Consider the following 57,671-nt stretch of genomic DNA (forward strand, 5'->3'; position numbering starts at 1 on the left):
AGCAACGGACCCTGCGCCGACCTGTTCATCGTGTTCGCCCGCACGGGCAGCACGGCTGGTGGGCAGTCGGCACTGTCGGCGTTCGTGGTGCCGAGCACGACCCCCGGACTACGGGTCGTCCGCCGGATCGAGAAGGCCGGGCTGGAGGGTTGCCTGATGGGGGAGCTCTCCTTCCAGGAGTGCCGGGTTCCGGCCGACGCCCTGCTGGGCGCCGAAGGCGCGGGGTACCAGATCTTCACGGCCACGATGGACTGGGAGCGCGGCTTCATGTGCGCCAGTCAGGTGGGCGTACTGGCCCGTCTGCTGGAAGGCAGCGTGGCGCGTTCGGCCGCGCGCAGGCAGTTCGGCCGGCCCATCGGGCACCACCAGGCCGTGTCGCACCGCATCGCCGACATGGGCGTCCGCCTGGAGTTGGCCCGGCTGCTGCTCTACAAGGTCGGCGAACTCAAGCGCGAGGGACGCCTGGCCATGCTGGAGAGCTCCATGCTCAAGCTCTTCGTCAGCGAGTCACTGGTCCAGTCCGCGCTGGATACCGCACAACTGCACGGCGCGCTCGGCTACACGAAGGACCTCGGAATCGAGCACGAGGTGCGTGACGCCTTTGGTACCACGGTCTACGGCGGCACGTCAGAGATCCAACGCGACATCATCGCCAGGCTGTTGGGCGTGCCGGGCCGGCCCTGACCCAACTCGGAAGGACGTCATGCCCCGTCGAACCATCGAACTCAAGGCACCGGTGCCCGCAGAACTGGCGCCGGAGCTCTCCTCGAAGATCTTCTTCGTCTCCGAGGCCATCACCGATTTCCGTCTGCTGTTCGACGGGGAAGCGGTGGCCGCCGTCGAGCTGGAGTTCTCGGCGGGCTCCTCCGCCGAGTCGCTCGCCGAGCAGCTCCACCACGTGGTGGAAGCCGACATCCTCAGTCAGCGCAGCCCGGCGGCCAAGGTCCTCTGGGAGCACCCGGCAAGCGCTCCGGTGCAGGAGGACGTGTACCGCGAGTTGCTCGGGCGCCGGATCGTGGCCGAGGTGGGGGAGGGCCAGATCTCGCTCGGCAGCCCGCTGCTGGAACTGATGGACATGCTTGACGAGCGGTTCGCCGCGATCGTTCGGGAGCTCGGCGGGCGACAGCGTCGCTACCCCACGCTGATCGGCACCCAGACGCTTCACCGGTGCGGGTACTTCTCCTCGTTCCCGCAGTTCGTCATGTTCGTCACCAGGCTGCACACGGACAGCAACGAGTACCGGAAGTTCGCGGAGTACGCGGCCGGCCGGGAAAGCATCGGGGACGGGCTGGCCGAGCACTTCGGGAACGCTGACTACTGCCTCCCGCCGACCATGTGCTACCACACCTTCCACGAAATGGAGGGGACTCGCCTGGAGGGCGCCGGAACGGTGGTCTCCAGCCGCGGTAAGTCGTTTCGCCATGAGTCGCGTTACCACCGCACGCTTGAGCGGTTGTGGGACTTCAGCATCAGGGAGATCGTTTTTCTCGGCGACCGGGAGTTCGTCCGCTCGAAGCGGGGGGAGCTCATGAACGCGACGATGCGGTTGGTGGAGTCTCTCGATCTCCCCGCACGGCTCGTGGTGGCCAATGACCCCTTCTTCGGTGGGCCGCGGACCGGTGAGCAGATCTGGTCGCAGCGGATGCTGGAGATGAAGTACGAGCTGCGACTCGATATCGAGGGCGGTCGCGATCTGGCGGCCGGCTCGTTCAACCTGCACGAGACCTTCTTCGGTGACACGTTCGACATCACCGTCGAGAGCGGTGAGAACGCGTACACGGGTTGCGTCGGGTTCGGGTTGGAGCGGTTCGCCTACGCGTTCGTGTGCCGCCACGGCATCGACCCCGATAAATGGCCGGCGGAAATCTACAAGTCGGCCTCGTGAAGTCGGAAATGACATTTGACTGGAGGAACATGGACATCAGGAACATCGGTGTGGTCGGCGCGGGGACGATGGGGATCGGCGTGTCGCACGCGTTCGCCGAGGCCGGGTTCACGGTGGCGCTCGTCGACATCGACGAGCGGGCGCTGGAACGGGCCAAGACCGAGATCGAGCGAAACGTCCGGTTCTACCCCCTGCTGCGCAAGGAGGCGCCGGCCCGGCCGGCTTCTGACGTGCTGCAGAACATCTCCTTCAGCACCGGTCTGGCCGCGCTCGGGAACGCCCAGTTCGTGGTGGAGAACGCCACCGAGAACTGGGGCGTCAAGCAGGGGATCTTCCCCGGCCTGGACGAGGTCTGCCCCGAGGAGTGCGTGCTCGCCGTGAACACCTCGGCCATCCCGATCACCAAGGTCGCCGCGCTGACCGGCCGTCCGGACCGCGTCATCGGGACGCACTTCATGAACCCGGCGCCGCTGAAGCCGCTCGTCGAGGTCATCCGTGGCTACCACACGAGTGCGGACACCGTGCGACTCACCCAGGACATCCTGGCGGGCATCGGGAAGGAGAGCATCGTTGTCGAGGATTCGCCCGGCTTCGTGACGAACCGCGTCCTGATGCTCACCATCAACGAGGCGATCTTCCTGCTGCACGAGGGTGTCTCATCCGTCCGGGACATCGACCGACTGTTCAAGAAGTGCTTCGGCCACACCATGGGGCCGCTGGAGACGGCCGATCTCATCGGCCTCGACACGATCCTGTACTCGCTTGAGGTGCTGTTGGAGAACTTCGACGACCCCAAGTACCGTCCGTGCGTCCTGCTCAAGCAGCTGGTGGACGCCGGGCTGCACGGGCGCAAGAACGGCAAGGGCTTCTACACCTACGACGAGCGCGGACAGATCCGCGAGGAGGCCGACCGTGGCTGACGACATCATCGCGATCCGTTCCTTCGTGGCAGCCGGCGTCGGTGGCGCCGAGGTCGCAGACGACCAGGACATCTTCGCCGGCGGCTACGTGAACTCGCTGTTCGCGGTCCAGCTGGTGATGTGGTTGGAGCGGCAGTTCGGAATCTTCGCGCAGGGCACCGACCTGGATCTGGGCAACTTCCTTTCGGTCGAGCGGATCTGCGCCTTCGTCGCGGCCAAGCGGGCGGCGGCCGACACCGCGGCCGTGTCCTCCCTCCGGTGAGATCGCCGACCACGCCAACCCCGGCCACCTCGGCGGCCGGGGTTGGCGGCCGCGCGCTGCAGGGACTGCGGGAGGTGCTGCGAACCGTCGACATCCAGGCGGCCGAGGCAGCGGGACGGTTGCCCGAGGGCCTCCTGGGGGAACTCGGCGAGCGGGGGTTGCTGCTGCCCTGCCGCTCGCGCGATGTGGGCGGCCTGGCGCTGAACCAGTACGAGTTGGGCGCGCTCTGCGAGGAGTTGGGCGGTCAGTGGGTCTCGCTGCTGAGCGTGCTCACCGCGCACATGATGGCGGCCGAGGCGATCGGCCGTTGGGGCAACCGCGAGCTGGCGGCCACTGTCCTGGCCGAGGCCGCCGGCGGCCGGCGGCAGTTGGCGTTCGCCTTGAGCGAGCCGGAGGCCGGCAGCGACGCGGAGGGGGTGCGTAGCCACGCCGAGCCGGCAGCTGAGGGCTACCGGATCACCGGCGTCAAGACCTGGCTCAGCGGAGGCCAGGACGCGGACCTGTTCCTGGTTCTGGCCCAGTCGCCGGGCGGGCCGATCGCCCTCCTGGTGGACCGGGCCGATCCCGGGGTCGAAGTCACCCCGATCGAGCCGCTGTTGGGATTCCGGGCGGCCGGGCTCGCCCAGCTGGCCATGAACGAGGTCGTGGTGCCCGCACGGCGGGTCGTGGGCCGCCCCGCCAGCGGGCTGCGGCACGTGGCGGCCACGGCGCTGGACCACGGGCGGTTCTGCCTGGCCTGGGGCGGAGTCGGCCTGGCCCAGGCATCGTTGCGCAACTGCGCCGACCGCACAGCGCAACGCCATCAGTTCGGGTCGCCGCTCCTGGACCACCAGCTGGTGCGCGCCATGCTCAGCGACATGCTGGTGGAGACCGCGGCGGCCCGTCTGCTCTGCGCGGAGGCCGCCAGGCTGCGGGAGGAGGGTGCGCCGGAGGCGTTGGTCTACACCTCGATGGCGAAGTATCGATCGGCCCGTACGGCGGCCCGGGCGACGCGCGATGCGCTCCAACTGCACGGAGCCTTCGGCACGTCCGCGGGCCATCCGGTGGAGCGGGCGTTCCGTGACGCGAAGCTGCTGGAGCTGGTGGAGGGGACGGAGCAGATCCACCAGGCCACCATCGCGGGGCACATCCAGCGACTGGCCTACCCGCGCGTTGACGGCGCGTCGGTCCTGTAGCGGCGCGAGTCCGTGCCTCTTCGAAAGAGAATGGGAGTGGGAGACAGCATGTCGGCCCTTGGTCTGGAAACGACAGCACGAAGCCAGGATGCGCCTGCGGTCAAGGTCATCGTCTGGGACCTCGACCAGACGCTGTGGCACGGGGTACTGCTGGAGGACTCGGATGTCCAGGTGGATCCGGTGGTAGCCCAGTCGATCAAAGAGCTCGACCGGCGCGGCATCCTGCACTCGGTGGCCAGCCGCAACGACGAGCAGCTTGCGTGGGGCCGGCTGCGGGAGTTCGGTCTGGCCGAGTACTTCCTGCACCCCCGGATCGGCTGGGGGGCCAAGTCGGAGTCGGTCGCGGCCATCGCCGCTGACCTCCAACTCGCGCCGGAAACCATCGTCTTCGTCGATGACGACCCGGTGGAGCGGGCTGAGGTGGCATTCCGGTTTCCCGAGGTCCGGTGCTTCCACCCCGACGCCGCCGCCTCGTTTCTCGACCACCCGGCCTTCGCCGGAGCCCGGACCGGCGAGGCGGCCCAGCGACGCCGGCTCTACCAGGACGAGATCGCCAGGACTCAGGCGGAGGAGTGCCACGACGGCCCGCCGACCGAGTTCCTGGCCACGCTGGGTCTCACGTTGCACGTGCAGCAGGCGGGGGTCGGCGATCTGGAGCGCCTGCAGGAGCTCACGTTGCGGACCAACCAGCTGAACTCCACGGGTCACACCTACGACCTGGACGAGTTGGCGGCGTGCATCCGGTCCGATCGCCATGAGCTTCTGGTCGCCGAGGTGGCCGACCGGTTCGGCAGCTACGGCAAGGTCGGGTTGGCCCTGATCGAGCGCGACGGTGACAGTTGGGTCGTCAAGCTCCTGCTCACGTCCTGTCGGGTGCTCAACCGCGGGGTCGGGTCGATGCTGCTGGCCTTCCTGGTGAACCGCTCCGTGGCCGCCGGGGCCACGCTCCGCGCGGAGTTCGTCGACACCGGCCGGAACCGGCCGATGTACGTGGCGTTCCGGCTGGCCGGCTTCCGGGCCAAGGCCGGCGCTACCGGGGAGCGTGCCGTGCTCCTGGAGCGGGAGGATCACACCGCCGGGATCCCGATGCCCGGCCACGTGCAGTTGGAGGACCTGACCTGATCCGGCGGGAACGCAGGAGGGGGTGTACCGCCGCAAGCGGTACACCCCCTCCTGCGTTCCGGGTGCTCCACCCGTGACCAGCAGCGGCAGCGGCCCTGAGCAGGTGTCAGCTCGTGAGAACGCCGCGACGGGCGGTTCGCATGGCGCGGGCCAACCCGTGGAGCGTCTTTTCCAGGATCGGGCGAGAGGTGCCGAAGTTGATCCGGATGAAACCTGGGCTTCCGTATTCCCTTCCGTCACTCACGGCAACGTTGCCGTGCTGGAGGAAGAACTCGCCGAGGTCATCCGTGCCGAGACGGCCGGCGAGATTCCGGCAGTCGATCCAGCCCAGGTACGTGCCCTCTGGAGGCACCCATGAGACGTCGGCCCCCAGGAGTTCGGGGATCCTGGTCAGCAGGAGCCTCCGATTGGCGTCCAGGTGGCGGAGGACATCATGCAGCCAGGGTCCGCCGGCAGTGAATGCGGCGAAGTTCGCGGAGACGCCGAGAATTCCGACTCCGTCGCGGTCCCGCGGCCGCATCCGGGACAGCCGTTCCATGTCCTCCGGTGAGTTGGGTACGGCGAAGGCACATTTCAGTCCGGCGATGTTCCAGCCTTTGCTGGCGGAGATCGCCGTGACGAGCGGGACGTCGGATGCCTCCGGAAGCACCGCGAGAGGAAGGTGCGTATGCCCGGGGAAGACCAGCGGGGCGTGGACCTCGTCCGAGAGGACCGCGACCCGGTGGGCGCGGGCGAGTCGGAGGATCCGGCCGAGTTCGTCGGCGGTGAATACCCGTCCGGTCGGGTTGTGCGGATTGCAGAGGATGTAGCCGGTGGCGCCGGCCCGGAATTTCTTCTCCAGGCCGTCGAAATCAATCGTCCAACGGCCGTCGCGGATGACCATCGGATTTCCCACCAGCGTGCGCCGGGCGGCGGGAACGGCCTCCAGGAACGGCGGATACGCGGGGATGTCGACGACGATCGCGTCGCCGGGGTCGGTGAACTGCTCGATGCCCGTCTCGACGATCCTCATCACATCCGGGAACAGCAGCACCTGGTCGGAGCGGATGGCCCACTGGAACTGCTCTGCTGCCCAGCTGGTGAAGGCTCGGTGGACCGGGGCGTCCTCGGTGTAGGAGAACGCGTAGCCGAGATCGCCCCCGCCCTCCAGGTGCGACCGTATCGCCTGGATCAGTGGAGCTGCTATGGGCAGGTCCATTTCGGCGATGAAGGAGGGGATGATCTCGGCTGAGTGGCGCATCCATTTCTCGCTGAGTCGATTGCGGAGAACGGAGAGATCAAGGGCCTCGAACTGTTCGGCCGAGGCCGGTTGTACCGGTGTTACGCTCACGCGGAAAGCTCCTCTGGGCGGGTCCGCCCGTCAGGTGGCGGCGTGAAACTCTCGGACACTGCGCGGCCGCATGTCCGTCCACGCGTTCTCGATGAAGTCCAGGCACTCCGCCCGGGTGCCCTGGTGGCCGGCTTCCGACCAGCCGGCCGGAGCGGCGCGCCCGGCAAACCAGATGGAATACTGCCCCTCATCGTTCAGAACTACCGTGTAGGTCCGGATATCGTCGTCTTCCATTGTTCGCCAACTCCTCGCCGGTTGATGGTGGTCACTTGAACCGTAGCATTGGGTGTACCGGTCCGAAAGGGCCCGGAGGCGAGGGGGAAACGGGTCGTGATGGGACGATGGCGGCGTGATATCCGGGCGATGACCGGGGGTGCGCACAATGAGCCGGTGACATAATCGAGAGAAGGGACTTCAAGGTGGTGCCCTTGCCCGCTGCAGAGCAGTTCGTGCCGATATCCGGCCGGCCGTTCTTTCTCCTGCCGCTATGGGGCGACAGCGCCGGCGAACTGGAGCAGCGGACGGCCGAGGCCACAGCCTGGGGCGGCGACACCGACCTTGCGGTCGCTGCCACGAGGCTGTGGGACCAGGTGCCCGCGGACGCCCCGCACCGCCGGGTGGTGCTCGCATCCTCGGTCCGGCACGCGCAGGAGTCGTTGGCGACCATGGACACCAGATGGGTCCGGACCATGGATCCCGACCGGGTCTCGCCTCAGGTCGCCTTCTGCTTCTCGGGGTTGGGGGAGTCGCCAGTGGTCCTGGGCGACTCGCTCTACCGGACCAATGCGGAGTTCAGGCAGACCCTGGACCGACTGGACCGGCTGTCCGTCGCACACCATGGCCGTTCGCTGGTGCTCGGTCCGCTGCGGAGTTCGGCGCCGGCGGGTCGAGCCGACGACCGGTCGGTGGGCCTGACCGCTTCTCGCGCACTGCTCGGGGCGGCCCGGCGCACCGGCCCGCCGGTGGTCGAACCGCCGACTCCGGCCCTGCCGACCGAAGAGGACCAGCCCATGCGCTGGGCGGTCGGCTACGCCCTGGCGCGCACGTGGTTGGCGGCGGGGGTGGCCCCGGACTTACTGGTGGGTCACAGTCTGGGCGAATACGTCGCCGCCTGTGTCGCCGGTGTGTTCACCGAGGAGGACGCGCTGAGGCTGGTCATCCGGAGGGCAGAGCTCCTCGGCGGGTTGCCCGCCGGGGGCATGCTGGCGGTCGGCCTGCCTGCGCGCGAGGTCTCGCTCAGGCTGCCGGACGGAGCGGTCGTCTCCGCGATGAACGCGCCCTCGGTGACGGCTGTCTCCGGCAGCCACGCTTCACTGCGCACGCTGGCCGAGGACCTGGCCCGGGACGGCGTCTCGCACCGTTTCCTGCCTGTCGACCGCCCGTTCCACTCGCCGCTGCTCGATCCGGTGAGCGCCCCGCTCGCTGCGGAAGTGGCCCGAGTACAGCGGAAGCGGCCGCAGTTGCGATGGATCTCGACGGTGACCGGCCGCCTGATGCGGCCACAGGACGCCGTCGACCCGCAGTACTGGGCCCGCCACACGACCGCGCCCGTCAACTACCTTGCAGCGCTCCGACTTGCGCTACGCGGCCGACCTCCGGCCTTCCTGGAGGTGGGCCTGGGAGAGGCGCTGACGACCTTCGCCGCGCACACGCAGCTGGAGTCCGCTGCGACCAGGACGCCGGTGCTCGCCTCGGTGCAGCGGTCGCCGTACTGGCAGAACGACACGACGAGCTGGCTGCACACCCTCGGCTGGCTCTGGACGTCCGGCCTGCAGGTGAACTGGCGAGCGCTGTCTCCCATGACAACCAGTCCCCATCCCGTGGAAAGCGACGGCTAATGCCTGGAACAGCAGACGAGACGACCGTGGTCGAGACCGAGGTGCTGGACTTCCTGCACGCGTACTTCCGGAGTACGGACATCGCGGCGGCGGATGACATCTTCGCGCTCGGCCTCGTCAACTCACTCTTCGCGATGGAGCTGGTCCTCTTCGTCGAGAAGAAGTTCGGCATCCGGGTCGAGGACGAGGACCTTGAGCTGGACAACTTCCGGTCGGCCGCCGCCATGGCGGACCTGGTGACCCGGAAACGGAACGCAGCGGCCGGCAGCTGAGCCGACGCCCCCCAACCAGCAGCAGCATCGACGAGATGAGGGTTATGGACGCCACCAGCAACGGCATCGCAGTGGTGGGTATGCAGTGCCGTGTTCCGGGTGCGGAGGATGTCGAGCAGTTCTGGGAGAACCTGCTCGGTGGTCGTGAGTCGATTTCGACGCTGAGTGCGCAGGAGCTTGAGGCTGCGGGTGTGCCGGCCGAGAAGGTGGCGCGGCCGGAGTACGTGGCTCGTGGGGGGTTCCTGCGGGGGGTGGGGGAGTTCGATGCGGAGTACTTCGGGTTCTCGCCTCGTGAGGCGGAGTTGCTCGATCCGCAGCAGCGGTTGCTGTTGGAGGTGGCGACCGAGGCTCTGCAGCGGTCGGGCCATGATCCGCAGCGGTTCCCCGGGCTGATCGGCATCTACGCCGGAGTCGGCTTCCCGGGATACCTGATGAACAACGTAATGAGCCACCCCGAGGTGCTCGCCGAGTTTCCGATGCTCCAGGTCGTGATGTCGGGCGACAAGGACTACGCGTCCAGCCGGGTGGCGTACAAGCTCGACCTCCGGGGTCCGGCCGTCACGGTGCAGAGCGCCTGTTCGACGTCGCTGGTCGCCGTGCACCTGGCCGTTCAGGCGCTGCTCAACGGTGACACCGACCTGGCTCTGGCCGGCGGGGCCTCGATCTACCCGTCAGGTCATGGATACGAAGTGGCCGAGGGCGGACTTCTCTCTCCGGACGGGCACTGCCGGCCGTTCGACGCGAAGTCCTCCGGCACGGTGCCGGGCAGTGGCGCCGGGGTGGTCGTGCTGCGCAGGCTGGAGGACGCCCTCGCCGACGGTGACACCATCCACGCCGTGATCACCGGTACCGCGGTCAACAACGACGGCGCTGTCAAGGTCGGTTACACCGCCCCCAGCAAGACCGCCCAGGCTCGGGTGATCGCCGAGGCGCTCGCCATAGCGGACGCCGCTCCGGCAACCATCGGCTACGTCGAGGCGCACGGCGCCGCGACCTCGCTCGGGGATCCCATCGAGGTGGCGGCGCTCAGCGAGGCGTTCGGCGCGAGCCCCGCTCTGGCACCGGCCAGCTGTGCGCTGGGCTCGGTCAAGAGCAACATCGGTCACCTCGACGCCGCTGCCGGTGTCACCGGCCTCATCAAGGCCATCCTCACCGTCGAGCACGGCGTCATCCCGCCCACGCTCCACTACACCGAGCCCAATCCCCATCTGGACCTGGACCGCACCCCGTTCCATGTGCCGACCAGCGTGACGCCCTGGCCGGCCACCCGCCTCCCGCGCCGGGCCGGCGCCAGCTCCTTCGGGATGGGCGGCACCAACGCCCACGTCATCCTCGAACAGGCCCCCGAGCGGGGCGCGACGCCGCCCGCCACCCGGCGGCCGCATGTCCTGCCGCTGTCCGCCAAGACCCCGCAGGCCCTCGACCAGGCCACCGCCCGGCTGGCCGAACACCTCGGCAGGAACGCCGGCCTGGCCCTCCCCGACATCGCCCACACCCTCCAGTACGGACGCACCCAGCACCCGTACCGCCGCGTCGTCATCGCCGACAGCACCGAGCAGGCCACCGCCCTCCTCCACCAGGCGGATCCGGCGGCGGTCTTCAGCGACCGGGTGGCGGAGCGCCGCAGCCCGGTGGTCCTCCTGTTCTCCGGTGTCGGTGACCACTACCCCGAGATGGCCGCCCAGCTCTATGAGCACGAGCCGGTCTTCCGGGCCGAGTTCCGCACGTGCGCGAGCATCCTGCGTCCGATGCTCGGCACGGACCTCACCGAGGTCTTCCAGGAGCCGGGGGACGGCTCGCACGACGCCCCCGACCTCAGTCTCACCCGGCTCGCGCAGCCGTTCGCCTTCGTGCTTGGTTACGCGTTGGCCCAGCTCTACCGCAGCTACGGCGTGGAGCCGGCCGCGGTCGGCGGCTACAGCATCGGCGAGTACACGGCCGCCTGTGTCGCCGGGGTCCTGGCACTGGACGAGGCGCTCTCCCTGGTGGCCAGCCGTGCCGCTCTGATCGACGAGCTCCCCGGCGGCTCGATGGTGGCCGTCCTGGCCGACACGGCGACGTTGGAGCCCTACCTCGCCGCACTGCCGGACCTGTGCTTCGCCGCGATCGACGGGCCCATGCTGACCGTCGTGTCGGGCTCGTCCGAGTCGGTGCGCTCGCTCGCGGAGCAGCTCACCGCGGACGGCGTTGCCAGCCGGACGCTGCCCACGTCGCATGCCTTCCACTCGCCGATGATGCGGCCCGCGGCGGATGCACTGCGCACCCTGGCTTCGAGGTTCGAGCTGCGCCCCCCGGCCATTCCGGTGCTGTCCAACGTCACCGGTGGTTGGCTCAGCGAGGAGGAGGCCACCGACCCCGACTACTTCGCTCGTCACCTCACCCAGCCGGTCCGGTTCGCCGACAACCTGGCCGAGGTGTGGGACCTGGATGAGGCGCCGATCATCGTCGAGATCGGGCCGGGCCAGATTTTGGGAAGCCTCGCCATGCAGCACCCGGCCCGGGCCGGTGCACCGAGGGGTCTGGTCCTGCCCGGGCTGCCGGGCCGCAGCAGCGCTGACGACGACCTGACCACGGTGCGTGCGACGCTCGGACGGCTGTGGCTGCGGGGCGCCGACATCCGCTGGGGCGGGGACGCGAGAGCTTCGGAGCCGGCGCCGGTGCAGCGTCGCGTGGCACTGCCCACCTACCCCTTCCAGCGTCGCAGTTACTGGCTGAAGGCCAACGCGGGGGTCGCTCCGGTGGCCACCGGGCGACGCAAGGACCCTTCCGACTGGTTCTACCTGCCGTCCTGGCGCCGGGTGATGCCGTTGGAGCCGGGCACCGGCGGTGAGACGCCGTTCCTGGTCCTCGCGGCCGATGCGGCCATGGGCACCGCCCTGGCCGATGCCCTGCGCCGACGGGGCGCGGACGTCCAGCTGGCGATCAGCCGAGCAGGGCAGCAGGTGGAGCGGACAGCGGATGGCGTGTACCGGTACGACGCGATGCGGCCCGACTCGGTGGTCGGCCTGCTCGACGCGCTGGCTGCGACGCCGGGTGGGATTGCGCCACGGCTGGTCAACGCACTCGCCGCGACCCTGCCGCCGGCGGGCCACGACGGCCAGCAGGACGACGTAGTCTCCCTGCTCTACCTGGCACAGGCGCTCACGGCGGTCGGCCAGGTCGCATCGGTCGAGCTGAGTGTGGTGACCGCGGGTGCCCAGTCGGTGAGCGGCGAGCTCGATCCGCATCCGGCGCGGGCCATGCTGAGCGGCGCCTGCCGGGTCCTCGGACAGGAACTGCCGCACGTGCGTCCTCGCACCATCGACATCGTCGGGGTCACCGGCCCCGACGCCCTGCCGGCTGTCCTGGGACCGCTCGTCTCCGAGCTGCTGGCCGCCCCCGCGGACGCCGCGGTGGCCCTGCGTGGGCCGCACCGCTGGGTCCAGGCGTTCGAACCGGTGCGGTTCCGCGAGGACACCGGCCGGTCCGTCGTCCGAAAGGGCGGCACCTACCTGCTGATCGGTGGCCTGGGGCCGTTGGGACGGATGGTGGCCCGGCAGCTCGTTGCCACCACCGACGTCAACCTCGCCTTCCTGCAACGTACTCCGATGCCGGCACAGGCGGACTGGCAGGACTGGGCGTCCGGCGGCGACGAGCGGCTCGACTACGCGGTGGCCGCACTGAAGGAGCTGGAGGGGGCGGGTGCGCAGGTGATGACGGTCACCGCCGACATCAGCTCGCCCGAGGCCCTGGCAGCCGCGGTCGCCCAGGTCGAGGACCGGTTCGGCCCGCTCACCGGTGTCGTCCACTCGGCCGGAATGGTGAACGAAGGCGCCAGCGTGCCGATGCATCTGGTGGATCGTGAGGCATGTGAGCGGCACTTCGCCGCCAAGGTGCGTGGTCTGCGGGTCCTGGCGGACTGCCTGGACGGCAAGCCGCTGGACTTCGTCCTGGTCAACTCGTCCATCGCCTCGGTACTGGGCGGTATCGGCTACTACCCCTACGCCGCGGCGAACTGCCACATGGACGCGTTCGCGCACCGCGAGAGCGAGCGCACGGGCGTGAGCTGGATGTCCGTCAACTGGGAGGGATGGACCTTCGGGGACGCCGCCAAGGACGCCAGCACGGCGGCGACGCTCGCCGAGTACCTGATCGACGACGAAGCCGGCAGGCAGGTGATGGCCCGCCTGTTCGGGAACCCCTTCGTTCCCCAGGTGGTGGTGTCGACTGGTCCGCTGGACAGCCGCATCGCGCAGTGGGTGACCGGCGCCTGGCGCGCCGAAGCAGGCGGTAGCAGCGACCCGGCCGCGGACCAGACGCTGCACGATCGGCCGGTGCTCCAGACGGACTACCGGGAGTGCTCGGACGAGCTGGAACTGGCGCTCCGGGAGATCTGGCAGCAGCTCCTGGGAGTGCGTCAGATCGGGGCCGACGACAGCTTCTTCGCACTGGGGGGCCATTCGCTGATCGCCACCCGGGTGGTGGCACGGATCAGTGAGGAGCTCGGTGTGCACGTACCACTGCACGAGCTGCTCACCCACCCGACGCTGGCCGGGCTCGCCATGGTCGTACGGGAGGCCCGGGACCGCGTGAGCGACCGTCGCCGGTCCCGGCCCATCATCGCGGTGTCCCGCGACAAGTACCGGACCAGCCTTCGCGACCCGGCCGCGGGGGAGCAGCCGTGACGACTCGCAGCCACGACGAGCTCCTTGTCGTCGAGCCACCCGAATCCCGCAGCGCGGTCGTCCTCGCCCCGGCCGACGTCCGGTGGCCGGCCGCCGGTGAGGCGGCCCCGCCGTTCGCGCAACGAGCGCTCTACCGAGCCGGTGACGCGGTCCTCTGCGTGGCGGTGGACGAGGACGGCCGGCGGGTCGCTGCGGTTTCGGCGGACCGACGACTGCACCTGCTGGACGGCGCGGGCGGTCTGCTGTGGCGTTCCGAGCCGATGGCCGGGCAACCGAGCACCGCGCTCGCCTGCGGCGGCGGTCGGGTCGCGGTAGGCACCTCGCTGTCCGGGGAACGGAGCGGCTCGGTCACGGTCTTCGACCAAGCCGGCGGTGAGCTGTTCCACCAGGACTACACCGAGGCAGTCGAGCATGTGGCGCTGAGTGCGGACGGACGGTTCCTCGAACTCCTCCTCCGCTCGGGCCGGGCGCACCGGTATGTCTGGGGCGGTCGCGGCTACCAGGCCGCCGACCGCGCACCGGCCCCATCCGACGCCGGAGCGCGGACCGAGTGGCCGGACGGGAGCCGCGGCGCGTGGGCGGGTGTGACCGCGCCGGCCGCCACGGTGTGTTCGTCCTCCGCGACATCGGACGGAGAGCTGGTCCTGGTCGGCAGCGTCGACGGGCGGGTGGTCCTCGGTGGCTGCAGGGCGGAGGAGTACTGGAGCTGGTCCGGTGACGGCGAGGCGTGGTCCACGGCGTTGAGCGCGGACGGCGCGACGGCGGTGGTCGGTACGGGTGACGGTTCGGTCGTCGTCCTGGAGAACCGGCTGACCTGTCGCCGCCTGACCCGACTGCGTGCGGCGGAGCGGGCGTTCGTCGAGGGCAGGGAGAACGCGCTGGCGGACCTGCTCGACCTGTGCAGCGCCTTCGGGGTGCTGACCTATGGTCACCGCTACCTGCTCGACGCGGTCCACAGGGCGCCGGCCGACCAGGCCAGGCAGGCCGAACACGCCGTGATGGCGGTGCTGGGGGACTATCTCGTCAGTTGTCCGGACCGCGGCCCGGAGCGGCAGTTGCTCGGGGACCTGTTGCACGGGCGCGGGCTTCACCTGGAGGCGATCGGCCACTACCAGCGGGCCGCGGCCGACGCCGACTTCACCTCGCAGGCGCTGACCTGTGCGAGCCTGTGCTTCGAGGCACTGGACATGCCGATGGCGGCCCAGGTCAGCCGTCAGAGGATCCATCAGCGGCGGATCGAACGCGGCGGCCTCATCACCCTGTACAACCTCGCGCAGTCGTACGAGCGGCAGGGTGACGTCGTCGAGGCACGGTCGGTCTACCAGACCGTCGCGGGATGGAACGTCGACTACCGGGACACGTTCCGCCGCATCGCCGCGCTCTCGCCGCTCGGCACCGATCCGGACCAGCCGACGACCACCGGGGGCCGGCCGCCATCCGCCGACGGCGGTTTCCCCGCTCCCAGGCCGTGGGCGCACCACGACACCGATGCCGACTACCGCACACATCTGCTGCACGGTGGTGTCCTGGTCGACAGCGTGCTGGGGAAGCTGGCCGCGACGCCGCAGCCGCGGGTGCCGCTGGCGAGTTATCTCGCCTACGACTTCTCCCCGCCGGCGGACGAGGTCAAGAAGTGGCTGGACATCATTCACAGCCTGGCATTCGTCAAAGAGGCGAAGATCACCGGAACCTCCCTGGACATCGGGACCGCAACCGCCCGCTACCCGCGCGTCCTCAAGAAGCTCGGCTTCCGCAGCTTCGGTGTCGAGCTGGAGTACGAAGCGGTTCGCTATGCGAGGTCGTCGCGCCTGTACAGCGACGACGACATCCCGCTGGTCGTGGGGGATGCGACCCGCCTGCCCTTCGCCGCGGCCAGCTTCGACCTCGTGACCTGCATGATGGGCACGCTCTCGCACCTGACGCTCCCGCTGCTGCCCCGGGTGCTCAGCGAGGTCAACCGGGTCCTGCGCCCCGGCGGACACTTCGTCTGCTCGACCTGGGATCCCGAATCCAGGCGGGTCGACTTCCTCACGATGTACACGCCCGCGCAGATCGACCTGCTCTGGCAGAACCTGCGCAGCCGCACGGACCTGTGCAGGGACGTCGAGACGGCCGGACTCGACGTGGTGCGGGTGGACCCCTTCTGCGTCTTCCCGGACTCCGTCGGATACGACATCGGAAGACGAGCGGACCACACCTTCGAGCTCCAGCGGTTGATCGACCTGGACCTCGCCTACCAGGAGCTTCCCGACGCTCACGGGCAGATGTTCATGCTTGCTGCGCGCAAGCCGTCAGACACGCCCTAGGTCCCGAAAGGAAACGCAGTATGCCGGACAGCGATGCCTTCGCCATGCCCACCTCGTGCTCGCAGCGAGGACTCTGGCTGACCCAGCAGTTGGACCCGGGCAACCCCTTCTACGTGGTTCCCATGACGCTTCGACTGCGTGGGCGGCTGGACCTGGGGGCACTGGAGCGGTCGCTGGAGGGCCTGGTCGCTCGCCACGAGTCGTTGCGGTCCACATTCGTCGAACGGGACGGCGAGATCCTGGCGGTCATCCACGCCGATCTGAGGATCCCGTTGACGGTGACCGATCTCAGTGGGCTGCCGCCCGCGGCACGCGAGGACGAGCGCGCGCGGATCGTCGCCGAGGAGGCACGCAGGCCGTTCGACCTCGCGACCGGCCCGCTGCAGCGTCAGATGCTGCTCGTGCTGGGACCCGAGGAGCACCAGCTCCTCATCATGAGCCACCACGTCATCACGGACGCGTGGTCCCAGGACGTGTACTTCCGGGAGCTCCGTACCCTCTACGAGGGCTACACCGGCGGGCGGGAGCCACAGCTGCCCGAGCTGGGGATCCAGTACGCCGACTACGCCCTCTGGCAGCAGGAGCTGCTCGACGCCGGCGACTTCGACGAGCACCTGGCCTACTGGCGCGAGAAGCTCCGGGGCGCCGGCATCACCGCGCTGCCGAGCAGCCGTGAGCGCGTGGAGTCGGCAGAACACCTCGGCGCGAGCTACGGCTTCGACATCCCCGCGTCGGCTGTCCAGGTCCTGCGCGACCTGGCGGCGCAGGAGCAGGCGACCCTGTACATGGCTCTGCTGGCGGTGTTCAAGACGGTGTTCGCCCGTTCGACCGGCGAGACCGACATCAGCGTGGCGGGGGCGATCGCTGGCCGTACCCGGCTTGAGCTCGACCAGGTGATCGGCTTCTTCGTCAATACGCTGATCCTGCGTTCCGACCTGTCGGGCGCTCCGAGCTTTCGTGAGTGCCTCCGGCGGGTCCGTGCCACCTGCCTGGAAGCCTACGAGCACCAGGACCTGCCGTTCGAGAAGGTGGTCGAGGAGCTGGCGCCGGTCCGCGACCCGTCGCGGAACCCGCTGTTCCAGATCATGGTCGTGCTGCAGAACGCGCCGGCGGAGCAGATCAAACTCGGTGCACTGGACATCGACTACGACCTCGTACCCAACAACACGGCCAAGTTCGATCTGAACGTCGTGCTGATCGAGCGCCAGGACGGCTCGGTGCGGTGCGTCTTCGAATACGACACCGCGCTGTTCGACGAGCCCGCCATGGCCCGGCTCGGCGAACGTGCGGTGACGGCGGCGGTCGGCGCCGCCGCGCGCCCCGACGACCCGATCAGCGAGTTGCCGGTGCTCGGCGCCGCCGAAGAACGCCTTCTGGACGCATGGTGCTCCGGGCCGACGGACTCCTTCGACCTGCCGCCGCACCTGCACGGCTGCTTCGAGCAGTCGGTGGACCGCTTCCCGGACCGGATCGCCGTGAGCGACGGCAAGAGGACACTGACCTATGCCGAACTCGATGCGCGCGCCAACCAGGTGGCTCACCGCCTGATCGGGCACGGGTTCGCTCCCGAGACCGCGGTCGGTGTGTGTGCACATCGCGACGTGGACCTGCTGGTCGCCCTCTACGGGGTGATGAAGGCCGGTCTTGCGTACCTTCCGCTGGACCCGGGCTACCCGCCGGCGCGGCTGCGCCACATGCTGGAGAGCAGCGGCGCCGCCGCGGTCGTCGGTCATGAGGAGCTCCTGGCCGATCTCCCGACCGAGGGGCTGGCGCTGGTCGCGCTGGACGGCGGACACGCCGAGCAGGGCGGCGTCCCGACGGCTCGTCCCGAGGTTCCGGTGACCGGTGCCCAGCTGTGCTACGTCATCTACACCTCGGGATCGACCGGGACACCCAAGGGAGTGGCCAACGAACACCGCTCCCTGGTCGGTCTGATGGCCTACGGACGCGAGCTGTTCTCCGACGGGGAACTCGCCGGGTTCTCCGCCACCTGCTCGGCGAGCTTCGACCTTTCGGTCATGGAGCTCTTCATTCCGCTCTCGCACGGCGGCACGCTGCTGATTGCGCGGGATGCGCTCGACCTGGCCGCCGTTCCGTTCCCCGTACCGGTGCGTGCGATGCACACCGTTCCGTCGATCGCGGCCGAACTGGTGCGTGCCGGCGGCCTTCCGGCGACTCTGGAGACCGTGGTACTCGCGGGCGAGGCCCTCCCCGCGGAGCTCGTGGGCCGGCTCGGTGACCGGATCGCGGGACTTCGGGTGGTCAACATCTACGGGGTCACCGAAGCGGCGTGCTCGTCCACAGCGGCTTTTCCCGGGGCTGCCGAGCACGGCTCCGTTCCCATCGGTGCGCCGATCCGCGGCGTCCGGACCTACGTGCTGGACGCCGACCTGCGCCCGGTGCCGATCGGCACACCGGGGCAGTTGTACCTGGGCGGCCCCGCCACCGGGCGGTGCTACATCGGCAACCCGCGCCTGAGCGCGGAGCGCTTCCTACCTGATCCGTTCGACCGGACCCCGGGCGCCCGCATGTACCGCACCGGCGACTCGGTCCGCTGGAACAGCAACGGGGAACTGGAGTACCACGGGCGCGGCGACTCACAGACCAAGCTGCGCGGAGTGCGGATCGAGCTCGGCGAGCTGGAGTCGGTCGCCAGGACCTGCGACGACGTCGCCCAGGCCGTGGCGGTGGTCACGCGGGCCGTGCAGGGGCACGAGATCCTGGTCTGCTACCTCACCGCGCTGCCGGGCCGGCAGGTCGATACCGACCAGGTGCTGGGCCAACTGGCCGAGCGGATACCCCGGTTCCTCGTCCCGGGTCGACTCGTGGTGATCGATGCGTTCCCGCTCAACCCCAACGGCAAGATCGATCGTGCCGCGCTGACAGCACAGGAGCCGGCCGCCGAGCCGGCGGAGCGCCCTGGCCGGGCGACCGCTCCGCTGGCCGGGACAGAGGCACGGATCGCTGAGGTGTGGAGCAGGGTGCTCGGCCTCGACCGCGTCGGGCGGCACGACAACTTCTTCGACGTCGGTGGGCACTCCCTACTGTTGCTGCGGGTCCGCTCGATCCTGGCAGCCGAGTTGGGACACGAGATTCCCATCGTCGACTTCTTCAGCCACCCGACGGTCGCGGCGATCGCCCGGCACATCGAGGCCGGCGGCCGGTCGAGTGCCACGTCGGCGGAGGTCGTCCTGCCCGAGGCCGCCCCGCCCTCCCCGGCGAGCACCGGACCGAAGATCGCAGTGGTGGGTATGCAGTGCCGTGTTCCGGGTGCGGAGGATGTCGAGCAGTTCTGGGAGAACCTGCTCGGTGGTCGTGAGTCGATTTCGACGCTGAGTGCGCAGGAGCTTGAGGCTGCGGGTGTGCCGGCCGAGAAGGTGGCGCGGCCGGAGTACGTGGCTCGTGGGGGGTTCCTGCGGGGGGTGGGGGAGTTCGATGCGGAGTACTTCGGGTTCTCGCCTCGTGAGGCGGAGTTGCTCGATCCGCAGCAGCGGTTGCTGTTGGAGGTGGCGACCGAGGCTCTGCAGCGGTCGGGCCATGATCCGCAGCGGTTCCCCGGGCTGATCGGCATCTACGCCGGAGTCGGCTTCGGCGACTACGCGTGGAACAACCTCCTGCCGAACATCCACCGCCTGGAGGAGACCGGTGGGTTCCAGCTGGGGTTGGCCATCGACAAGGACTTCACGGCCAGCCGGGTGGCGTACAAGCTCGACCTCCGGGGTCCCGCGATCACGGTGCAGACTGCCTGTTCGACGTCGCTGGTCGCCGTGCACCTGGCCGTTCAGGCGCTGCTCAACGGCGAGACCGACCTGGCACTGGCCGGAGGGTCCTCGATCCTCGTCCCGGCTCGCGGCTACCTGTACCAGGAAGGCGGGATCACCTCTCCTGACGGGCACTGCCGGCCGTTCGACGCGAAGTCGGCCGGCAGCGTGCCGGGCAGTGGCGCCGGGGTGGTCGTGCTGCGCAGGCTGGAGGACGCCCTCGCCGACGGTGACACCATCCACGCCGTGATCACCGGTACCGCGGTCAACAACGACGGTGCAGGCAAGGTCGGTTACACCGCTCCGAGCGTCGAAGGACAGGTCGCGGCGATCCGCGGCGCGCTGCGAGCGGCCGGAACGCGCCCTGAGGAGATCGGCTACGTCGAGGCGCACGGTACCGCGACCTCGCTCGGGGATCCCATCGAGGTGGCGGCGCTCAGCGAGGCGTTCGGCGCGAGCCCCGCTCTGGCACCGGCCAGCTGTGCGCTGGGCTCGGTCAAGAGCAACATCGGTCACCTCGACGCCGCTGCCGGTGTCACCGGCCTCATCAAGGCCATCCTCACCGTCGAGCACGGCGTCATCCCGCCCACGCTCCACTACACCGAGCCCAATCCCCATCTGGACCTGGACCGCACCCCGTTCCATGTGCCGACCAGCGTGACGCCCTGGCCGGCCACCCGCCTCCCGCGCCGGGCCGGCGCCAGCTCCCTCGGGATGGGCGGCACCAACGCCCACGTCATCCTCGAACAGGCCCCCGAGCGGGGCGCGACGCCGCCCGCCACCCGGCGGCCGCATGTCCTGCCGCTGTCCGCCAAGACCCCGCAGGCCCTCGACCAGGCCACCGCCCGGCTGGCCGAACACCTCGGCAGGAACGCCGGCCTGGCCCTCCCCGACATCGCCCACACCCTCCAGTACGGACGCACCCAGCACCCGTACCGCCGCGTCGTCATCGCCGACAGCACCGAGCAGGCCACCACCCTCCTCCACCAGGTCATGGCGGCCGGCAGCGATCGGTCCTACGTGGACGACACGGTGGACCACGCCGGCGTCGCGCTGTACTACGGCCCGGCGGGCAACGGCGTCGGTACCGAGTTCCTCACGGGACTGGTCGCGGAGCTTCCCGCGTTCCGTCGTCATCTGAGCGCGCTGTGCGATGCGTTGACGCCCCGGGTCGCCGGTCGGGTGCGTACGGAGCTGATGGGCAGCCCGGGGCGAGCGGACCAGGCCCGGTCGCTTTCCGAGACGGCGGTGCTGGTGGCGCAGCATGCGCTGACCCTGACGCTGGCAGAGCACGGGGTACGGCCCTCGGCTGCACTCGGCACGGGACTGGGCGCCCTGTTGGCTGCCGCGGCTGCGGGGGTCCTCCCCGTGGCCGACGTCTTCGAGGTCGCGCTCGCTGTGGCGCAAGCCGCGCCGGATGCCCGGCTCGCTGCGGCGTCCCAGGAGCTGCGCCGGGTACCGCTGGCCCACCCCGCGCTGGCGTTGTACTGCGCCGCTCGCGGCCGGTGGGTGGAAGCCGAGGAGGCGACGGACCCGGGCTTCTGGGCCGCCCAGGTGGTGGAGCCGACGGCGCCCGACCTCCGTGAGGCGCTTGCCCAGGACCTGGACGGTCCCGTGATCGACCTGTCACTGGACAGCGAGCACGCCCTCGGCGGCGAGGGGGCGGCCTCTCCCGGGGCGGCCGGACCGACGGACGCCGTCGTACTTCCCGTCTTCGGGCGGCGGGCCGAGGACGTGCCCGCGAGCTACGGCTTCAGCGCGGCCCTCGCCGGGTTGTGGCTGGCGGGAGTTCCGGTGGAGCTGGCTGCGGCCGGCATTGAGCGGCCCAGCCGGGTGCTTCTGCCGACCTACGCCTTCCAGCGCAAGCGGCACTGGTTGGACGTGCCGAGCGAGCCCGTCCGAGCTGCGGCCGATGCCACCGAACGCCTGCCGGAGGTCTCGCGCTGGTTCTACTCCGCCGGCTGGACCCGCACGTCCTGGCCGGTGGCCGACCCCGACGAGAAGCCCGGCTCATGGTTGGTGGTCACGGATCCCGACGGGCTCGGCTCGCTGCTCGCCGACTGGCTGCGGGAGCGCGGGCACCTCGTGGTCACGGCTGAACCCGGCGAGAGCTTCACCCAGTTGGGATCCCAGCACTTCGCCTTCGACCTGTCCTCGCCCGAGGATGCGGAGCGGCTGGTCTCCGTCGTCCGCAGCACGTCGGGGGGATTCCCCGCACACCTGGTCCACACGCTCTGCGCCGTTCCCACGGCCCGGCCGGACGTGCGCGGACGCAGCCTGCACAGTGTGCTGTTCCTCGCCCGCGCGCTGCTCCGCTGCCAGGTCACCGGTCCGCTTCGGTACACCGTGGTGACCAACCGCGCGCTCGCGGTGGCTGGGGAACCCGATCTGGTTCCGGAGCACGCGATGGCCGCGGGGGCCTGCCGAGTCATCCCCCAGGAGATTCCGGGGGTCCATGCCCGTCTGGTCGACGTCGAAGCGGCGCCGACGGTCGAGGCCGGACAGCGACTCGCGGCGCAGCTGGCCGCGGAACTCGCGGCTGAGCCGGCCCTGCTGCCCGCCGACGTCGCGTATCGCGGAGAGGACCGGTGGGTCCAGCACTACGAGCCCGTCCAGCTCCCGGAGGCCGGTCCGAGCCTGCTCCGGGAAGGCGGCGTCTACCTGCTGCTCGGCGGCCTTGGAACGGTCGGGCAGTCTCTCGCCGCGCATCTCGCCCACGCGCGGTCGGCCAAGCTCGCAGTGGTGCACCGCCAAGCCCTGCCACCCCGCTCACAGTGGCCGAGCCTCCTTCGTGGGGAGCCGGACTCGCTGGTGGCTTCGAGGATCGCGGCGGTAAGCCGGCTGGAAGAGGCCGGGGCCGAGGTGCTCACCTTCGCCGCGGACCTGGCCGACCCGGCACAGATGCGCGAGGTGATCCGCCAGGTCACCGACCGCTTCGGTGCGCTGAACGGTGTCCTCCACTGTGCGGGCACGGTCGCCGAGGGCCCGGCGCTGGCACTGGACGAGCTCGATCGCGGCACCTGCGATCAGCAGGTCCGCTCCAAGGTCGAGGGCCTGCAGGTGCTGGCCGAGGTCACCGACGGACTCACGTTGGACTTTGTTCTGCTGGTCTCCTCACTCAGCCCGGTGCTGGGCGGTCTGGGTCTGGCGGCCTACGCTGCGGCCAACGCCCATCTCGACCTGTTCGCGCACCGGCAGCGCAGGCTCACCGGCGCCACCTGGCTGGCGGTGAACTGGGAGGGCTGGCGGCCGCTGCCGCACGGTCTGCCGGAGACGGGGAGCGGTGTCGTGCTCGGGGAGTCCCTTGCGGCTCTCGCCATGAGCCAGGAGGACGGCGGCCCCGTGCTGGAACGCCTGCTGCGTGGCCGGCCGTCGACCCAGATCGTGGTCTCCACCGCCGATCTGGGCAGCAGGCTCGCCCGTTGGGTGCGGTCGGACTGGGACCAGGAGCAACCGACGGTGGCCGGACTGGTCCGGTACGAGCGTCCTGACCTGCGCACGCCCTACCTCGAACCGCGCGACGCGGTGGAACGGCGGCTCGCCGAGATCTGGCAGCGCATCCTGGGGATCGAGCGGATCGGGGTCCGGGACAGCTTCTTCGAGCTTGGCGGCAGCTCTCTGCTGACGATCCACCTCGTCACCGCCATCCAACGAGAGTTCCAGGTCGCCGTGCCGTTGCACGCGATCGTCAGCGCCAGCACGGTGGAGCGTCTCGCCGAGGCGGTCACCGGGGCGGACCACAGCGCCGAGGAGGACGCGGTGGTGGTGCCGTTGCACGTGGTGGAGGATCCGGAGGCGGTGTTCTTCTGGATCCATCCGCTGGGCGGGACCGTCCTGTGCTACCACGAACTGGCCCGTCTGGTCGGTCCGCGCACCAGCTCGTACGGGCTGCAGGCTCCGATGCTGTTCGAGGGGCCTGACTCCTACACGGACCTGGAGCTCCTCGCCGCGCGGTACGTCACGGAGATCCTGCGTGTCCAGCCCGAAGGTCCCTACCGCATCGGCGGATGGTCCGGCGGTGGCATCATCAGCGTCGTCGTCGCCCGCCAACTGGCAGCGGCGGGCCGGGAGGTGCGGTACGTCGGAGTGATCGAGGCGGAAGCGCCGCGGCCTGACATGCCGGTGGTCTTCCCACCGCACGAGCTGCTCGGTGCACTGCTCAACCGACCCGGGCTTCGCGCCGAAGACCTTCCCGTTCCGCCGACGGAGCTGTTCGACGGCACACAGGAGGTGCGACACGCGGCCGCGGTGCGCTGGATCGCCGGCCGTGGGCTGGTTCCTGCGGACCAGGTCGAGCGTATTGCCCGGCTGTTCCTGGTCGAGGCCCGGATTTTCGACCTCGTCACGCCGGGCACGCTCCAGCCGTACCCGGGCACGGTGCACGTCTACCGCGCCGAACAGGGCGGCGATCGGACGGGGGACAGTGCGATGGGGTGGGGCGTGTGGGCGCCCGAGTCTCGCGCCCGGCAGATCCCCGGCACCCATCACAACGTGCTGCATCGACCGCAGGTGGGGGAGTTGGCCGAGCTGATCCGGGCTGCTGCCCTCGACTAGGGCCTGTACGGCGGATCTTTTCGGATGAGCCCGCGGCGTTGGGCGCCCGGCTGGGCGTGCGCCCGAGTCGTCCTCGTACTGGACGTACTTGGGCGATTCGGGCGTGCGTCCAGCCGGGATGCCCGGCGTCGCGGGCCCGGAAAGATCCGCCGTACAGGCCCTAGGGCCTGTACGGGGTCGATGCCCGGTCAGGGGCGGTCTTCACGGGACCGCCCCTGACCGTGGCAGTCGACGTCGCCAGGGGCGGATTCACTGCTCGACCGGGCCGGAGCAGCGCTTGCAGCGAACGCCCGGGGATGCCGGATCGGCCAGGTGGACACGGGAGTTCGCTATCTCTGCGGCATCAGCAGGGTAGGTCGAACTGGCGATCTGGAATCGGCGGATCGCCACCTCCTGATCATCTCGGTACAGTGCGATGTGCGCGGAGCCTTCCAGCGCCCTGGCTTCGCACGAACGCAGCTTCCTTTCCCGGGACAGGCTGGCGGCATGGCGAAAAGTCACCTCTGCGTTGTCCAGGTCCCGCACGGCCAGGTAGGCCTCACCGAGCCCGTTCAATGCGAAGCACTCGGCTTCCAGCAGCTTGTGCTCGCGGCTGATGCGAAGAGCAGCACGACCGTATTCGAAGGACTGCGGGACATCGCCGAGCGCTCTGTGCGCCTCGCACAGGACCACCTGCGCTTCAGCAGCCAGGTGCACGTGGGTTTCGCCGTCGGCCATCTTCAGAGCACGGTCCAAGTAGTCGACTGCCTCCTCGGAGCGTCCTTCCCGCACGAGCAGGAGCCCGATGTTCACCAGGGTGAAGGCCTCCGACAGGTCCCGGCCGGCCACCTGGTGGTCGTCCAGCACCAGGGAGAAGTACTCGAAGCTCTCCGAACTGCGGCCCAGCTCTCGGCAGGCAACACCCAGGTTGTTGTTCAGTACCGCACTCAGCTGCTGGTCGCCGAGAGTCCCAGCGATGACGAGAGCCGAGTGAAAGCAGTCGTACGCTTCGCTGAAACTCTCGTCGTTGATCTTGAGGATGCCGAGCTCGGTCAGCTGGTACATCTCCGTGTACCGATCGTCCCCGCGTCTGCTGATCTCGATGCCGGCTTCCAGGGCCACCCGGGCGTCCGAGCTACGGCCTCGCTGTCGTAGGGCGCCGGCCAGCCCGATGAGGATCAGCGCCTCGCCGTGCTCGTCCCCGGCCGACCGGGCAGCTTCGACCGCGTCCTCGAAGAGCTTGAGCGCCGCGCCCGGATAGTTGGTCCTCCGGAGGAACGGCTGGATGGCGCAGACCAACTGCCAGGCCACGCCGGAAGGGCCGTCACTGAGCGCGGTCCGGGCGACTTCGACGAGGTTGGCCGACTCTTCGGTGAGCAACTCGATGGCGTCGGTGGCCGATGCCGGCACAGGTATGCCGGTGACGGCGTGGGCGATGGTCGGTGTGACGCGAAACGGCCCCATCGCCAGCGGCGCACACCAAGTCGAGGCAGTCTGCAGGTAGTAGTCGAACAGCCGCCTGCGGGCCTCGCTTCTGCCTTCGTCGCTGTCGTGTTCCACAGACATCCGCGACGCGTAGTCACGGACCAGGTCGTGGAAGTGGTATCGGTCCGGCTGCTCCTGGAGGACGAGGTTGTCGTCGAACAGCGACTCAAGAATCTCTTGGGCCCGGTCGATCGGCAGTGCGGCAAGGGCCGCCGCGACGGGCGGACTGAAGTCGGGGCCCGGGTGGAGGCTCAGCAGGCGAAAGAGCCGACGGTGGTCGTCCGAAAGGCAGCGGTAGGACATCGAGATGACCGCTGACACGCTCCGGTCGCCGAAGTCCAGAAACCTGGCGCGCTTTTCCTGGTCGCTGAGTTGCTGGATGAGGTACGGCACCGTCCAGCTCCTCCGCTCACGGAAACGTGCGGCAGCGATCCGGATGGCCAGTGGCAGGCGCCCGCACAGCTCGACGAGTTCGGCGACACCCTCCTCATCGGACGCCAGACGCCGGGTCCCGACGATGTGGATGAACAGCGCGACCGCGTCAGCGGGCGGCATCAGGTCGAGTGACAGTGGGACGATGCCCTCCAGCGCCGGCAGACGACGGCGACTGGTGATCAGAATGAGTGGGCCGTTCGTACCGGGGAGCAGCGGCCTGACCTGCTGGACGCCGAGGGCGTTGTCCAGCAGTACCAGCGCTCTCTTGTCGGCCATGAGACTGCGCCAGGTAGCGGTGCGGTCCTCAAGGCCCGGCGGGATCAGCTCATCCGGCAGTCCGCACTGCCTCAACAGGTGGCCGAGGGCGTCCTCCGGACTGAGCGGCTCCACACCGACGGTGAACCCCCTGAGGTCGACAAAGTACTGACCATCGGGGTAGTCGGCCGCGACCGTGTGGGCGAAGCGCACCGCGAGCGCGGTCTTCCCGATCCCGCCCATCCCGTTGATCGCCGAGATGACCAGCGAGACCGATTCGGTCTGCCGGCTGTCCTCCATGAGTTGGAGGATCTCGTCCTGGCGCCCGGAGAACTCGCGGGGGTCATGGGGAAGGAACCGTCGTGTCGCCGGCACCGGCAGGCCGGCGGCATCCGGGGCCGCCAGGGCTGCTGGTGGAGCCGACGGGCGCTCCACTGCGGGAGGTTCGACCACTGACAGTCCCTGCAGGATGCGCTCGTGCAGTGCTTTGAGGTCATCACTCGGGTCGAGCCCGAACTCCTCGACGAGCAGCCGCCTGCCCTCCTCGTAGACCTCAAGCGCGTCGGCCTGCCGACCGGTGGAGTGGAGAGCGGCCATCAGTGTCGCGCGGAGCGCCTGCCGCGACGGGTGCGATGCGACCAGTTCGATGAGCTCGCCCACGACACGGGCGCTCTCGCCCAGCTGGACATGCAGGTCCATGAGCAGCTCGGTCGTCGAGAGGTACTCCTCCGCCAGCCGGGTTCCGACGTTGGCGAAGTACTCGCCGCCAAGTCCCGTCAGCGCCGACCCTCGCCACAAGCCCTGTGCCCCGGTGAGCAAGGAGACCGCTGTCCCCAGCTCGCCGTCGGCCACCGCCCGATCGGCCTGCCGTACTGCGGAGCGGTACCGAGTCAGGTCCAGCCGGTCGCTGTCCACGACGATCCGGTAACCGAGTTGAGTGGTGACGATGTCGAACCCGGCCACCGGCGCCATGGCACGACGCAACGCCGCCACCGTGTTGTGGATCTGCTGGCGTGCCGACTGTGGTGCTGCTTCCCACATCACATCGACCAACCGGTCCACCTGCACGACGCTGTTGGCATTCAACAGGAGCACGGCGAGCAGTCGATGCGAACGAAGACCTCCGAGCGGCAGGAGGTCGCCTGCCACCTCGACCTCCAGCGGCCCCAACAGCCGAACGTCGAGATCCATCCGCACCCCCATGTCGTGCTCGGCTACGTCCGGAGGGAAGCCGTGACCACCTGACGCGCGTACTCCTGGCTCCTGCGGCACCATGATCGCGCGCCAGCCGATCGTAAGGTTAGCTCATCAGTAGGCTGCCGGTAGCGGAGTCAGGTAGGTTCTGATCCATCGGCTGCCCAGGGCAACGATGGATCAACGATTAATCAACACGGGGAATACAGATGCGATTTGTGATAATTGGCGCACTCGTCGGCATGGTGCTGGTGGGCGCCGTCTCCACCGGGACGCACAGCTCTGCAGTTGTGCCGGCCAACTTGAGCTGCGTTTCCTGCCAGTGATGGCACGGCGAGGAGCGGCTACCACATCCCGGAGTACTCAGGGGTTCTACTTCACGGCTGCCCTGCTCCTCGTCATGCTGCTCACTTCTTCCACGCAGTTGCTACCAGCCCGGTTGGTGCCGGGTTGGTTGCAGACGGAGCGTGCCTCCATAACGGTGATGTGGCCTCAGGGTTGGGGCTTCTTTGCCAAGCAGCCGACTACGGATGCCAGCGTGGCACTCTTCGTGGGGGACGGCGGTCAGTTGACCGCCGCCCCCCAGCTGCAGATGGCGCAGTCCACGGACTGGGGCCTGAGCCGCTCGGCGTATGCGCGCTATGTCGAACTGGGAAACCTCACCCACCAGATCGCCGCCGGCGACTGGCTGGATTGCACCGAACTCACCCCTGCCGCGTGCAGGTCCATGGCGCTGCGTGCTCCTGTTGTCCGCAGTGTCAATCACACCTCACATCCGTCCGTCTGCGGCCACGTCTTGATCTCGGTGGAGAGCCCGACGCGTTGGACGACGAATACCCGTTTCTGGCAGAGCGACTGGAAGATCATCAGGACAGTGAACAGTGAAATCGAATGCGCCGGCTGACGGATCGCGCTCTCGCGTCGGCCGCGAGCTTCGACCCACGGGGCCTGCCGCTGGCCTTTGCCAGATCAGTTCTGGCACTGTCCGAGCTGATCAGCATCGTCTTCACCCCTGATCACAGCTTGTTCACCTACCAGCCTGGCCTGTCCAGTGGCATGCGCTGCTACGGCGCTCACGACCTGTCCTTGTGGTGCGTTGCCGGATCCACTCCGGCCGGCCTGCTCAGTAGCCGCTTGATTGCGATCGCCGTCCTTGTTCTCGTCGTCAGCGGATATCGTCCGCGCTGGACGTGCGCGCCTCACTGGTTCGTCACCTGGAGTCTGAGCGTCAGCATGACGATGCCCAGTGGCGCCGAGGAGGCCGCGCTCGCCGGAACCATGCTGATGATGCCGTTCCTTCTGGGCGACACGCGGATCTGGCACTGGACCCGGCCGAGTGAGCCGCTCGCCCCGGTGTGGGCCGGTAGTTCCTATGCCGCTTGGTGGGCAATTCGCTGCCAGATCGCCATCATCTATTTCACCGCAGGAATCTCGAAGCTCTGTACGGCGCAGTGGCGGAGCGGCCATGCGATGTACACGGTCCTCGTGGATCCGTTCTACGGGCTCCCGCCGGGAATCCGACAGGCACTCGGCCCGCTATTGGCCTCCGAAAGCGCCATCAGGTTGCTCACCTGGGGTGCCCTGGCCATCGAACTGGCCATTGCCGCAGCCGCCCTGTCACCGCGAAGAGCTCGCCGAACGGCTTTTTGCCTCGCGGTTCTGCTGCACGGCGGGATTATGGTCGCGATGGGGCTGGTCAGTTTCGGGCTCGTCATGATAGCACTGGTGTTGACCCTGCTCGTCGGCGACAGTCATACGCTCGCTCTGGCAGATGCCTCCGAGGCGGAGGCGGCCGACAGGCCGCTGCCTGGCGATTTCCAGCCAATGGCAATGAATATACCTGCAGAGATCATGGAGATTCGGTGATTCTCGACATTCAGCCGCTCGACCCGGCGAGTGCTTCCGAGCGCGTCCTTTCCGACTACTTCGCGATGCGGGCAGCATGCGTGGCGGCGGACACGCCGGAGGACCCGCCGCTGACCTACGAGACCTCGATCGGTCGGCTGCGTACGCCACCGCTGGAGGACGGGCTGTGCCGCTTCTGGGTCGGCTACGTGGACGGGCGCCTGGCCGGTTCGGTCAAGCTTGCGCTTCCCGAGGGCGAGAACAGCGGGATCGCGAGCATCGAGGTCAACGTGCACCCCGAGCTGCGGTGCCGCGGTATCGGGACCGATCTGCTCCGCTTCGTGATGCCCGCGGTTAAGGAGACCCAGCGCGCCACCGTGCTCGGTTTTCCGGTGAAGCCCGGCTCGGCCGGTGCCCGGCGCGCGGAGCACCTCGGATTCGACGTGACCCACAGCATGTCGATGCAGGTCCTGGTCATCGCGACGGCTCCGGAGACGCTCTGGGACGTTCCCGTCCCCAGCGGCTACCGCTTGGTCCACTGGACCGGTGCGGCGCCCGATCACCTCGTCGACTCCTATGCCCTGGCCCGGCAGGCCATCCACGACGCTCCGATGGGTCAGTTGAGCTACCGCGAGACCGTCTGGACCTCGGAGCGGGTTCGCGTGACAGACCGCGAACTGCTGGACGCCGGCACGGAACAGCGGGTTGTCGTCGCCATCGACGAGGCAACGGGTCAGGTCGTCGCTACGCACGTCATCCACAACTACCCGCACCGCCGCGAGATCGGCTACGTCCACGACACGTCGGTGCTCGCCGCGCACCGAGGGCACGGGCTCGGCCGGGCGATCAAGGCCGCACTGATGCGCCGGCTCAACGACGAGCGACCGGACCTGGAGCGCATCTGCACCACCACGGCCACGACGAACAGCCACATGATCGGTATCAACCGCGCGCTCGGCTACCACACGGCTCGGACCCTGGACTGGATTGAGACCACGACGGAACGGCTCACCGAAGAACTGGCCGCCGCTCCCAGCATGGGCTGACTCCAACCTCGTGCCTCCGGCGGGATGACGCCCCGCCGTACGCACACGCGGCCACCTCGGAGAGTCGACGGTGGTGGTCAACGGGCCGCACTCCAACTTCCACATCCAGGTCGACTGGACCCGGCCACCGCCTCGCTCACCGTCGATGACCCGACCGAGAGTTGGGAATGGGACAACGCCCTACGCCTGACCAGGATCAGGCTGGACCTCCCTCGGTTCCGCCTGGATGTATCCGGCACTGAAGGGGCACTGCGGGGGCGGTCACCGGGAGCCCGCCGACCGCTTGCCGGACGCTCAACGCCCTGCTGCGCTTCGGGCTACTGTCCCGGCAGGCGGCTGCGCAGCAGGGCTGTGCGGCACGATCCGCACGCGTGAGCCGAGCGGTTGCCGTAGCGGTGGATCGGGACACCGCACAAGCCGCACGGGCCGATCTCCCAGACCGGGCAGCCGAACTGCACGGCAGCGGCTCGGCGTTGAGTGGCGTTGGCCTTCAGCGTGGGAGGGGCGGCAGGGAGGGCGAACATGGAGTGCGGGACCTGGGCGAAGGTTCGCAGGCCGGTGGCGTCCGGGCGTTCCCGGCGAAGGCGGGGATCGTTGCGGGTGAGGGTCTCCTCGCCGTAGCGGCAGGTGAGATCGATCTCCTCGCCGGTGAAGGTGATCTCCTCGTCCGGCGAGTCGGTGGTGTCCTCCATCGCACTGGTTGTCTCGGGCCGGCCGACGATGTCCCACCACTTGTCCCGGTCCGCGACGGGAACCCACATGCGGGAGGCGGTGCGCCGGCCGTCGTCGTCCTGTATCTGCAGGGGAACGAACTCGCCGTCGGCACTGGCCACGACCAGGTGGTCCACCTGGGTCGGGGCCTTCTTCGGCAGGCACAGTGCCGGCAGGAACCAGCCGGAGTGGAAGCGGCCGCAGGCGCTACCCGTGGTCGGGCATGGACGTTCGCTGGTCGGCAGGCACTTCCAGACCTGCAAGTGGCGGATCCCACCGCGGACGAACATCGCGAGTTTGGAAGTGATGTCGCGTGAGGAGAAGTCGTCCACACGCACCCACGGTGCCCGGTCGATCAGCGCGGCCCGCTCGCTGTCGGTCACCCACAGTGGCGTGATGCCGATTTCGGCCGCCCTGCAGGATCGGCGGCGGACGGTCTCACTGGTGATGGGCGAGTATTGGGCCTCCCAGCCGATCCGTCTGCCACCGGCCCCGGTAACCAGGACGTCGGTGACGATGCGGCCGTCCGCCGAGCGGGCCTCGACCTGGGCGCGCAGTCCATGCCGCTCCGCACAGCGGGCGATCCGCTCCTTCATCGCCCGGTGGCGGGCGCTCTCCTCGGGAGTGGCTTTGTGGGTGACCGGCAGGTGGGCGGCGACAAGCACCAGATGGCCGTTCCTGCGCCGGGTGCTGATGAACATCCAGGGGGACTTGTCGGCGTTCTCCGACCGGCAGACCATGCCGGCGTGGTGGTCGAGGCACTCCAGGAGTGCACGGTCGCGGTCGCCGACCGGGCGCAGGATCTCTTCCAGCAGATCCGGGCGCTCGGGATGACCGAGGTCGGGGAGGGTGAGGTTGATCGTGATGCCGTATCCGGTATGGAACACGCCATTCGCCATTCCACCAGCGTAAGCACGCGCGGTGACAAACTGACCAGTATGTAAATCGACAACTTTCGTGATCTTTAAGGGACTTGGAGTCGAAGCGGAGTGTCGGGCTGTCATGGCAGCCATTGCCCGGCGGCAAGGACAGAAGCAGCGCAGGGGCACACCCGACGTGGAGCCTCGGAGGGTGAGGGCCCTGGACTCGTCCCCGGCCGCCTCGAGCCGGATGGCCATCCGCCCCCGGACAGCACCGGCGACGGGCGTCCCTCGATAGCCGACTTGGCAGGCTGTGCGGCGAACGGCAAAGGCCCGGTGTTCTCCGGTCCGCTGTGTTGTGCGGGCCAAGTGGAGTCTGCCTTGTCGAGGGCGGAGGCGAGTGCCGTGACGGCTTCGTCGGCGGAGTCCTTGAGGAGGTGGCCATAGAGGTTGATGGTGGTGGCGAGGGTGGAGTGTCGGAGGGGCTTGGAGACGATGGCGAGAGGGATGTTTTCGGCGATCATGATGCCGGCCGCCGTGTGGCGCAGGCCGTGCAGCCCGATCCGCGGGAGGTTGAGTTCGGCGGTGCGCTTGCGGAGTTGGTCGAGGACCCACTGGGGCCGCAGCGGCGTTCCGCCGGGGCGGGCGAAGACGAGTCCTTCGAGTCGGCCGTCGGGGTGGGCGGTCACCCGGAGGGCGGCCTGGCGGCGGAGAGCGGTCATGACTCTGGGAGAGAGGCTGATTCAAGCGCGGCCGGCCTCGGTCTTGGGCTCGCGCAGGTGGATCTTCCCGTTGTCGATGGCGGCGAGGGTCCAGCGGACGTACAGCTTGCGGTCCATGAGGTGCACGTCGGACCAGTGCAGGGCGAGGATCTCGCCGCGGCGCATGCCGGTGCCGAGCATGACCTCGAACAGGTCGGTGAGCTGGTCGGCGTAGTGCTCCGTGTTGTGGCGCAGGAACGCCGCGGCCTCTGCCGGTGTCCAGCAGGTGCGCTCGGCGGCACGGGGCTTGGGCGGGACGGAGTGCTTGGCGGGGTTGTAGCGCAGGTCCCAGGAGCGTACGGCGTGGTTGAGGGCGTTGCGCAGGGTGGCGGACCGGGTGATCCCGGGACACCAACGTTCGCCGTCGTGTCGGGCGTGGCGGCAGAGCGTGAGGGGCGGTGCGCGAGGCACGTCAGAACCAACTGGAGAGGACACGCACAAGACGACACACTGCCCGGAAGATCACCATCCGTAGCCGATGGGTAAGCGACCATGATCCGCCCGCAGGCGCCGGCCCCATGGGTCGGCTGACGGCATGGACGCAAGGACAGTCGGGCAGGCGCGACGCTACTTGCTGATGGGTCGACAGATCTCGGTCACCGGCAGTAGGTGCGGCGGGGGGCTGGCCCTGGGACCACTTTGGGACCACACCCGATGAGCGCCCATGAACCCTGATGGGCGAAAACGGACGCTTGTGTGCAAAGTAAACACTGAGCCACCGTCAGCGGCTCGCAGCATCACTCTCGCCGAGAAGTCCCAACTCACGTGCACATCAGGGTAGTTGAGCAACAAAAGAACCGAGACTCGGAGGTCTCGGCTGTCGGCAATAAGTGAACCCCTTGGGGGTCAAGGGGGCGCAGGTTCAAATCCTGTCGTCCCGACTTGCTGAACAGCAGGTCGTAGGCCGTTTCCGCTTCTGGCGGGAGCGGCCTTTTTGTCGTTGCGTCAGCTGGTGGTCGCATGGTGATCGCACCGGTCACATCGGAAGTGGCGCGTGAGCTGGGCGTTCGCGGTGGGTTCTGCGTTGGCGGTCGGTGAGGTGGTCGCGGAACTGGGCGATCAGGTTCCGTGGTCGGTCTGGGTGTTGGGTGGCGTGGAGGGCGAGTTCGGCGGAGTCGAGGAGGCGGGCGATGGCGTCGACGGCTATGCGGGGAAAGCCGGCTTCGTCGCACAGCCGATGGAACCGGTCGAGGACCTTCCTCGGGTTGAGCGGCCGGCCGTGGTGGTGGAGCACGCAGCCGAGGTCGTTGAGGGCTTTGCGGGCACGGTCGTTGATGGCGATCCAGCTGAGACTGCTCTGGGTCTTGGGGACGGTGCGGGTCGCCAGGCGGGCCGAGTTCCTGGTGGTCCATCTGCTGCCGGCGCACCGGCGCGACCTGGCGGAACTCTTCGGCGGCGAGACCGGGGAGCACACCGACAAGTTCGCACGCACGGAGTGGACAGAGGGGCCAGGGGGAGTGCCGGTGCTCACCGGAGCACTCGCCTGGTTCGCCGCCCAGATCGAGGAACACGCAGACTGGGGAGATCACGTGGGGTTCAAGTTGGCACCTGTCGACGGTCAGGTCCGTTCGGTCGGACCACCTCTCCTCCTGCGCCAGGTCGGCGGTGTCGAGGCCGGCCATCCGGCGTGAAGCCGGCCATGGCGGTGTCTAGCCCCGCACCCTCTCGGTCCCGGGGTGGTCGCCGAGCCAGGCGGTGGGTCGTCCGGGCCGCAGATCGGCAGTGCGCCGATCCCGCGCTCGGCCATCTTCGCTGCGCCCGCAGCATCGGCTCGCTCTCACCGACGCACTCGGCGCCCGGCGTCACCAGCTCACGGGCGGTCTTGGTGCCGGGTTTGGGCTCGGGCTCCTGCGCGGGCTTCCGGACCGCGGCCCGCCACGGCGCCGCGCGGGTGTGGACGACTTCGCTCTCAAGACGCCGGTGCGGGTGCGTCGCGGGTCGTCGCGTCCCCGGCCCTGTCAGTCGGTCGGGGCAGTCCAGTTCGCATCGTGCTCCCTCCCCGGAGGGGCCCGCCGTGCAAACGACAGGCACCCTCCTCGGGACGGCTCAATGCTTGAAGACGTCCTTGATCTTCTCTCCCGCCTGCTTGGCGTCGCCGCTGACCTGGTCTGCCTTGCCCTCTGCGGTCAAGCGCTCATTGCCGACCGCCTTGCCCGCCGCCTCCTTCGCCTTGCCCTTCGCCTTTTCGGCGACGTTCTTGACCTTGTCCTCGCCGCTCATGGCTGTTCTCCTCGGTGCTCTGGATGATGCCGACGCCCGGACCGGTCGGCTGGGCGTTCGGTGCGCGTTCCCCGAATGGGGGCGTCCATGCAAGGGCCGGCGCTGTCCGGTGAGGAGGATCTCCGCCCAGACCGTCTTCCCGGCAGGACGCGGATCGCTGCCCCAGCGTTGGCACAGCCGCTCGAGCACGATCAGCCCGTACCCGCCGGGTCGGCCGACGCCCGGGGGACGGGGGGCCGGTGCAGCGGGATCCGGGTCGCTGACCTCGATGCGCAGCGCCGTCCCGCAGTGGTGCAGGCGCAGTGCTCGGGCGCCCCCGGCGTGTTGTGCGGCGTTCGCGACCAGCTCGCAGACCACGAGAACGGCGTCGCTGCCGGCGGGTTCGCCGACTTCCCAGCCGGTGAGAACGTCGCGAGTGAAGCCGCGAGCGGTGGTGACCGCGTGCCGCGCGGTGGAGAGGTCGAGACGGTGTGCGTCGGCGAACCCGTGGCGGGCGCCGCCGATTCCGGTTCTCGTGATGCTGTTCACCCCGTCACCTCCGCCTGGTCCCGTTGGTTCTGGCCTTGCGCGGCGAGGCTGCTTCGGTTCGCGCCTGCCCTCGACGCGAGGTTCCACACCTGGATCGTGAGGCTCGCGCCGATGGAACGGCGTGCCGGCACGTCCGGGTTCTCTCACGGCTCGGACGTGTGCTGCCGTTGGTGCCGCCGCTCGGTTCGGCGCAGGGCCAGGAGAGGCAGGATGAGCCACGAGACGGCGAACCATGCCAGCACACAGCCGGTGAGAATCCCGGCCAGCAGCGGGTGGCCGGTGGCCGTCCGCAGCAGCAGGAGGAGTGCGGCCCCGATGGTGAGGCCGAGCAGGACCATGCCGCAGCCGATGAGCTTGCCGGCCACGTGGACCAGCTCCGTCTTGAGGTCGTGTCCCGCGAAGAAGTGGTGAAAGGAGACGGGGGCGATGAGCGCCGCGGTGGCGCAGGCGCCGAGGATGACGGTGACGACGTACAGGCTCTTGTCGAATCCCCCCAGCGACCCGAAGCGGGGAGTGAACGCCACGCTCAGCAGGAAGCCGAAGAGAATCTGGGCACCGGTCTGACACACGCGGACCTCTTGCAGCATCTCGCCCCACAGCCGGTCCGCACGCTCCTCGGCCGTCTCCTCACGACCGGGGCCGCCCTGCGAGTTGTGCGGTGGGGTTCCGGTCCGGTGCGGTTCGGTGTTCATGCGACGGCCTCCTCGGATCGAGGGGCTCCGGCCCGATGTGGTGAGCGTGAGGGGATGACCCCGTGCCGGTGCGGGGAGCCGTGGGAGCCGTGGCGGTCACGAATCCCGCTCGGCGTGGCTTTGGGCTGGCTGGTCCGGCTCGCCGTCGGTGCCAGCGGGTTTCCCGTCGAGCAGCTGGAGCAGGGCGGCTACGGTGCGGCCGGCTTCGGCGGGGTGTCGCAACTGGGTGTGCGGCGTGATCTGGTAGCGATTGCGCCGCCCTTCTCGCGAGTGCGTGAGGTATCCCTCCGCCTCCAGGTCGGCGACGATCGTCTGTACGGCGCGCTCGGTCAACTGGCACGCCGCGGCCACGTCCCGCAACCGGATCCCCGGATCCCTGGCGATCAGGGACAGCACCCGGGCGTGATTGGTCAGAAACGTCCACGGCCGATGGCTGCCGGCATTCGTGTCCACCCGTCCATCGTACGAGCGGTATTTCGCGTCCTCAAATATGTGAACAAATTTTCGTGCATTCCTTGACATGCTTCACCGGCAGACAGACGATCGGTCGTAGAACCCGTCCTCTTGCGGGAGGAGAACGACCATGTCCCGTCACCAGACGCGCCAGCAGTCGGTCTCACCGGTTTCGCCGACCGCCGCGGGCGCGCCGCCGCTGAGGCCACCATCGGCGGCTGCCCGGTTCGCCGTGGAGCTCATCGATCGGCCCGATGGGTCGGCTCTGGTAGCCCTGGTCGGCGAGGTCGACCACGACGGCGCTGACGCGCTCCGGCATGCGATGGCGACAGCCTTGAACGACCACCCCGCCGGGCTCGAAGTGGACCTCGAGGGCCTCTCCTTCTGCGACTGCGCCGGTCTGAACGTCCTCCTCTGGGCGGGTAGGCGCGCCGCAGCCAGCGGATGCGCCGTACGGGTGAGCTCCGTGAGCCCCCAGGTGTCACGGCTCATCGACCTCACCGGTACCCGAGAAGTGCTCGGTGCTTCCGTCAATGGCGCAGCGAGTCGGCCCGCGTGATCGCGTTTCGCTGATGAACGGCACAGTCGCCGGGGTGCGTCGCGCGGCCGACCGCGGGCGTACGCGACTCGGTCACCAGACATCGTCAAGCAAGCAAGAGGCGGCAATCGACATGTCCATGCCCGGGCGCTTCAGCTAGGCGGTCTGCTGACCACCGCGGCCGACACCGTTTCCGGCGCGCATGTCCGCGGCCGGCCGCGCCACTCGCGCGGCGAAGGACTTGCGGTCGCTCAGCGCGTGGGCAGGTCGAAAGGCGACGGGGGTACCAGGAAGGAACGTTCAAATGGCTATGCCGACAACGGTGGTGCCGGACATCGAGCCGAGTGCAGGCACCGATGCAGGCTTCTCCCCCCGTCGGTACGGGTTGCCGGAGATCGCCGATCCACTGGCCGTCAGCACCGCGGAGGCGAGGGAACTGTCGCGCGTCCTCCTGCTCCGCCTGTGGCAGACGGAGCAGGGTACCGAGTTGCACTCCTACCTGCGCGGGACGCTGATCGAACTCAACGTCTCCCTGGTCAAGTTCGCGGCCCGGCGCTTCCGCAGCAGCCACGAGTCGATGGACGACATCGTCCAGACCGGCACCGTGGGTCTGATCAAGGCCATCGACCGCTTCGACCCGGAGCGTGGAGTGGAGTTCACCACGTTCGCCCTCCCGACGATCATCGGCGAGATCCGCCGGTTCTTCCGGGACTCGACCTGGGCGGTGCACGTGCCCAGGCGGCTTCAGGAGGCCCGGCTCGCTGTCGCCAGGAGCTCGGACGAACTGGAGCAGGAACTCGGTCGGGTGCCCAGCACGGAGGAACTCGCCGAATTCGTCGCGCTGGCGCAGGACGAGGTGGTCGAGGCACTCGCAGTCGCCACCGCGCGCACCGCGACCTCGTTGGACGCGCCGTTGGACGCCGGGGACGCGGACAGCGCCCGGGAGTGCCGCCTGGGCTGCTGCGATCCGGCGCTCGCCGTGGTGGAGGACGTGCAGTCCCTGAAACCGCTGATAGCCGAACTGCCCGAGCGTGAGCGCACGATCCTGGCCCTGCGGTTCACCCAGGACCTCACTCAGGCCCAGATCGGGCGGCGCCTCGGGATCTCCCAGATGCACGTCTCCCGGCTGCTTGCCCACAGCTTCCGGGTCCTGCGCGCGGGCTTGGCGGACGGTCAGGACCTGGAAGCTGTGGGCGGGCCCGCGCACGGTGGGTGACGCGGAGCCGGGAGAAGTCGCGCGGTGCCCCGGTCGCGGAAGCCGGAAGCCGGAAGCCGGAGTCGCTGGGTCGTGCTACCAGCGGTACCAGCGTGACCGGCCGCCGCCGGCCGAGGCCCCGCGGGCGACGAAGCCGAGCAGCCACAGCACGAGCACCGCGACCGCGACCCACCACAGGATGTGCAGGGCGAAGCCCGCGCCGGCCAGAGCGATGATCACCAGAAGAACGAGCAGCAACGCGATCATGAGTACCATCTCCTCGCCGATTGCGTCTGCCCGCGAACGCATTCCCTACACGCCCACCCGGCCGCTCAGACCCGTGCCGGGTTCAGGGCCCAGGAGGCACGGCCACCTCCATGCCTCGGATGGCGACGACCCGTGCCGTGCCCTCGGGCAGCCCGTAGCAGAGGCCCACGACAGCGGTGCGACCAGCTGCGACCTCCTCGGCGAGCACGCTGCGGTCGAGCACCGGATCCGTGGCATGTCCTATGTGCGCGTTGAGTTCTTCAAGCCGCTCCAACCCGGCTGCTTGCGGGGGAGTTGTGGGGGTTTCGGGCTTGCCGGCTGGCAGCCGCGGCGTCGGGTAGGCGCTATGGGCCCGTGTCGGCCCGCTCGTGGGCCGACATGCCGCCATCGCAGGAGGGTTTTGATGCAGACGTCCGCCGTCCGTTCGCTGTCCGTCACGTTTCCCGACAGCCCGCTGCCCGAGGTCCCGGTCGATGCGGAACTGTGCTTCGACTCGGCCCGCCCGTACGCGGCATGCCTGGCGTTCCCGGTGGCCCCGTGCGACTGCACCGGCGGTGACGCCCGGGTCTGCTGGTACTTCAGCCGCGATCTGCTGGACGAGGGCCGTCACGCCCCGGCCGGCAGCGGCGACGTCAACATCAGGCCCGGATCCGCCGGTGACGTCCTGATCACTCTGCGGACTCCCAGCGGCCGGGCGGTGCTCAGCGCCCCGGGCGACGCCGTCACCGCCTTCCTCGTGGAGGTCTTCACCCTGGTGCCCGCCGGGTCGGAATCCGACCACCTCGACATCGACACCGCCCTCGCCCGGTTGATCGCCGCCGGCTGATCGCACCCGGCTCCGGCCGGCCCGTCCGGCTAACTCCCGGACACGCCGGTAGCCGATCCGCCTACCGGGCACACGCATGACGCGGGCCCGGCGCCGGCCGCCGCTGTCGGACATGGCAGTGAGCGGCGGCGGACGGGCGACCCGGACAACCTGTTCCGCCCGGTGGATTCGTGGCAGGACTTCCGGACGGGTGAGGGCGGGTTTGCGTGATGCCCCGGCCGGGTTCGTTTCACGGATGCTGGGCAGACGCGCCCCGCGGGCCAACGAAAAGGAGTGAATGACCATGCCTCGCGGATCAACTCCCAAGCGGGAACGCCAGTACGAACACATCAAGGACAGCGCCCTGGACCGCGGTGAGAGCGAGAAGCGCGCCAAGGAGATCGCCGCTCGGACGGTGAACAAGGAACGCGCCCGGCACGGGGAGTCGAAGACCGCCAGCCGCAGCTCGGTGAAGGACATCTCCTCCTCGCGGCGTGGCGGGCTGCACTCTCACAGCGGCTCCCAGGGCCCCACGAAGGAGCAGCTGTACAACGAGGCCAGGCAACGCAACATCCACGGCCGCTCCAAGATGAACAAGAAGCAGCTCGAGAACGCGCTGGGCCGATAGGAGTCACCCACCATGGGCACCGTTCCCGTACCGCATGACCCCGACGTCACCCCGTTCCCGCCGCTTGAGCCACCGTCACCTCCGGGGCCGCTGGAGCCGGTCGACCCGCCTGGCCCGCCGCAGCCGGCTGAGCCGCCGAAGCCACCGGACCCCCCGGCGCCGCCCGGCGCACCCGTCCCACCGTCCGACCCACAGCTCCCGCCCGGTCCTGGTGGGCCGGGCCCCGAGTCCACGCCACCGGAGCCACCGGACTGAACGCAGGCCAATGGCGGGGTTCTGGGCCTTGCGGGTGAAGGCCTCCTCGCGCCGCCTGCCGACAGGGGCGGCGAAGCGGGTGGTCGAGCAATGCGGCTTGGGCAACGGGAGGTGTGGTGGGCGCTGGGGTCGAGACCGCCCACCGTGGTGAGGCCGAGCGGCGACATCGATTTCGACACCGCCCCCGCACGGACGCGCGCCCTGGCCAACGCACTGCGCTCGCACCACCCGGTCGTGCTCGACCTGTCTGGAGGTGACATTCATGGACTGCGCGGGCCTGAACATCATCGTCGCGGCCCGCAACCAGGCTGACCTCCAAGGCCGATGGCTGGTCCTGCGCGGTGGCGGCCACCACGCGGTCCGGCTGCTGAAGCTCACCGGCCTGCACCGGCACCTGACCGCCGCGACCTGAGCGAAGTGCCGAGGGCGTTCGTGCCCAGCCCGGAAACGGAGGGAGAACCGCGGTGACTCTTCGATGGCAGGCGTTCCTGGACGCGGTCCAGGAACGCGGCGAATACGACACACCCCAGGAGGCAGAACGGGCCACCCGTGTGGTCCTGGCCTTGCTCGGCGCCCACCTGGTCGGCGAGGTGCGCGCCCACCTCGCGGCCCGCCTGCCCGAGACCCTAGCCCTGATCCTGCTCAACCCCCTGCAGGCCGCCGAACCACTCAGCCCCGAGCGGTTCGTGCGCGCCACCGCCGCCTGGATCGAAGGCGCCACCGAGACCACCGCCCTGTGGGACATCGGCGCCGTCCTGTCCACCGCGGCCGACGCCGCAGGCGACGACCTCACCGAACGCATCCTGCTCCAACTGCCCCCGGCTACGACCTCCTCTTCGGCCGCCCTCAACCCGGCCACCGACCCTGACCCGCCACAGCGCCGCCACCGCCACGCGGCACCCAGGAAAGGCCACCGTCATGACGCGGCACCGCCACCGCCTGCACCAGGTCCGCCACCTGGGGGCGCAGGTGGCGGTGCCAGGCGGAAGCGGTGCGTTCGGCGGCGTCCTGGAGCTGGTCGCGGGTCATCTCGAACGGTGCGATGTCCAGGTCAGTGACCTGCCGGCAGAGCTCCGCCTTGGTGGGGCAGAGCAACCCCCACCACGGCCCTGCCACGGCCGTCACGAAACTGGCCGGCCCGCTTCGCGGAGCACCCCAGCCCGTCCCTCGGGTGCTCGCTGCTGAAGGCGGACCTCAGGCTCCGCCACTTCGAGCATCGTCGGTCCACCATGCCAGGGCAGATCGCATGCTCTTGCTCGTCTCGGGTTCGCCTGGTGGTCAGGTAGTGCTCACGTCGGTTGGACACGCCGGCTGCGTTGCGGCTCGATGGCCGGGGCCGGGCGCGTCAGCGAGCGGCCGACAGGGCCTGCGGACTGTCGCCCTCTGAGGCGTTCGGCCATGCTCCTGCGATGTGCTGCAAGCGGTCCCACAGTTCCCCGGCGTACGCATGCATGGACGGGTCGGAAATGGTGCCTGCTTCCACGGCCGCGAGATAGGCCTCAACTCCGGCGAGGGCATGCCTGACCGTCCGGCGCACCGGCTCCGACAGCGCGTCAGCCTCGGGCCCGCCGGCCGACTCGCCGAGCCGTTGCTTCAGGAATCCGGACAGCTCGTCCATGCCTTCGCGGCTCACACGTCCCACGGGTTCCAGCCTCCTTCGCGTGACCCCCGCCTCCCCAACGCGCTTGATGGGGCTGCGTTCTCACTGTTCGCCCATTCAGCAGACCTGTCAACCAATGCACGAATTCAATGTCCTGCTTTCAAGTGGTGCAACACGGGCGCCATATCCTGGTGGCGTGGACGACAGCCCGGCACAACGTCAGTGGACCTTCCTGACCAACCACGCCCGCGTGCTGGTCCAGATCGCCCGAGACCCCGGCATCCGGGTCCGCGACATCGCCGCCCAGTGCCTCCTGACCGAACGCGCGGTCCAGCGCATCATCGTCGACCTCGAAAACGCCGGCTACCTCAGCCACGAGCGGCACGGGCGGACCAATCGCTACCACGTCATCGACGCCGGGCAACTGCGCCACCCAGCCGACAGCGGCCCGACGCTTGCCGAACTCCTGGCCGTACTGCTGCGCTGACCGCACGTCTGATCCGCGCGCACCGGACCCCACCGATGCGTGATCTGCTAGGCGAAGCGAAGACGCGGGCTGCCGCGGTCGTCCGGAAAGGCGAGGCACGGATGTCATCAGCAGCCGCACGACCACACAACTTGCCTACCGGGACGGCCTGATGGACCTCCCGGTCGAGTGCCACTCCCGCACGTCCGACCCGTACACCATCGAACTACGGTGGTTCATCGCCCTGCACGATCGGAGCGGCTGCACCGCCCTGCTCACCGAGCCCACCGACGACCTCGACCACTTCCCCGACCGCTGCTACACCGCGGTCCCGGCCGGCACCGAACACCGCCACGCGGACTGGGACCGGTGCATCGGCCGGCTGCTCGGCCGCGACCCCGGCTGGCCCGAGGACAGCACCCCCACTGCCTGCCCCCGGACCGGCCCCGTCATCCGGCCTCCGCGGGAATCCTGATGGTCCCCAGCAGGAAAGGGTGGCGCTGCGACGCCTCGGTGTGCCCGGAGTTGTCCTGGCTGCCGCACCACGGACCGGTCCCGGCGGCTGAGCGCGGCGGGGAGGTCAGGTGTCTGCTGGGGGTTGTGGGTCGCCGGCGCTCTGGCGGAGCTCTTCGTTGATGCGCAGGGCTTCTTCGAGTTGGTCTTCGAGGATGATGATGCGGCAGGCGGCGTCGATGGCGGTGCCCTGGTCGACGAGGTCGCGGGCGCGCATCGCGATGCGCAGTTGGTAGCGGGAGTAGCGGCGGTGGCCGCCCTCGGAGCGAAGTGGGGTGATGAGGCCCTGTTCGCCCAGGGAGCGTAGGAAGCCGGGGGTGGTTCCGGTCATCTCGGCGGCGCGGCCCATGGTGTAGGCAGGGTAGTCGTCGTCGTCGAGGTTGTCGGGGGTGTGCGGTCGAATGGTTGCCGTGGTCACTGCACCTCTTCTGTGTTGGTTCGGGGACGCGTCGAGGGGCCCCGGCGCCATAACGGCTCCGGGGCCCCGAAGGGTTTTACACCATCTACCGGCCTGGGCCGGGTTCCATGTTCCGCAACTCCCCGGGGGTGGGGATGTGCGTGGATCGCGTATGCGTGACCGGAAACCACCGTCCTCTTACTCAAAGGGGGTCTGCGGTGTCCGCCCGGGTGAATGCCTCACGGGCCGGGCGATCCTGATGGCGCTCTGTCCCTCCGTTCATCCTCTGTACTGACTGGCACTGCGAACTGCGGTACTGCCAACTACCTGGCTACTGCTACGGCCCTCCCGGGCCGCCTGGTCCGGCAGCCAGCCCCGTCGCCCGTCCTGCTCACCTGCTTGGCTTGGAACCCCACTGCCGAACTCCCAGCACGCGCGCCCGCAGTCATGGCGCCTTTGCTGAGATACCGCGTACTACGACTGCTGGTACCGCTCAACTCAACTTCACCTGCTCAAACTGCACTTTCACTACCGCGGTACCACTCGGTGGCGGCCCCTGATACCTGCGGGCCGCCGGCCCGGCCGCCGATTCCGTCGCCGTCCTGCAACTGCTCTGGCTTCGGGATCCCGCGACCGTGCTCACCTGCAAACTTCTGTACTGCTGCCCGCCAGTTCGTGTCTGGCGGGTACCGCTTGACCGCGATTACGAGAGAAACACTAACCACGGCACCATCCGATGTCTACTCCGGGCAGCATAGATTTTTGCGTGTCCGAGAGAGAGGAAGTCGCTCTCCGTGCCGCCGGCGGTGCTGCCGCCGAGGTGGTGCGGGAGGAGGAGCGCCCTCCCGCTTTCTGTCCGCCCCGGCCTCTCGCCGCGGTCTGTGCGGCTCGGGTGCGCGGGATCCCGTTGGCGTTCCAGACGGGAGGCCGTCCGCGACGAGGGAGGGGGAGGCGCGTCGCCCGTTCCGATAGCGGCGTCTGAGGTGATACTGCCGAAGTCCCCGGGCGGTCTCACTCGCGGCGGTTTCATCGCGGCTCCAGCGCGGCGCGCTGGTTCGAACGCAACCGTGCGGCGTGCGGACCGGCGGGCCGGGCCGGTACGCGGAGGAGTCCGACGTCGCCCAGCGCCAGCTGCGCGGAAATCTGCCCCAGGCCTTCGTTCACGCGCTGATGCTCGAGACTGCGGCCCGACTCGCGTCCGGCACGGCGACGCTCTGACGGCTCCACTGCGGCGGCTTCGATGGGCACCCCGATACCGGGTACCTGCGACGGCTGCCGGGCACACGCCTCTCAGAGAATCCCGCGGGGCCTACGGCAGGAGGGCCTGACATGAATCCCATCGAACAGCTGATCCGGGCCGTGGACCGCGCCCAGCAGCGCAGCACCGCCCTGGCGGTGGGGGTCGGCGTGGTCAAGAAGTACGGCGACGACCGCGGCGGCCTGCTCGCCGCACTGATCACCTACTACGCATTCGTCGCGCTGATCCCACTGCTTCTCCTGCTGTCCACCGTGCTCGGTTTCGTCCTGCACGGTCACCCCGGCGCGCAGGGGGCCGTGGTCGACTCCGCGCTGGCCGACTTCCCGATCATCGGGGACCAGCTGCGGCAGAACGTCCACAGCGTCCAGGGCAGCGGCCTGGCACTGGCCGTCGGCATCGCCGGGCTCTTGTACGGCGCGCTCGGGATCGCGCAGGTCCTGCAGCACACCATGGCCGAGGCGTGGAACGTGCCCGGGGTCAAGCGCCCTGGCTACTGGCCGCGCCTGGCCCGCAGCCTGGCCCTGTTCGCCGTCCTGGGGACCGGACTGATCGTGGCCACCGCCGCGGCGAGCCTGATCGCGACCACTTTGGCGGGCACGGTCGCGCGCATCGGCGCCCTGGTGCTGTCCGGGCTCGTCAACACGGCCCTGTGCCTGGCGTGCTTCCGCATCCTCACCCCCAAGCAGATCACCCTGCGCGCCCTCGTGCCCGGCTGCGCGTTCGCAGGGCCTCTGTTCACCCTTCTGCAAGCCTTCGGCGCGGTCCTGGTGACCCACCAACTGCGCCACGCCACCGAGGTCTACGGATTCTTCGCCACCGTGATCGGCCTGCTGTCCTGGCTCTACCTCGTGGCGCAGGTGACCGTCTACGCGGCGGAGACGAACGTGGTACTCGCCCGACGGCTGTGGCCGCGCGCCCTGGTGCAGCCCCCGCTGACCGAAAGCGACCAGGAGGTCCTGGAGTCCATCACCCGCCAGGAGGAGCGCCGCCCCGAACAGCACATCGACGTCGTCTTCGACGACCCCGCCCACGACCCGGGAGACGAAGACGGCGACCCCCCCGGGGGACCGGTAGCGTTGCTGGCGCTCGCAGCACGCCGCAGCGGTCCCGGGAACGGCACCGGGCGGCCTGCGGGACGGGGCTCAGCACATGCCCGGGGCCTCGTCGGCACCGCGCGCGACGGTCGGCAGGCACCCCTGTGCCGTCGGACCGCGAAATCCGCTACCAGCGGTACCAGCGACCCCGGCTCCCGCCGGCCGTGGTCCCGCGGGCGATGAACCCGAGCAGCCAGATGACGAAGACGGCCAAGGCGATCCGCCACAGCACCGTGACGGCGAAGCCGGCACCGAACGTCTCGTACCGCTGGGACTGGCAGCTTCGCGGCCGGTGCCCCCTTGTCGTCGCGCAACTGCTGCCGGGACCGATGGGTGCGCAGACGGGCCACGGGGAGCACGGCGCCGCCGCGGGTGAAGGCCGCGAGCCGGTCGGCGAACTCCGCGGGCATCTCGTGCGAGCCCCCTGCGTCGAGCGGGAGGTGCACCTCCCGCTGCGAGTCTGCGCGGAGCGGCAGCTTGACGTGCCATCCGGCGTCGCTGCCGCCGCATCTGCGGCGCACGGTGACCCCCGGCGCAGAAGCCGTAGATCCGGGGTGTCGTAGTAGACGGCGTCGAGGTCCTGCGGCTCGGCACCGCGGGTTGCCGCCACGCCGGACAGCTTCTCCAGGCTCGCCGGCAGTGCGAGCCCTTCGTACCTGCGTTCCGTCTCCGTCAATTCCCTGGCCATACTTCAGCGCCTTCCCGCGCCGGCCTCGGACACACCCGGAGGCCGTGGCGGCCCGGGCACTGCCTCCGCCACGGCGTGCGTGCGGCCCGGTCGGCCAACCCTTCGAAGGACATGCGATGACAGCCACGTTCCTGTCGGAACCCCTGAGCATCTACCTGAACGACCACCTCACCGGTGCATTCGGCGGCGCCGCGCTCGCCCGCCGGCTGGCCGACACGCACCCGGACAGCCGCCGTGCGGCCGAGCTGCGCCAGTTGGCCCGTGACGTGGAGCAGGACCGCGACGACCTCGTACGGATCATGAACAGCCTGGCCGTGCCCGTACGCCACTACCGCACCTGGCTCGGCCTCGCGGGCGAACGGATCGCACGCCTCAAGCCCAACGGAACGCTGACTCGCCGCTCCCCGCTGAGCGATCTGATCGAACTGGAGGGCATGCGCGCCGGCGTTGAGGGCAAGACCGCGCTGTGGCGGGCACTGCGCTCCATCGCCGACAACGAGCCGCGCCTGGACCCGGGCGATCTTGACCGACTGATCCAGCGAGCTACCGAGCAGACGCGCGCACTGAACCGCTGGCACCGGACCGTCAGCGCCGAGGTTCTCAACGGCCGGTAGCCCACACGCGGCATGCCGAGAGCGGCCGGAGTCCGCCGCAACAGCCGTCGGCTCTCCCCCCGGCCTGATCGAACGTTACCAGCGGCGCACGCGCTGGATCGCCGACCAACTCGGTGAGGTCGTCCAGGAGTTAGCGGGCCGCCCGGCCGGCCGGGCGCGGCGTCGGCCTGCCTGAGTGCGCCCGCCGCCTCGACGTCGCCCTGAGCACCGTCAAGCGGTACGCCCGCATGAAGGAGCCCACCGCAGAGCGCCGCGCACCCCGCTACAAGCCCACGCTCGTCGACCCCTACCGGGACCACCTGTGCCAGCGCCGGGCCGAAGACCCCGCGATGCCCGTCACCCACCTCCTGCGTGAGATCAAGGAGTTGGGCTACACCGGCAGCGCGAACCTCCTGGTCCGCTGCATCACCCAGGGCCGCGCCGAGGGCGCCAACACCCGCGGATCCTGAGGCAGATGCGCGGCCGGGCCGGGTTCCCCCTGCTCCGCCACCGCATCCGCCTCCAGTGATCACTACGCAGTGCTACCGCCGGTTACGGGGCAGAGCCGGAATCCTGATAGTCCCGTCCGCGGGAGCATGGTGATCCCGGACGCGGCCGATCCCGAACCGGGCGGCATCCGGGCGGCCGTCGAACAGTGATGGGAGGGGCCGTCAGACGCCGTTGCTCTCTCGCAGCTGGCACCCCATGTACTTTGACCGCAAAGTCAGTCGCTCGGCCCACGCTGACCTGCGTCGACTGGGTTGGATGGCAAGCGATCATGGTGGGTTATCGTGAGTTTCGTCGGCGTAGTTGAAGCGGACGCCGCGTCCGGCACCGCAGGACGACGGTGCCGGACGCGGCGGACGGATGGCGGGATGTCAGACGTGTCCGGAAGCTGCGGGGCTGCTCGCCAGTGCCTGCGTGCTGTCCAGCTTCTGCCAGCTGCCGGACGGTCCGGCACCGATGCGGTACCACTGCCACAGGCTGTCGTCGGCGCCGCGGGCGTAGACGTTGGCACGGCCCGTGACCTCGGCCGCACTCGGCGCGCCGGTGATGACCTGGCCGCCGAGGTCGTACCAGCTGCTGCTCCAGCCGCCACCGGCCGTCCAGTTGAGTTCGCCGACCGTGCCGCTGGTCTGTGCGGCGAACACGTCGATCTGGCCGGGGGCGGCGCTGGCCGCGGCGGGGGACGACGTCAGCGTGCCGCCGAGGTTCGTCCAGTCGGTCCACGCACCGCTGACGTAGCTCCGCTGCCACAGGGCGTTGTCAGTGCCGCGGACGAAGACGTCGACGCGGTTCAGTGACGCCACGGCGGCTGGGGTTCCGGTGAACGTGCCGGGGCCGGTGGCGGTGTTCGGGCCGCCCAGGTTGGTCCAGTTGGCCGTCCACGCGACGTTCGGGCTGCCGGCCGAACCGGAGGCGGGGATCTGCTGGTAGGTCTTCTGGTACAGGGCGCCGTCGGTGCCGCGGACGAACACGTCGATGCGGTCCTGCCCCAGGCTTGCCGCGGCCGGGCTGGCCGACAGAGTGCCACCGAGGCTGACCCAGGCGCCCCAGGCTCCGTCGGTGTAGCTGTCCTCCCACAGGGCGTTGTCGCCGCCCCGGACGAAGACGTCGGTGCCGGACGGCGAGGACACCACCGCCGGGTCGCCCTGGATCGAGCCGGGGCCGGTGGAGCCGGCGACGCCCAGCACCAGGGATTGCCACGCCGACCACGAACTGCCGTTCCAGTTCTTCTGGTTCAGGCCAGAGCCGCCGGCGGCGAACACCGTCTCCGGCTGCTGCTCAGTGCCGCCGGTCAGCTTCAGCATCACCGACTGGTGGGCTGCCAGGGTGAAGGACAGGGAGCCGGTCTGGCTCAAGGTGCCCAGTCCGGCGCCGGAGTACAGGTTCTGCACCGACGGGCTGCCCAGCAGATCCAGGCCCTGCGTCGTGAACGAGTACGTCGTGGGCGAGGTGCCGGTGTTCAGCAGCAGTACGGCTCGACTCCCGGACGCCGCGAGCTGCTTGGACCACACCTGGACGGCGCCGTTGGTGAGGATCTTCTGGCCCTGGTGGTCGGCGCTGTCCTGGTCGACGCCGATGACGGCTGGGTTGCCGATGATGCCGGCGATGGCCGGGGTGAGGTTCGCGACGTCGGTCGACAGCACGAGCGGCGCGCCTTGAATGGCCCACATGCCGAAGTAGGACTGCTGCTCGTCGGGGGTGAGCCCGTAGAGCGCGCCGCCGTTGGACTGCTGCTGACCGGTGGTCGGGTTGTCGCCGAAGCCGGGGCCGATCAGCAGGTAGTCCGGGTCGTTGTACTGTCCTGCGGCTTCGTTGCTGGGGTGGTCGTTCAACGAGAAGTTGTTCTGCACGTTGCCGAAGTTGATCCAGGAGGAGCCGCCGTTGGACGGGGTCCCGTAGCCGTTCGCGAAGCTGATGTCGCGTCCGGTGCGCCAGGTGCGCCCGGCCGCGCCACCCCAGACCGACGGGTTGTCCGGGCCGCCCTGCCCCCATTCGCAGATCTCCAGGGCCATCGGGTGCGACGACCCACCCGTGGTCCTGGCGCCGGCCATCAGGCTGCCCCAGGCCTCGTAGTCGGCCATGGTCGAGCCGTAGGCCGACGGCACGCCACCGCAGTGGTCGACCTTGGCCCAGTCGAAGCCCCAGGTGGCGAAGGTCGTGACGTCGGCGGCCTCGTGGCCGCCGCTGCCGTTCTGGCCGCCGCAGCCGGTGGTCCCGGTGTCGGTGTAGATGCCGGCGTTCAGCCCGAGCGAGTGGATGTAGCCGGTGAGGTCGCTCATGGAGTTCAGGGTCACGGACGGCACGGTGGTGCCGTTGGACAGGGTGAGCGACTTGGTCCGGTAGCCCGACAGGAACGTCGAGTTGGGGACGATGTTCCCGTTGGCGTCGCGGCCGGCGGACCCGTTGGTCCACCAGCCGCCGTCCATGCCGACGTTCTTGTAGCCGAGGTCGGCCATGCTCTCGTGGCCGCCCGAGCCGTTGAGCGGAAGATCGGCGTTCGGCGTGGCGAGGCTGGCGGCCTCGTCGGCGATGTTCTGCGAGTCGTAGTTGTTGTTGAAGAAGTACCACGAGTTCCAGCCCATCGGCGCCGTCGCGGTGCCGAAGACGCCGGGCGGGACCATCGCCGCGGCGGGCGGGGCGGAGACGGTGCTCAGCGCCGTCAGTGAGACCGCGACTACGGCCAGGCTCAAGGCAGCCCTTGCCGTGCGTGCGGTGCGCGGGTGAGGGGACATGCGGTCACGCTCCCTGGGGGGTGGGAGAGGGGGGGGGGGGTGCAGCCCGGATCGGGCCGGCGATCGGCGGGATTGGCAGGAGTTGCTTACGCGGGTAGCCCGACGGCGCGTTCACCGGTGCGGCGCTGCTGGATGACGACGGCGGCGACCAGCAGGGCGCCCTGGGCGACGTTCTGCCAGAAGGCGTTGATGCCCTGGACGGTGAGGCCGTTCTGGAGGGCGCCGAGCAGGGCGACGGCGAGCAGGGTGCCGCCGATGCCGCCCCTGCCGCCCTTGAGGGCGCAGCCGCCGAGGGCGGCGGCGGTGATGGACTGGAGTTCGAGGCCTTCGCTGCCGGAGACGGGCTGGCCGGAGCCGGTGCGGGCGGTGAGCAGCACGCCCGCGGCGGCGGCGACCATGCCGCTGAGTGCGTAGACGGCGATGAGGTACTTGTTGAGGTTGATGCCGGCCAGCCGGGCGGCGGTGTCGTTGCCGCCGATGGCGAAGATGTTGCGGCCGATATCGGTGTACTTCAGTAGGACGTGGACGGCTGCTGCGGCGAGGAGCAGCAGCCAGACCATGACGGGCAGGCCGGCGATCTTGCCGCGGCTCAGGAAGACGAACAGGCTGTCGTTGAGGACGTAGCCCTGCGCGGAGCCGTTGGAGATCAGCTGCGCGATGCCCTTGTAGGCCGCCAGGCCCGCCAGGGTGGCGATGGTCGCGTTGACCCGGCCGTAGATGATGACGGCGCCGTTGAGCACGCCGATCACGGCACCGATGGCGATGGCGGCGCCGATCCCGAGCAGGGAGTTCGAGCCGGTCGCGGTGAAGACCATCGCGCTGGTGACGGACGCGAGGCCGGCCTGGGAGCCGACGGAGATGTCGAGCGCGCCGCAGATGATCACGACGGTCTGGACGACCGCGAGGAGGCCGGAGATGGTGACGGCTTCGGCGATGACCTGGATGTTGTCCCAGCCGAGGTAGTTGGGGTTGAGCGACCCGAACACGGTGAGCACGAGGGCCAGGGCGCCGATCAGACCCAGGTTCTGGCCGCCCGCCCTGGCCAGCCAGGTTCGGGCCGTGGCGGCCGGCGTCGGCCGGTCACCGAGGTCACCGAGGTCGCCGGGCTCTCGGTCGACGGAAAGGGCGGTCGTCATCGGGTGCCTCCGGGGGCCGGGTCGGTTCCGGTGCGAGGTGCCGTGGTGGTCTCGTGCGGAAGGTCGGGGGTGAGGTCGTCGGCCATGGCGAGGGCGAGGATCGCCTCTTCGGTGGCCTGGGTGTGGTCGAGGTGACCGGTGACGCGGCCGTTCTGCATGACGAGGACGCGATCGGCGAGGCCGAGGACCTCGGGGAGCTCGGAGGAGATCACCAGGATGGCGGTGCCCGCTCGGGCCAGGTCGGCGATGATCTGGTAGATCTCGGCCTTGGCGCCGATGTCGACGCCGCGGGTGGGCTCGTCGAGGATCAGCAGGGCGGGCTTGCGGGCGAGCCAGCGGGCGAGGACGACCTTCTGCTGGTTCCCGCCGGACAGGGTCCGGACCTCGGCCTCGATGGAGGGGGCGCGCACGCGCAGGCGGTTCGCGTAGTCCTGGGCGAGTGCCTTCTCCCGGCCGCGGTTGACGAACCGCCAGCGGCGCAGCCGGCCGAGGCTCACCAGCGAGGTGTTGTCCCGGATGGTGCGCTGGAGGAACAGGGCCTGGGCCTTGCGCTCCTCGGGGGCGAGGCCGATGCCGCAGCGGATCGCGTCGCGTGGTCCGCGCAGGCGCACAACGCTCCCGTCGACGCGGATGGTTCCCGAGCGCACGGGTGTGTCGCCGGCCAGCGCGAGGGCGAGTTCGGAGCGTCCGGCGCCGATGAGTCCGGCCAGGGCGACGACCTCGCCGGCTCTCACCTCCAGACTCACGTCGTGGACATCGTCGGTGGTGAGGTTGTCGACCTGGAGGACGACGCGGTCGGTGGCGACGTGCTGGCGTGCGAAGAGAGTGGACAGGTCGCGGCCGACCATCAGGCGCACGAGTTCGCCCTCGTCGGTGGACCTGGCATCGACGGTGCCGGCGACGGTGCCGTCGCGCAGGACGGCGATCCGGTCGGCGAGCCGGAAGATCTCCTTCATGCGGTGGGACACGTAGATGACGGCGATGCCCGCGTCGCGCAGCCGGCCGATGAGGGCGAACAGGGCGTCGACCTCGTGGTCGGACAGCGAGGAGGTGGGCTCGTCGAAGGCGATGGCCCGCGGCGCGGTGTCGCCGGTCAGCGCGCGCAGGATCTCCACCAGCTGCCGCTGTGCGGCGGTGAGTTGGGAGCCGAGCAACTCGGGGTCGAGGACCTTGTCGAAGCCGAGGCGTTCGAGGTCGGCAGTGATCCGGCGGCGCAGTTCGCTCCGGTCGAGTCGTCGGCCCGCACGCCGGGGCAGGGAGCCGGCGTAGACGTTCTCGGCGACCGAGACGTGCGGGATGATCTCCGGCTCCTGCGGGATGATGCGGATTCCGGCCCGTCGCGCGTCGGTCGGTGCGTTGAGGTCCAGGACCTGGCCGTCCAGCAGGACGCGGCCCTCGGTGGGCTGGTGGTCGCCCGTGAGAATGCGCAGGAGGGTGGACTTCCCGGCGCCGTTCTCGCCCATCAGGGCGGTGACCTGACCGGGCGGGAAGTGCAGGGTGACGTCTCGCAGAGCCTGGACGGGGCCGAACCGCTTGGTGATCGCTTCGGCCGCCAGCCCGGCCCCGGACGCCGCTGCGGTGGGAATGGTCATCCGCTCAGCTGCACTTCACGCCGGCGGACTGCCAGGTGGTGGCGTCGACCATGGTGGTGGGGGCGAAGGCCTCCTGCGGGAAGGGCTTGCCGTTCTTGAGCTTGTCGTACATCGTCTGGACGGCGAGCGCGCCGATGTCGCTTCCGTTGATGAACAGGGAGGCCTTCATGCCGGAGGGCGTGCCGGCACCCCAGTCCTTGCAGGCGAGATAGGCGCCGAGGCCGACACCGTCGATGTTGTCGGGGGTGACGCCCGCGTTCTGCAGGGCCGTCACGCCGCCCTGCACGTTCTCGTCGTTGCAGCCCCAGACGATCCAGTGCTTGACGCCCGGGTTGGCGGTCAGGGTCGCGGCGACCTTGTCCTGGGCGCCGGTCGGGGTGTTGTCGGTGGCCACGTCGATGTTCTGCACGCCGGCGCCGGCGCCGCCGGCGAAGGCGTCCTTGGCGGCCTTCACGCGGTCACCGCAGACCGTGACGTCCTGCTGCCAGGCCGAGATGATCCGGGTGTCGGTGGCGTTCCAACCGGCCTTCTTGAACTCCTCGGCGGCGCGCTTGCCGACCTCGGCGCCCATCTGCTGCCCGGAGAAGCCGATCCGCGGGACCATGTCGGCCAGGGCACAGCTGGCCGGGGTCGGGCCGTTGGCGCAGACCTGGTCGTCGGAGGTGAGCAGCGCGACCTTGGCGTCCTTGGCCATCTGCACGACCTGCGGACCCACCGCCGGGTCGGGGACGACGACGATCAGGCCGTTGCTCTTCTGCGCGATCGCGGACTGGATGTCGCTGACGGTCTGGTTGGCGTCGTTACCCAGGTTGACCACCTTCAGGTCGATGCCCAGAGCGGCGGCCTTCGCCTTCGCGCCGTTGGCCTCATCGATGAAGTACTGCTGGTCGCCCTGCTTCTGCAGGTAGGTGAGGGAGATCTTCCCGCTGACCGGAGCGACCGACGCCGCGCCGGCGGCACCGGAGGTCTGACCGGTCGAACACGCCGTCAGACCGAGGACGACGGCTGCGCCCAGGACAGCGGCAGCGCCACGGGTGCGTGCAGTGAACATGTCGAACTCCAAGAAGGGGGATTCTTCGGGAGTGAAGAAGAGGTGGGTGGTCCGGGAACTGCGACGGCCTCCGCCCCGCTCGGCGTCTCGCCTGTCGTCCTGGGCTCGAATCCTGGGACCAGGCAACCAGCACTGTCAAGATATTTGCATAATTAATCACAAGCGCTACGGTGGCGATGTGACTGAGCAGACCTGTCGAAGATTCCAGGGCCGTGTCGCCCTGATCACCGGTGCCGCCAGCGGTATCGGTGCCGCCACCGCGCGGCGGCTGGCCGCCGAGGGTGCGTCCGTCGTCGCCGTCGACATCGCCGACACGGCCGGTCAGGCGGTGGTCGAGGCGATCGCCGGCGAGGGCGGCCGGGCCGAGTACCGGCACGGCGACGTGACCTCCGCCGCGATGTGGGACGAGCTGGCCGCGCATGTGCGCAGCCGCTACGGGCGCCTGGACGTGCTGCACAGCAACGCCTACGCCGTCGTCGTCAAACCCGCCCACGAGCTGACCGAGGGCGAGTGGGACACCCAGCTGGCCGTCACACTCAAGGCCTCCTGGCTGGCGGTCCGCGCCTTCGCCGGGACCTTGCGGGACAGCGAGGGCGCGGTGGTGCTCACCTCCTCGGTGCACGCGCTGATCGGCCTGCCGGGCCACCCCGCGTACGCCGCGGCCAAGGGCGCCCTGTGCGCGATGGGCCGTCAACTCGCTGTCGAGTACGGCCCGCAGGTCCGCGTCAACACCGTCGTGCCCGGGCCGATCATGACGGCGGCCTGGGACCGGGTGGACGAGGCCGGGCGGGCCGACAGTGTTGCCGAGACCGTCGCCAAGCGCTTCGGCCGGCCCGAGGAGGTCGCGGCGGCCGTGGCATTCCTCGCCTCCTCGGACGCCTCCTACGTCACGGGTGTGAACCTGGTGGTGGACGGCGGCTGGTCCGTCGTCAAAGCTTCCTCGTGAACATGTGCAAGATCGATGCGCGGGCTGCCGGCCCGCGTCGGCCGACGGAGGGTCAGGCGCCATGAACCAGCCAGTACGAGGACTGCACGGGCAAGCCGTCGAGGTCATCGGCGCCCAGATCGTCCGAGGCACGTACGCTCCTGGCGCCTCGCTCTACCCCGACCAGCTCGAGCGGGAACTCGGCGTCAGCAAGACCGTCGTGCGCGAGGCGCTGCGGGTCCTGGCGTCCAAGGGGCTGATCGACTCCCGCCAGAAGCGCGGCACCTTCGTCCGCCCGCGCGCCGACTGGAACCTGCTGGACAGCGACCTGCTGCGCTGGCAGGGCCTGGGCATCCCCGACGAGACCTTCCTCGACAACCTCGGCGAGGTCCGCAGCATCGTCGAACCGGCCGGGGCCCGGCTGGCCGCCGAGCGCCGCGACGACGCCGACCTCGCCGCGCTCTCCGACGCGCTCGAACGGATGGCGGCCGCGGGCAGCGACGCCGATGCCGTGGTCGAGGCCGACCTGGCGTTCCACCGTGCGCTGTTGGCCGCCGCCCACAACGAACTCCTCACCCGGATGGAGGTCGTGATCGAGGCGGGCCTGCGGGTGCGCGACCACATCGTGCACGGCGCCGACCACTGGGCCGATGCCGTCCCCGCCCACCGGGCCGTCCTGGACGCCGTGCGCGCCCGGGAGCCGGAGGTCGCCGCCCGCGCCGTCCAGGACCTGCTCGCCCAGGCCGCCGCCGACCTCCGCGACCTCATTGACGACAGCAACCCGGGGGAGACCGGATGAAGATCACATCACTGGAGACCTTCCTCGTGGCACCGCGCTGGCTGTTCCTGCGCATCGCCACCGACGAGGGCATCACCGGCTGGGGTGAACCCGTCGTCGAAGGCCGCGCCGAAACCGTCCAGGCGGCCGTCCGGGAACTCGCCGACCACCTGGTCGGCGAGGACCCGCTGCGCATCGAGCACCACTGGCAGATCCTCACCAAGGGCGGCTTCTACCGCGGCGGCCCGGTCCTTTCCAGCGCGGTCGCCGGCATCGACCAGGCGCTGTGGGACATCGCCGGCAAGGCCCACGGCGTCCCGGTCCACCAACTGCTCGGCGGCCACGTCCGCGACCGCGTGCGGATGTACGCCTGGATCGGCGGCGACCGCCCCGCCGACGTCGCCGAACTCGCCCAGGCCCAGGTCGACGCCGGCTTCACCGCCGTCAAGATGAACGGCTCCGCGCAGCTGCGCCCGATCGACACCCCCGCCCAGACCCAGGCCGTCATCGACCGCGTCGCCGCCGTCCGCGAAGTCCTCGGCGACGAACGCGACGTGGCCATCGACTTCCACGGCCGGATGTCCACGGCCATGTCCCGCCGGCTTCTGCCGCTGCTGGAACCGCTGCACCCGATGTTCGTCGAAGAGCCCGTCCTACCCGAACACTCCCGCGACCTGCGCCACCTCGTGGACTCGACCTCCGTACCGTTGGCCGTGGGCGAGCGGCTCTACTCCCGCTTCGACTTCCGCGACGTGCTCGCCACCGGCATCGCCGTCGCCCAGCCCGACGTCTCGCACGCCGGCGGCATCTCCGAGGTCCGGCGCATCGCGGCGCTCGCCGAGGTCCACGACGTGGTGATGGCCCCGCACTGCCCGCTCGGCCCGATCGCTCTCGCGGCCAGCCTCCAACTGGCCTTCGCCATACCGAACTTCCTCATCCAGGAGCAGAGCCTGGGCATCCACTACAACCAGGGCAACGACCTGCTGGACTACCTGCTGGACCCCGAGCCGTTCCGTTTCACCGACGGCCACGCCGCCCGGCCCACCGGCCCCGGCCTGGGCATCGAGATCGACGAGGCCGCCGTGCGCCGCGCCGCCGAGAGCGGCCACCGCTGGCGCAACCCCGTCTGGCACCACCAGGACGGGTCGTTCGCGGAATGGTGACCCGAACGATGACCGACCTCCCGCTCGCCGTCCGCACCGACCCGGCCCACGGCGGCCGGTGGACCTCCCTGCGAGCCGGCGACCGCGAGTGGCTCTGGCACCGCCCGGACCCGGCCCGCGACACCGTCCGCCCTGGCGACGCCTTCGTCGACGCGGGCGGTCTGGAGGAGTGCATCCCGACCGTGCGCGGCACCCCCGACCACGGCGACGCCTGGTCCCGGCCCTGGCAGCGCGACGGTGACACCGACACCCTGCGCTGCCCCGACTTCGTGCTGCGCCGACGCATCGAGCACACGCCGGCCGCGCTGCGCGCCAGCTACGAGCTGCACGCCGACCCGGGCTACCGCCTGCTCTGGGCGGCCCACGCGCTCCTGGACGTCACTCCGGGCGCCAAGCTGTCCGCGCCCGACGCCACCTCGGCCCGGCTCTTCCCCGAGGCGGCCGCGCTACTGGAAGAGCCCTGGCCGCCCGGCGCCCACCACATCACCGGACCATGGCCCACGCCCCACGGCCTGCCGCTCGACCGCCTGGGCCCCGACGACGGCACCGCCGTCGGCGCGGTCCTCACCGACTGCGCGAGCGTGACGGTCACCGACGGCCCCGACACGCTCACCTTCGCCCTGCACGCCGACGCCGACATCCCCGTCTCCATCGCCCTGTGGCGCAACCTGCGCGGCTTCCCCGCCTCGGCCCCCTACCGCAGCATCGGGGTCGAGCCGATGCTCGGGTCCGTCTTCGACCTCGCCGAGGCCGGGCCCGGCGAGGCCGCGACGGTCCCGGCCGGCGGCACGCTGCGCTGGCAGCTCGACATCACCGCGACCAGCACCCGCACCACCTGAACCGACCTGACCGACAAGGCCTCTCCGTGAACCTGACCGAACTGCCGTACCGGACACTGGCCATCGTGCGCGGCACCGACCGCCACGCGGCGCTGCAC

Annotated in this window: 48 protein-coding genes and 3 pseudogenes (2 of these 51 cut by a window edge); 31 read left to right on the forward strand and 20 right to left on the reverse strand. The window is 69.7% G+C overall.

What is annotated here, in order from left to right; all coding sequences use genetic code 11:
- The 6 genes in view from ABH937_RS21250 to ABH937_RS21275 are tightly spaced (at most 48 nt apart) and all read left to right on the forward strand, a layout consistent with a single transcriptional unit that may run on beyond the window.
- Nucleotides 1-684: the 3' portion of an acyl-CoA dehydrogenase family protein gene (locus ABH937_RS21250; protein ID WP_280690581.1), read on the forward strand. The gene continues 462 nt to the left of window position 1, outside the view; the window shows 684 of its 1,146 coding nt (coding positions 463-1,146); its start codon lies beyond the left edge, outside the window; it ends in the stop codon at nt 682-684.
- Nucleotides 685-703: 19 nt separating this feature from the next.
- Nucleotides 704-1,885, forward strand: coding sequence for a hypothetical protein (locus ABH937_RS21255; protein WP_280690580.1), 1,182 nt, complete (start codon nt 704-706; stop codon nt 1,883-1,885).
- Nucleotides 1,886-1,914: 29 nt separating this feature from the next.
- Nucleotides 1,915-2,805 (forward strand): 3-hydroxyacyl-CoA dehydrogenase family protein, encoded by an 891-nt coding sequence (locus tag ABH937_RS21260; protein ID WP_280690579.1) that lies wholly within the window; start codon nt 1,915-1,917, stop codon nt 2,803-2,805.
- A complete protein-coding gene (locus tag ABH937_RS21265) occupies nt 2,798-3,067 on the forward strand; it encodes a phosphopantetheine-binding protein (protein ID WP_280690578.1) in 270 nt (89 codons plus the stop codon). Before ABH937_RS21260 ends, ABH937_RS21265 begins: the two co-directional genes overlap by 8 nt.
- Complete coding sequence (locus ABH937_RS21270) at nt 3,064-4,242, forward strand: acyl-CoA dehydrogenase family protein (RefSeq protein ID WP_370219111.1); 1,179 nt, start codon at nt 3,064-3,066, stop codon at nt 4,240-4,242. The genes ABH937_RS21265 and ABH937_RS21270 overlap by 4 nt, the downstream gene beginning before the upstream one ends.
- A 48-nt stretch (nt 4,243-4,290) precedes the next feature.
- Nucleotides 4,291-5,364, forward strand: a complete 1,074-nt coding sequence (locus tag ABH937_RS21275; RefSeq protein ID WP_280690576.1) for an HAD-IIIC family phosphatase — start codon at nt 4,291-4,293, stop codon at nt 5,362-5,364.
- Between the two features lie 106 nt (nt 5,365-5,470).
- Here ABH937_RS21275 and ABH937_RS21280 read toward each other — a convergent pair whose 3' ends face one another.
- Together ABH937_RS21280 and ABH937_RS21285 are read right to left on the reverse strand one after the other, a co-directional pair.
- Nucleotides 5,471-6,694 carry a MalY/PatB family protein gene (locus ABH937_RS21280; RefSeq protein ID WP_370219112.1) on the reverse strand — a complete coding sequence of 408 codons (1,224 nt, stop codon included), beginning with the start codon at nt 6,692-6,694 and terminating at the stop codon, nt 5,471-5,473.
- A gap of 30 nt (nt 6,695-6,724) precedes the next feature.
- The gene (locus ABH937_RS21285) at nt 6,725-6,928 is read right to left on the reverse strand and encodes an MbtH family protein (protein ID WP_370219113.1); all 204 of its coding nucleotides are present in this window, start codon (nt 6,926-6,928) and stop codon (nt 6,725-6,727) included.
- Nucleotides 6,929-7,122: 194 nt separating this feature from the next.
- On the opposite strand from ABH937_RS21285, the gene ABH937_RS21290 reads away from it, so the two are divergent.
- The 5 genes from ABH937_RS21290 to ABH937_RS21310 are packed head-to-tail and all read left to right on the forward strand — an operon-like array spanning nt 7,123 to nt 24,089.
- Complete coding sequence (locus ABH937_RS21290) at nt 7,123-8,532, forward strand: acyltransferase domain-containing protein (RefSeq protein ID WP_370219114.1); 1,410 nt, start codon at nt 7,123-7,125, stop codon at nt 8,530-8,532.
- Nucleotides 8,532-8,804, forward strand: a complete 273-nt coding sequence (locus ABH937_RS21295) for an acyl carrier protein (RefSeq protein WP_280690572.1) — start codon at nt 8,532-8,534, stop codon at nt 8,802-8,804. The genes ABH937_RS21290 and ABH937_RS21295 overlap by 1 nt, the downstream gene beginning before the upstream one ends.
- 35 nt (nt 8,805-8,839) lie before the next feature.
- Nucleotides 8,840-13,468, forward strand: coding sequence for an SDR family NAD(P)-dependent oxidoreductase (locus ABH937_RS21300; RefSeq protein WP_370219115.1), 4,629 nt, complete (start codon nt 8,840-8,842; stop codon nt 13,466-13,468).
- Nucleotides 13,465-15,774, forward strand: coding sequence for a methyltransferase domain-containing protein (locus tag ABH937_RS21305; RefSeq protein WP_370219116.1), 2,310 nt, complete (start codon nt 13,465-13,467; stop codon nt 15,772-15,774). Before ABH937_RS21300 ends, ABH937_RS21305 begins: the two co-directional genes overlap by 4 nt.
- Nucleotides 15,775-15,794: 20 nt before the next feature.
- Nucleotides 15,795-24,089, forward strand: a complete 8,295-nt coding sequence (locus tag ABH937_RS21310; protein ID WP_370219117.1) for an amino acid adenylation domain-containing protein — start codon at nt 15,795-15,797, stop codon at nt 24,087-24,089.
- A gap of 249 nt (nt 24,090-24,338) precedes the next feature.
- Here ABH937_RS21310 and ABH937_RS21315 read toward each other — a convergent pair whose 3' ends face one another.
- The gene (locus tag ABH937_RS21315) at nt 24,339-27,434 is read right to left on the reverse strand and encodes a BTAD domain-containing putative transcriptional regulator (protein WP_280690568.1); all 3,096 of its coding nucleotides are present in this window, start codon (nt 27,432-27,434) and stop codon (nt 24,339-24,341) included.
- 403 nt (nt 27,435-27,837) lie between these two features.
- Here ABH937_RS21315 and ABH937_RS21320 point away from each other — a divergent pair, with 403 nt between their 5' ends.
- From ABH937_RS21320 to ABH937_RS21330, 3 genes are read left to right on the forward strand one after another with little or no spacing between them, the layout of a single operon-like run.
- Nucleotides 27,838-28,341 (forward strand): SdpA family antimicrobial peptide system protein, encoded by a 504-nt coding sequence (locus tag ABH937_RS21320; protein ID WP_280690567.1) that lies wholly within the window; start codon nt 27,838-27,840, stop codon nt 28,339-28,341.
- Complete coding sequence (locus ABH937_RS21325; protein WP_280690566.1) at nt 28,329-29,303, forward strand: sporulation-delaying protein SdpB family protein; 975 nt, start codon at nt 28,329-28,331, stop codon at nt 29,301-29,303. Before ABH937_RS21320 ends, ABH937_RS21325 begins: the two co-directional genes overlap by 13 nt.
- Nucleotides 29,300-30,328 (forward strand): GNAT family N-acetyltransferase, encoded by a 1,029-nt coding sequence (locus ABH937_RS21330; protein ID WP_280690565.1) that lies wholly within the window; start codon nt 29,300-29,302, stop codon nt 30,326-30,328. The genes ABH937_RS21325 and ABH937_RS21330 overlap by 4 nt, the downstream gene beginning before the upstream one ends.
- 317 nt (nt 30,329-30,645) lie before the next feature.
- Here ABH937_RS21330 and ABH937_RS21335 read toward each other — a convergent pair whose 3' ends face one another.
- The 3 genes from ABH937_RS21335 to ABH937_RS21345 are packed head-to-tail and all read right to left on the reverse strand — an operon-like array spanning nt 30,646 to nt 33,071.
- Nucleotides 30,646-32,043: a hypothetical protein gene (locus ABH937_RS21335; protein ID WP_280690564.1), complete on the reverse strand. Its 1,398-nt coding sequence runs from the start codon at nt 32,041-32,043 to the stop codon at nt 30,646-30,648.
- Nucleotides 32,040-32,621 carry a tyrosine-type recombinase/integrase gene (locus tag ABH937_RS21340; RefSeq protein WP_280690563.1) on the reverse strand — a complete coding sequence of 194 codons (582 nt, stop codon included), beginning with the start codon at nt 32,619-32,621 and terminating at the stop codon, nt 32,040-32,042. The genes ABH937_RS21335 and ABH937_RS21340 overlap by 4 nt, the downstream gene beginning before the upstream one ends.
- 21 nt (nt 32,622-32,642) lie before the next feature.
- Nucleotides 32,643-33,071, reverse strand: a complete 429-nt coding sequence (locus ABH937_RS21345; protein WP_370219118.1) for a tyrosine-type recombinase/integrase — start codon at nt 33,069-33,071, stop codon at nt 32,643-32,645.
- Nucleotides 33,072-33,934: 863 nt separating this feature from the next.
- Between ABH937_RS21345 and ABH937_RS21350 the strand changes: the two genes are divergently transcribed.
- A complete protein-coding gene (locus tag ABH937_RS21350) occupies nt 33,935-34,291 on the forward strand; it encodes a flavin reductase family protein (RefSeq protein ID WP_280690561.1) in 357 nt (118 codons plus the stop codon).
- A 415-nt stretch (nt 34,292-34,706) separates the two neighbouring features.
- Here ABH937_RS21350 and ABH937_RS21355 read toward each other — a convergent pair whose 3' ends face one another.
- The 3 genes from ABH937_RS21355 to ABH937_RS21365 all read right to left on the reverse strand — a co-directional run bounded on the left by ABH937_RS21355 (nt 34,707) and on the right by ABH937_RS21365 (nt 36,553).
- A complete protein-coding gene (locus tag ABH937_RS21355) occupies nt 34,707-35,408 on the reverse strand; it encodes a CsbD family protein (protein WP_280690560.1) in 702 nt (233 codons plus the stop codon).
- 143 nt (nt 35,409-35,551) lie between these two features.
- On the reverse strand, nt 35,552-36,100 hold the full coding sequence (locus ABH937_RS21360; RefSeq protein ID WP_280690559.1) for a DUF6328 family protein: 549 nt from the start codon (nt 36,098-36,100) through the stop codon (nt 35,552-35,554).
- A gap of 96 nt (nt 36,101-36,196) precedes the next feature.
- On the reverse strand, nt 36,197-36,553 hold the full coding sequence (locus ABH937_RS21365) for a winged helix-turn-helix domain-containing protein (protein ID WP_280690558.1): 357 nt from the start codon (nt 36,551-36,553) through the stop codon (nt 36,197-36,199).
- A gap of 130 nt (nt 36,554-36,683) precedes the next feature.
- On the opposite strand from ABH937_RS21365, the gene ABH937_RS21370 reads away from it, so the two are divergent.
- Nucleotides 36,684-37,112, forward strand: a complete 429-nt coding sequence (locus ABH937_RS21370; protein ID WP_280690557.1) for an STAS domain-containing protein — start codon at nt 36,684-36,686, stop codon at nt 37,110-37,112.
- Between the two features lie 283 nt (nt 37,113-37,395).
- Entirely contained in the window at nt 37,396-38,307 is a 912-nt protein-coding gene (locus ABH937_RS21375) for a SigB/SigF/SigG family RNA polymerase sigma factor (RefSeq protein ID WP_280690556.1), read from the forward strand.
- A gap of 75 nt (nt 38,308-38,382) precedes the next feature.
- Here the strand turns inward: ABH937_RS21375 and ABH937_RS21380 are convergent, their stop codons facing one another.
- Nucleotides 38,383-38,553, reverse strand: a complete 171-nt coding sequence (locus ABH937_RS21380; RefSeq protein ID WP_280690555.1) for a hydrophobic protein — start codon at nt 38,551-38,553, stop codon at nt 38,383-38,385.
- An 82-nt stretch (nt 38,554-38,635) separates the two neighbouring features.
- Nucleotides 38,636-38,827 carry a hypothetical protein gene (locus tag ABH937_RS21385; RefSeq protein ID WP_280690554.1) on the reverse strand — a complete coding sequence of 64 codons (192 nt, stop codon included), beginning with the start codon at nt 38,825-38,827 and terminating at the stop codon, nt 38,636-38,638.
- A 129-nt stretch (nt 38,828-38,956) separates the two neighbouring features.
- Here ABH937_RS21385 and ABH937_RS21390 point away from each other — a divergent pair, with 129 nt between their 5' ends.
- The 4 genes and pseudogenes from ABH937_RS21390 (at nt 38,957) to ABH937_RS21405 (ending at nt 41,109) form a co-directional block, all read left to right on the forward strand.
- Entirely contained in the window at nt 38,957-39,379 is a 423-nt protein-coding gene (locus ABH937_RS21390; protein ID WP_280690553.1) for an SsgA family sporulation/cell division regulator, read from the forward strand.
- A gap of 283 nt (nt 39,380-39,662) precedes the next feature.
- On the forward strand, nt 39,663-39,986 hold the full coding sequence (locus ABH937_RS21395; RefSeq protein ID WP_280690552.1) for a plasmid stabilization protein: 324 nt from the start codon (nt 39,663-39,665) through the stop codon (nt 39,984-39,986).
- Between the two features lie 517 nt (nt 39,987-40,503).
- The gene (locus tag ABH937_RS21400) at nt 40,504-40,653 is read left to right on the forward strand and encodes a hypothetical protein (protein WP_280690551.1); all 150 of its coding nucleotides are present in this window, start codon (nt 40,504-40,506) and stop codon (nt 40,651-40,653) included.
- Nucleotides 40,654-40,705: 52 nt separating this feature from the next.
- Nucleotides 40,706-41,109: pseudogene (locus ABH937_RS21405) on the forward strand (DUF2267 domain-containing protein).
- Here the strand turns inward: ABH937_RS21405 and ABH937_RS21410 are convergent.
- Entirely contained in the window at nt 41,088-41,357 is a 270-nt protein-coding gene (locus ABH937_RS21410) for a hypothetical protein (protein ID WP_370219119.1), read from the reverse strand. The pseudogene ABH937_RS21405 and the gene ABH937_RS21410 sit on opposite strands and share 22 nt — an antisense overlap.
- A gap of 229 nt (nt 41,358-41,586) precedes the next feature.
- Nucleotides 41,587-41,883, reverse strand: a complete 297-nt coding sequence (locus tag ABH937_RS21415) for a hypothetical protein (protein WP_280690548.1) — start codon at nt 41,881-41,883, stop codon at nt 41,587-41,589.
- Nucleotides 41,884-42,037: 154 nt separating this feature from the next.
- On the opposite strand from ABH937_RS21415, the gene ABH937_RS21420 reads away from it, so the two are divergent.
- Both ABH937_RS21420 and ABH937_RS21425 read left to right on the forward strand, forming a co-directional pair.
- Nucleotides 42,038-42,328: a helix-turn-helix domain-containing protein gene (locus tag ABH937_RS21420; RefSeq protein WP_348533660.1), complete on the forward strand. Its 291-nt coding sequence runs from the start codon at nt 42,038-42,040 to the stop codon at nt 42,326-42,328.
- A gap of 151 nt (nt 42,329-42,479) precedes the next feature.
- Nucleotides 42,480-42,782, forward strand: a complete 303-nt coding sequence (locus ABH937_RS21425) for a hypothetical protein (protein WP_370219120.1) — start codon at nt 42,480-42,482, stop codon at nt 42,780-42,782.
- A 105-nt stretch (nt 42,783-42,887) separates the two neighbouring features.
- Here ABH937_RS21425 and ABH937_RS21430 read toward each other — a convergent pair whose 3' ends face one another.
- The gene (locus ABH937_RS21430; protein ID WP_280690633.1) at nt 42,888-43,169 is read right to left on the reverse strand and encodes a MerR family transcriptional regulator; all 282 of its coding nucleotides are present in this window, start codon (nt 43,167-43,169) and stop codon (nt 42,888-42,890) included.
- A 1,074-nt stretch (nt 43,170-44,243) separates the two neighbouring features.
- A complete protein-coding gene (locus tag ABH937_RS21435; RefSeq protein ID WP_370219131.1) occupies nt 44,244-44,381 on the reverse strand; it encodes a hypothetical protein in 138 nt (45 codons plus the stop codon).
- A gap of 165 nt (nt 44,382-44,546) precedes the next feature.
- On the opposite strand from ABH937_RS21435, the gene ABH937_RS21440 reads away from it, so the two are divergent.
- Nucleotides 44,547-45,752 carry a YihY/virulence factor BrkB family protein gene (locus ABH937_RS21440; protein WP_370219121.1) on the forward strand — a complete coding sequence of 402 codons (1,206 nt, stop codon included), beginning with the start codon at nt 44,547-44,549 and terminating at the stop codon, nt 45,750-45,752.
- On the opposite strand, the pseudogene ABH937_RS21445 reads toward ABH937_RS21440, so the two are convergent.
- Nucleotides 45,697-45,825, reverse strand: a pseudogene (locus ABH937_RS21445) (hydrophobic protein); the annotation flags it as partial. The gene ABH937_RS21440 and the pseudogene ABH937_RS21445 sit on opposite strands and share 56 nt — an antisense overlap.
- Nucleotides 45,826-46,373: 548 nt before the next feature.
- Here ABH937_RS21445 and ABH937_RS21450 point away from each other — a divergent pair.
- Nucleotides 46,374-46,871, forward strand: coding sequence for a hypothetical protein (locus tag ABH937_RS21450; RefSeq protein WP_370219122.1), 498 nt, complete (start codon nt 46,374-46,376; stop codon nt 46,869-46,871).
- A 152-nt stretch (nt 46,872-47,023) separates the two neighbouring features.
- Nucleotides 47,024-47,299: pseudogene (locus ABH937_RS21455) on the forward strand (ISL3 family transposase); the annotation flags it as partial.
- A 429-nt stretch (nt 47,300-47,728) separates the two neighbouring features.
- Here ABH937_RS21455 and ABH937_RS21460 read toward each other — a convergent pair.
- From ABH937_RS21460 to ABH937_RS21475, 4 genes are all read right to left on the reverse strand, one after another.
- Complete coding sequence (locus ABH937_RS21460) at nt 47,729-50,047, reverse strand: hypothetical protein (protein WP_370219123.1); 2,319 nt, start codon at nt 50,045-50,047, stop codon at nt 47,729-47,731.
- 128 nt (nt 50,048-50,175) lie between these two features.
- The gene (locus ABH937_RS21465) at nt 50,176-51,225 is read right to left on the reverse strand and encodes an ABC transporter permease (protein WP_370219124.1); all 1,050 of its coding nucleotides are present in this window, start codon (nt 51,223-51,225) and stop codon (nt 50,176-50,178) included.
- Nucleotides 51,222-52,817: a sugar ABC transporter ATP-binding protein gene (locus ABH937_RS21470; protein WP_370219125.1), complete on the reverse strand. Its 1,596-nt coding sequence runs from the start codon at nt 52,815-52,817 to the stop codon at nt 51,222-51,224. Before ABH937_RS21470 ends, ABH937_RS21465 begins: the two co-directional genes overlap by 4 nt.
- Before the next feature lie 4 nt (nt 52,818-52,821).
- Nucleotides 52,822-53,868 (reverse strand): substrate-binding domain-containing protein, encoded by a 1,047-nt coding sequence (locus tag ABH937_RS21475; RefSeq protein WP_370219126.1) that lies wholly within the window; start codon nt 53,866-53,868, stop codon nt 52,822-52,824.
- 178 nt (nt 53,869-54,046) lie between these two features.
- Here ABH937_RS21475 and ABH937_RS21480 point away from each other — a divergent pair, with 178 nt between their 5' ends.
- The 5 genes from ABH937_RS21480 to ABH937_RS21500 all read left to right on the forward strand — a co-directional run.
- On the forward strand, nt 54,047-54,814 hold the full coding sequence (locus ABH937_RS21480) for an SDR family oxidoreductase (protein ID WP_280690541.1): 768 nt from the start codon (nt 54,047-54,049) through the stop codon (nt 54,812-54,814).
- A 61-nt stretch (nt 54,815-54,875) separates the two neighbouring features.
- Entirely contained in the window at nt 54,876-55,592 is a 717-nt protein-coding gene (locus ABH937_RS21485) for a FadR/GntR family transcriptional regulator (RefSeq protein WP_280690540.1), read from the forward strand.
- Nucleotides 55,589-56,734, forward strand: coding sequence for a galactonate dehydratase (dgoD, locus tag ABH937_RS21490; RefSeq protein WP_280690539.1), 1,146 nt, complete (start codon nt 55,589-55,591; stop codon nt 56,732-56,734). Before ABH937_RS21485 ends, dgoD begins: the two co-directional genes overlap by 4 nt.
- A gap of 8 nt (nt 56,735-56,742) precedes the next feature.
- Entirely contained in the window at nt 56,743-57,573 is an 831-nt protein-coding gene (locus ABH937_RS21495; protein ID WP_280690538.1) for a hypothetical protein, read from the forward strand.
- A gap of 26 nt (nt 57,574-57,599) precedes the next feature.
- A protein-coding gene (locus ABH937_RS21500) for a bifunctional 4-hydroxy-2-oxoglutarate aldolase/2-dehydro-3-deoxy-phosphogluconate aldolase (protein ID WP_280690537.1) crosses the window boundary here: on the forward strand, nt 57,600-57,671 show its 5' portion. It continues 555 nt past the right edge of the window; 72 of the gene's 627 nt are visible here — the first part of the coding sequence; it begins with the start codon at nt 57,600-57,602; its stop codon lies off the right edge, out of view.

It is taken from the genome of Kitasatospora sp. GAS1066B, from assembly GCF_041262605.1.
Lineage (GTDB): Bacteria > Actinomycetota > Actinomycetes > Streptomycetales > Streptomycetaceae > Kitasatospora.

Bases quoted from the DNA above. Each gene is read 5' to 3' on its own strand.
- ABH937_RS21475 (WP_370219126.1), bottom strand. From the start codon at position 53,868: ATGTTCACTGCACGCACCCGTGGCGCTGCCGCTGTCCTGGGCGCAGCC.
- ABH937_RS21425 (WP_370219120.1), top strand. From the start codon at position 42,480: ATGGACCTCCCGGTCGAGTGCCACTCCCGCACGTCCGACCCGTACACC.
- ABH937_RS21315 (WP_280690568.1), bottom strand. From the start codon at position 27,434: ATGGATCTCGACGTTCGGCTGTTGGGGCCGCTGGAGGTCGAGGTGGCA.
- ABH937_RS21350 (WP_280690561.1), top strand. From the start codon at position 33,935: ATGGCGATCCAGCTGAGACTGCTCTGGGTCTTGGGGACGGTGCGGGTC.
- dgoD (WP_280690539.1), top strand. From the start codon at position 55,589: ATGAAGATCACATCACTGGAGACCTTCCTCGTGGCACCGCGCTGGCTG.
- ABH937_RS21375 (WP_280690556.1), top strand. From the start codon at position 37,396: ATGGCTATGCCGACAACGGTGGTGCCGGACATCGAGCCGAGTGCAGGC.
- ABH937_RS21340 (WP_280690563.1), bottom strand. From the start codon at position 32,621: ATGACCGCTCTCCGCCGCCAGGCCGCCCTCCGGGTGACCGCCCACCCC.
- ABH937_RS21300 (WP_370219115.1), top strand. From the start codon at position 8,840: ATGAGGGTTATGGACGCCACCAGCAACGGCATCGCAGTGGTGGGTATG.
- ABH937_RS21485 (WP_280690540.1), top strand. From the start codon at position 54,876: ATGAACCAGCCAGTACGAGGACTGCACGGGCAAGCCGTCGAGGTCATC.
- ABH937_RS21325 (WP_280690566.1), top strand. From the start codon at position 28,329: ATGCGCCGGCTGACGGATCGCGCTCTCGCGTCGGCCGCGAGCTTCGAC.
- ABH937_RS21260 (WP_280690579.1), top strand. From the start codon at position 1,915: ATGGACATCAGGAACATCGGTGTGGTCGGCGCGGGGACGATGGGGATC.
- ABH937_RS21450 (WP_370219122.1), top strand. From the start codon at position 46,374: ATGACAGCCACGTTCCTGTCGGAACCCCTGAGCATCTACCTGAACGAC.
- ABH937_RS21430 (WP_280690633.1), bottom strand. From the start codon at position 43,169: ATGGGCCGCGCCGCCGAGATGACCGGAACCACCCCCGGCTTCCTACGC.
- ABH937_RS21465 (WP_370219124.1), bottom strand. From the start codon at position 51,225: ATGACGACCGCCCTTTCCGTCGACCGAGAGCCCGGCGACCTCGGTGAC.
- ABH937_RS21400 (WP_280690551.1), top strand. From the start codon at position 40,504: ATGGACTGCGCGGGCCTGAACATCATCGTCGCGGCCCGCAACCAGGCT.
- ABH937_RS21285 (WP_370219113.1), bottom strand. From the start codon at position 6,928: ATGGAAGACGACGATATCCGGACCTACACGGTAGTTCTGAACGATGAG.
- ABH937_RS21380 (WP_280690555.1), bottom strand. From the start codon at position 38,553: ATGATCGCGTTGCTGCTCGTTCTTCTGGTGATCATCGCTCTGGCCGGC.
- ABH937_RS21495 (WP_280690538.1), top strand. From the start codon at position 56,743: ATGACCGACCTCCCGCTCGCCGTCCGCACCGACCCGGCCCACGGCGGC.
- ABH937_RS21440 (WP_370219121.1), top strand. From the start codon at position 44,547: ATGAATCCCATCGAACAGCTGATCCGGGCCGTGGACCGCGCCCAGCAG.
- ABH937_RS21390 (WP_280690553.1), top strand. From the start codon at position 38,957: ATGCAGACGTCCGCCGTCCGTTCGCTGTCCGTCACGTTTCCCGACAGC.
- ABH937_RS21360 (WP_280690559.1), bottom strand. From the start codon at position 36,100: ATGAACACCGAACCGCACCGGACCGGAACCCCACCGCACAACTCGCAG.
- ABH937_RS21275 (WP_280690576.1), top strand. From the start codon at position 4,291: ATGTCGGCCCTTGGTCTGGAAACGACAGCACGAAGCCAGGATGCGCCT.
- ABH937_RS21395 (WP_280690552.1), top strand. From the start codon at position 39,663: ATGCCTCGCGGATCAACTCCCAAGCGGGAACGCCAGTACGAACACATC.
- ABH937_RS21255 (WP_280690580.1), top strand. From the start codon at position 704: ATGCCCCGTCGAACCATCGAACTCAAGGCACCGGTGCCCGCAGAACTG.
- ABH937_RS21295 (WP_280690572.1), top strand. From the start codon at position 8,532: ATGCCTGGAACAGCAGACGAGACGACCGTGGTCGAGACCGAGGTGCTG.
- ABH937_RS21320 (WP_280690567.1), top strand. From the start codon at position 27,838: ATGCTGCTCACTTCTTCCACGCAGTTGCTACCAGCCCGGTTGGTGCCG.
- ABH937_RS21335 (WP_280690564.1), bottom strand. From the start codon at position 32,043: ATGACAGCCCGACACTCCGCTTCGACTCCAAGTCCCTTAAAGATCACG.
- ABH937_RS21470 (WP_370219125.1), bottom strand. From the start codon at position 52,817: ATGACCATTCCCACCGCAGCGGCGTCCGGGGCCGGGCTGGCGGCCGAA.
- ABH937_RS21310 (WP_370219117.1), top strand. From the start codon at position 15,795: ATGCCGGACAGCGATGCCTTCGCCATGCCCACCTCGTGCTCGCAGCGA.
- ABH937_RS21370 (WP_280690557.1), top strand. From the start codon at position 36,684: ATGTCCCGTCACCAGACGCGCCAGCAGTCGGTCTCACCGGTTTCGCCG.